Below are 57,671 nucleotides of genomic sequence, written 5' to 3' on the forward strand. Positions count from 1 at the left end.
AAATAATTCGTTTAAGTCACCTTTTGTGGCTATAGTCTGTAAGATATCTGTAGTAAAATTGTTCATAGGGAAGTCCTCTTTTCTGTGAATGTAGTGTGGTAACTCTATTCTACAGAAGGGGCTTCCTTTTTTCTATTTACACAAGATATTTTACACTCTCATTATGGCTGACTCAACGTGTGATTTATCACAAGAGGTATTGGAACACTATAATATTAGCGTGGCTCCTTTAAACATCGAAATTGAAGGCGTTAACTATCGTGATAAAATAGATATCACATCAGATGAATTTTTCGAACGATTACCTGACATGAAAGAACTACCGAAGACTGGAGCGTCTAGTCCAGAAGTCTACCTAAAGCTTATTGAAGAGGCTTTAAAAGAAGGCTATACCGAGTTTTTATGCATTTGTATGTCTAGTGGAACAAGTGCGTCTTACCAGGCTGCAGAAATTGCAAGAGAGTCATTTTATGAAAAATATACAGGAACAGATGTGAAAGTTCATGTGGTAGATTCCTGGTCAATGAGTCATGGAAGTGGCTGGCTGATACTAAAATCTGCACAATTACTTGAAGAAGGCTATACATTTGAGGCGTTAGTAGAGTTCTGTGAAACGCATAAGAAACGCGTGAAACACTTTTTATGTGTGGATGACTTATACAACTTAACAAAAAGTGGCCGTATTTCAAATGCGGGAGCCTTTATTGGCAGTCTGTTGCAAGTCAAACCGATTATGTCCATGAAAGAGACGAAAGGGGCCATCGTGGCGAAAGTAAGAGGCACCAATAAAGCGCTGAAATATTATATGGACGAATTTCAGAAACGGGTTGACCCTGATTGGACCAATTTCATTATTATCGGGTATTCAAATGAAAAGAGCATTGCCAAGGAGCTTGAAGACAGAATCAAGCTGAAAACAGATTTTTCAGGGATTATCCATATCATGCAGATGGGTGTTGCAGTCGGGACACATGTCGGCTTAGGCGGCTTATCACTGTTCTTTATGGAAAAAGAAACAATGTAAATCAAGGCAAGTCCTTCAGGCTGATTTGGTGCTTTTTTCTTATAAGGTGAGACTGCACGTGTATCAAAAGGCACTAAAAAATCAATGACTAGTGTTGCTAGGAGAGTATTTTGATGAGAGTAACAGCAAAAATGATAGACAAGGAACTGAGAGTCAGAGGGTATCTCTATAATCAACTAGTCAGCAGATATCAGTAAAAAGGCGACCGCTTTCTTCACAGCTTCTTTCAAGCATGCGGTAGATACTTATTTTGCAGAGCAGGACTAGTTCTACAGAGCTCTATCATAACGGGATAGTTCAATAAGGATAAGATAGAGCGAGTAGTGTGAAAATTTATACTATAAAATCATAAGGAGCAATTAAATTGGAACAAATTCGATTTGAAGCACCCACAGATTACTATGATGAACGCATATCAGAAACAGATGAACAAATCTGTAGACTTATTAAACAACGCAAAGAATTATCTGATAACAACCCTGGTTTTCCAACCAAAAACTATATTACAGACTGGTCAAAAAAATACGATTTTGAGGAACTGTTTTTGAACTATGTATTTGCAGATTTTTTAAATGAAGAGTTTTATAAACCTGCTATAGAGCCTAAGAATTTTCAGAAAAACATTCCGGTCTTAAAGGCTATTGAAAAAAAGGATACTTTTTACTCGGTCACTTTAGTTCGTCAGTTTGAAAATGTAAGTGTGGTCCATTTTAATATTAACAGTAACGCTACAGATGAATCGTCTGAATGGGACCATACTGAATTTAAACATTATAAACTTTCAATAAAATCAGAGGATACTCAATTTGAATGCCGAAACGAAGGCGGAGGCGGGAACTCAGGTAACCACTCGTATACCTTCATTGTATCGCCCGCTTTGCCTGATGATGTGTCACAGTATAACTTTGTTTTCACGGAATATAGTCTGCCATCTAAAAAAGATACAGATTTTGAATTTGTTATTTAAGGTTTAGCTAAGTGGTGAGTAGTTCACTTCATTCCAAGAAAGAAGCAGCTATAGAGTTGTCAATAAATCATTCGATCTATGGAGGAAAACGGTATGCTATCTAAAAAGAAAGCTACTTTAGTTATAGGTTCATTCTTTATACTTATATTTATTGTTATTGGCTCTGTTCTCTTATTCCAATACAGAGAAATCAGTTATATAGATAATCAAATAGCAGCCAATGCCTGGGACACTAGCATTGTATCGGAACAGACACGCTATGATTCAAAAATCGGTGAATTCTATAAAGAGTATATCTATGACTATAGAGTAAGAGAAACGTTTGATTCTAAGGAGAAATATGTTATTACAGGTATATTTTTAGATAATACCGGGCTTGACGATCTCCATATGCCGTATCAATTTGCTATAAAATGAAAATCAAATCAAGTCCACTTATTTCTCAGAAAGCTCACTAGTAAGCAGAATTTATAAGTTTGAGGTGAATAAAGATGAACCGGACACTAAACGAAGAGTTGATTTACGAAATCCTTTCAGTGGTCGAAGAAATTCCAGTAGGGAAAGTGGCGACGTACGGGCAGATCGCCGGGCTGATCGGACGAGAGAGAAATGCCCGCTTGATTGGTCGCGTGTTGAGTATGGCAGAATTTTACGGGCGTTACCCTTGCCACAGAGTAGTGAATCAGGCAGGAAGGCTGGCTCCTGGCTGGAAAGAACAGAGAGGTTTGCTGGAGGGTGAAGGAGTCCCGATGAAGAATGAAACCCATGTGGCTATTAAACTTTACCAATGGGAATGTTGATTAAACATATAGGTCGGTTAGGACACTTATTAAATGAGTAGCATTAAAATATTGGAAAACTTCTTAAGATAAGCAGATTTAGACAGAAGTCAGGACGGTAAAGCTCTCTACTTCTTTAGATAAAATGTAATCTTTAGTAGTAGCCTGTATTTATTAGGAAACTTCTTGAGATCAAGACGTTTTACCTTGTGGAGATGAATCAATTCTTGCCTATTACCGTGAAAACAGAGAAGTTCCGACCGGTTTCCGGTCGGAACTTCTCTGTTTATAGGTTAATTAATACTCCAGTGCTTTCAATTCTTCTATGGTTACGTCCTGTTCTTCATAGTTATCGACCATGAAGCCACTTAAGTTTGAAAATTCTTTATAAAAGATATCGTAGGCAGTCATATCAGAATTGAAGTTGCCGTCATTCAATTTCATGATCAACTCTTTTGTTTTAGCCTGCGTGTCGCTGTCGAGTTCCCAGCTGTCGGGTCTCAAACGGCCCATTTCATCGTATTCAGGATTACTGCCGTATATCATTTCACGGTAGATGCGGTCCTGATGCATGATGGGTGTTTCGTGGGTCCCTTTTTCATCCATAATTTTGTAAAGTCCGATGCAATAGACAGGGAAAAAGGGAATGACTGAACTGGCTTTAGTCGTAACAGCAGTAGCGACGACAATCAGAGCTTTTCCGTTGATGTCTTTCAGCAGTGCGTTGATGTTGTCTGCTTTTTCGTCGCAATCCGCTTTTGCACGTCCAAGTGTTCCGCCACCATAATAAGGGTGGTTCAATTCTGTTCCCAGATAAGAGTAATTCGTTGTCAGCACACCTTCAGTCAGCACATCTGCTTCTTTGAGCGCTCTCATCCAAAGTTCCCAGTCTTCTCCTCCCATGACTTTAACGGTATCATGGATTTCCTGATCAGTTGCCGGATCAAGTGTTTCTGTAAAAAAGGTCTGTTTCTGCATGTTGATGTTCGGTCCTACTACGGGCTCACCAATCGCTTTAATTGATGACATATAGGTTTCGCCGGTATCCGGATCAGTTCGTCGGCCGCTTGCCAAACTGTAAACGACTAAATCAACTTTGCCGCCAAATTCGTTCTTTATGTAATCAATGACCTCCTGTTTGCTTTCATGGCTAAAGGCATCCATCACGAAATTTTTAGCAATCAAGCCTTCTTTTTCAGCTTCTTCTTTAAAGGCAATGTTGTTGTACCAACCGGCAGTTCCCAGATTCCGTTCGCTTTTTGGTCCTTTTTCATAAGACAGGCCGATCGTATCTGCTCCTGCACCGAAAGCCAGACTAATTCGTGTCGCTAAACCGTAGCTGGATGACGCACCAATGATCAACACCTTTTTAGGAGCTTCATAGGGTCCTTTATTTTTTACATAGTCGATTTCATTTAACACTTCTTGTTTAAGGCCAAGTGGATTGACCCCTAAGGCCACATTACCCCGAATATTCTGCTTGAATTGCACCATAATTAATTTTCCCCCTAGTAACTTGTTATAGGAATATAATAGCAGAAAAAATGGCTATTTAGAAATTATTTTGAATATCAAAGTAAATTGTGATATTGATTGCACGATTAGCAATGCAATAGGGGATAATATACTTTTGATTGTGAAAGGGTACGAAAGGGATCAAAATCTGCTAGACTGAACTAAAGCAGATTTTGTTTCCGAATTAAAAATGCTATAATCTGACTATCATAATAGGCTAACCATTAGACTGGTATACTAATCAGCATTTACCGTAAAAGAGGGAAAAGATGAGAAGGAATAGACAAATAGGTTTAACGCAAACGCTCTACGCCACGTATTTAATAGCAACTGCCGTATCACTATTTATAGCGTATAAGGATATAGGGAGCGATAGTGCATTTAACTTTGTGCTCGGCTACCTCTTTTTTACATTTTTTATGTTAGTTTACATACCTGTCACTTTTATCATGAATCTGGTTAATGTCAAATGGGCAGATATAAGAAAAAGGGCAGTTGTATTCCTTTGTCTGTTTATACTAGTTGGCACCTTAACGTATACATTAACTTATCTCTTTAGACCTGAATCAACTGATTTAGTCAGAACGCTGTCTATAAGCTTGGGCGTATCGTTTGGAATTGGTTTCTCTGATTTTATATTTTTCAACAGGAAACAGAAGAAGTAGACTAAATCGCTACGTATGAACTCTTTGCATCTGTTGTTTCAAACTCAGTATATTTAAGCCAATAGTTACGACTAGGAGTATAGCGGCTCCCCAGTTTAGAGTAAATGTCGTATCTTCTAGTGCTCCCCAGTCTTGAATCTGGACTAAATAAGTAGTATAGGCTAGTTGAAACCACAAGGCAGTTGCACAAGCACTTAAACTAAGCAAAACTTTAACAGAAATAGGACGCTCTATCTTTTTCGTGTTCAAGATACTAGAAGCGGGAATAGACCAGGCTATTATTCCAAAAATCAGGCTGCCTATGTTAAGCCAACCGTAATCAATAAAGTCAGGCATCATTTTATCATCTCCTTAGGTTTAAGTCAGTCCTATTATAATCCCTTAAAGGTAAGAATCATACTCTTTTTATAGACTACTAGACCAAACAGCTGCGAATGAAAGTGGAATTTGGAGTACACTAAAAAATAATACCTCATTAAGGAGTGTGCTGTGATGAATGAGCAAAATCAGAAAGTAAAAGAGGATAAACTGATGGAGGAGATCTCAAAAGGCAAAGCGTCGTCTTGGTTCGGAGTGTTTTTGTTCCTCACAATCATCACTGTCATGATTATTCTGGTGTTTTTGGGTTTCATACTAATGTATTTTATGAATTCGTAAAAAAGAGTATCCCTTGTACTGTGAATCAAGCGCGAGTCATATAAGGACTGCTTAAATCTTGGAGAAAAATGAGAGAGGAGTGACTGCATGAAACATAAAGGAACTGAAACATTAGAGTCCAATCGATTGCTGCTAAGAAAGTTTACTGTGGAAGATGCAGATTTAATGTATGAAAACTGGGCGAAGGATGAAGACGTTACTCAGTATTTGACCTGGCCTGCTCATCGAAATACTGATGAGACACGTTCTTTGCTAAAGCACTGGGTATCACAATACAAAGAACTGGATACATACAGGTGGTGTATTGAGTTGAAAGAAGATGAGGTTCCTGTAGGGAGTATTAGTGTCGTTTCATTAGATTCAAGGGTGGAATCCGCGGAAATTGGCTACTGTATCGGCAAAAGTTACTGGAGGAATGGATTGACAACTGAGGCAGTTCAAACAGTGGTCAGTTTCTTGTTTGACCGAGTCGGTATTAATCGGGTAGAAGCTCATATTGATCCAAGAAACGAAGGATCCGGACAAGTGTTAGTAAAGTCCGGTTTCATTTACACTGGCTTAAGACGACAAGTAGCCGTCAACAACAGAGGCATCTGTGATATCATGACATATGAGCTATTAAAAGAAGACGTTCTTTCTACTTAAAGAAGGTACGATTTTAGAATCTGGTAATAGTTATGACTGTCGAACGCTTTAGTAAAGAAAAATAGCTATAGAGGAGGTCTATGATGATTGAATTTTTTGGTTGGAAGTTTCACTTTTCAGATAATTTAAAACTCTATCTGGATGATGAAATGCAGAGAATGGCACTGTTGACACCGGGGGACGATGATATACATATTACAGCTGAAGTTATAAATGATCAGCTGGTGTTTAACCCGCGCTGGAACATCAAAATTATTTTCATAGGGGATAAAGAGCTGAAATTCGTTACGAATAGCTGACTTTTTTTCTATAGGAATGCTGCACATTACTGAATGAAATTCAGCGTGTATTATCGTAACCAAAGGAGGCAAACATGTTTAAGCGTGATTTTAAATATTTCCTTACGTTTCTCGTTGTGTATGTGACAATGAGTGTGGCCGCTGGTTATTGGTTGCATGGGTCTTTTAATATAGTATCCTGGCTAGAAAATATTCTTTTATTTTGGGTTCCTGCTATTTTGGTCTTCAAATTTTTAAACAGAAAAAATAAAAAAGATGATCAGGAGAATGATGATCTTTAGTTCGAAGGTTATGAGTCCCCCCTATTTTTAGAAGAGGCATTAAAAGTGACTGCCTGGTGAAACGACTTTAGAAGAGGAGAGATAGGAATGAACATTACACCTGTAAAAGCATTTTCGGATAATTATATCTGGGTCATTGAAGAAAAACAGGATGCCATTGTAGTTGATCCTGGAGAAAGTGAAGGTGTTTTACGCTATTTGAAGGACAATCAGCTGAATCTGCACGCTATTCTTTTAACGCATGAACATGATGACCATATCGGTGGAGTAAGGGCTATTTTAACAGCGTTCCCGGAGACGCCGGTCTATGGACCAAAAGAAACAGAGCGTTTAGCGGACCATGTCGTTGAAGATGGTGACTTCTTTACATTACTGTGCCACAGCTTCCATGTGCTTAAAACAGCCGGTCATTCTCATGAGCATATTAGCTTTCTGACGGGAGACAGTCTGTTTTGTGGAGATGCCTTGTTCTCAGGAGGATGCGGGCGTGTATTCACAGGCGATTATCAGGCACAATATGATGCGCTACAGACGTTTAGTCAGTTGGATGATAAAGTACACGTCTATGCCGGACATGAGTACACACAGACGAATTTGCGCTTTGCGCAGTCTGTTGAGCCTTCAAACCAAGCTATCAATGAGGAGCTGGATGAGGTTAATCGTCTGAGAGAGAAGGATATCCCCACTTTGCCGTCAACGATTGGGAAGGAAAGGCGAATCAACTTGCTGATGCAGGCAGAAAACGTAGAGGATTTCGCTTTATTGAGAACGGCTCGAGATCAATTCAGCTAAGTTCACTGTGAAAGAAGCAAAGAAAGGATCGGGGAAATCTTTAAAAATCCCTCGATTCTTTTAATTTTGATACCTTCCAAAAAAATAGTGAAAAAAAGCACAATGTCGAGTGCATTTAGTATGAATCTTGAAGCGCTCTGATATAATGAGGGTAAGATGAACGTTTTCATCAACCGCCTATCTATTCCTTACATACCACATTACAGGAGGGATAAAATGAAGGCGTTATCATTTGTTGATGTTAATCAGAAGCAACTCGTTGACAAGGACAAACCCCAGATCCAAAACAGTACTGATGCAGTGATACGATTGGTGAAAACAACGATTTGCGGAACAGATTTACACATACTAGCAGGTCACGTTCCTGAAGTACCAAAGGGATCGACTATTGGACATGAAGGGATCGGAGTGGTTGAAGATGTTGGTAGTGGGGTATCAAACTTCAAAGTTGGAGATAAAGTATTGATTTCATGTATTACCTCATGTGGCAAGTGTCACTACTGTAAGAAAGGGCTCTATGCTCACTGTGAAGATGGGGGATGGATTTTAGGGCACTTAATAGACGGAACTCAGGCGGAGTATGTCAGGATTCCGCATGCAGATAATAGTCTGCATCATGTACCGAAAGGAATCGATGATGACAGTCTGGTCATGCTCAGCGATATTTTCCCGACAGGCTTAGAAATTGGCGTTCTGTCAGGACAAGTGGAGCCTGGGTCGATAGTAGCCATCATTGGTTCTGGACCGATTGGGATGGCAGCTCTTTTGACGGCACAATTCTACTCCCCCGGTAAACTCATCATGGTGGATCTGGATGACAACCGTCTTGAGATGTCAAAACAGTTTGGCGCAACGCATACGATTAATTCTAAAGATCCAGAAGAAGCAATCAAACAAATCATGGATCTGACTGACGGCATTGGGGTAGATGTGGCAATGGAAGCTGTAGGGTATCCACAGACCTTTGATATTTGTCAGAAAATTGTCGCACCAGGCGGTAGAGTTGCCGTTATTGGTGTACATGGAGAAAGTGTTGAACTCCATCTGGAAACATTATGGATCAAGAATATCAACCTTTCTACTGGATTAGTCAGCACATACACGACACCTATGCTGCTTAAAACGGTAGAGGCGGGCAAACTCGTTCCTAACGAACTAGTCACTCACCATTTCCACTTTACTGATATTTTGGAAGCGTACAAAACCTTTGAAAATGCTGCAGAAAATAAGGCACTGAAGCTGATAATTGATTTTGAGTAACTGTGTTTAAATAAAAGACGGCTGTGATGATTTAGTCAGTATCTGGTTTCTTATTGAATAAGGTGAGGTGAAGAGATCAGGTAGTGTAAAAACTATCTGATCTCTTTTATAGCCAAAAAAATGAAACGGTCTAATCAACCAGTGAAGGGTATCCATTTAACTGTATTTTGAGTCAATCATTTGCAATTATATTGTTATTTAATTAGGATTAAAAGAACGTGAACAGTTTATATGTTTACATTATCGAACTGATTCACAACAATGATGCAGTATTTAAATGGAGGACAGGTGTATGAGTATCGGTGAATTAGGGTTTGTTATTTTGGCAGCTGTATTTTGGGGCCTTTCTGGAGGGTTGAGCGGTTTTTTAATGGATAAAGGCTGGGATCCTCTTATTATTGCTTTTTATAGAGGATTCGTAGGGTTGATCTGTATCAGTATCTGGTACGCTATCAAACCAACCAGGTGGAATAAGAAGTTGATTCTCTGGTCGATTCTTGCGGGCGTTGGTGTAGCCGGTAATTTCATATTTTATAATATCAGTATATCAGAGGCCAGTGTAGCTGTTGCAGCAACATTAATGTATACAGCACCCATTTTCGTCCTTCTTATCTCGTTTATATTTAAGCTTGAGAAGGCAACACTGTTTAAAGGTATGGCTATTTTAAGTGTGTTAGCCGGAGTTATCCTCATGACTGAGGTATACAGCATTGACTCTGACAGTGTAACGCTTCTTGGAATCGCTGCAGGATTAGGCGCAGGGGTGTCGTATGCGTTGTTTCTGTTTGGATTCAAATATGCCTCACGTCACGGGAAACCCCAAAACGTTCTGACAGCAGCATTCCTTACATTTTCTCTGTTGATGCTGTTTGTCATTGACTACAGTGAAACCATTTCGGTACTGTCCTCCCCTGACATTGCCTGGGTGGTATTGCTGGGATTATTCGGTGCGGGTCTGTCATTTTATTTGTACGTAAAGGGTTTAGAACGGACATCCCCATCCACAGCGTCGGTTGCTGCGATGGTAGAACCAGTCACGGCTTCTCTTTTCGGCGTGGTGGTTTTGAGTGAAATACTGACAGGAATTCAGCTTATAGGAATGGGTATCATACTGGCTACTGTCACATTTTTAAGCTTTAAAAAAGAATAAGAACCAGCTCGATTCTTTACCGTAAACGGAGGTCTGATGTCACTCAGTATAGAAGGGGAGAGGAGTCTGCCTGTTTGTACAGATTAGGTTTCAATACTCCAGCAATAGCTGTTATTAATCAGACCTCTCTAACCCTTTTAAGTAACGAGACAGGAATTTAAACGGACAGTAATGCTATAATAATAAATAAGTCACTAACCTTTAGGAGGCAACAGTAAAATGGAAGCGTTTGAGCACGGCTATGTTGAAACGAATGGTATTAATTTACATGTTGTGCAGCACGGTCCAGAGGATGGAGAAATCGTTCTGCTGCTGCACGGTTTTCCGGAGTTCTGGTATGGCTGGCATCATCAAATCACTTATCTGGCTAATAGGGGGTACCGCGTATGGGCTCCGGACCAGAGGGGCTATAATCTAAGTGATAAGCCCAAGAAAACGCATGACTACGAGATGAATCAGCTTGTTAAAGATGTGGTGGGACTGATCAAAGCGACTAAACAGGAAAAAGTCTATCTGGTCGGGCATGACTGGGGAGGAATAGTCGCCTGGAGAGTGGCTAGAGCATATCCAGAACTGCTCAAAAAGCTTGTGATTTTGAATGCGCCTCATTCAGGAGCACTGCGTCATCATATTAAAAAGCACCCCACACAACTGCTCAAAAGTTCATATATTCTATTCTTTCAGCTGCCCAGTATACCTGAGAAGCTGCTGAAGTCCGCTAACGGGAGAAATGCTGCCGAAGCGTTGCAGAAAACGAGCAATGAGGGAGCCTTCAGTGAAGAGGATCTGACCGAATACAAAAAGGCATGGGCAAGACCAAGAGCGATGCAGTCGATGCTCAACTGGTATCGGGCCAATGCGAAAAATATGGCATCCTCTAAAGTGTCAAAACAAGTAACCGTTCCGACTCAGATCATCTGGGGAGAAAATGATCAGTTTCTAGGAAAAGAGATGGCCACAGAAAGCCTGAAGTTCTGTGACAACGGACGGGGAATTCTGCTCAGTGATGCGACGCATTGGCTCCATCATGAACAACCGGACCGCGTCAGTATAATGATCAGTGACTTTCTGACAGATTAGAGGGTTGAAAAGATAAGAAACTAACCTAAACTAAAAAAGAAAAGAGTGTGTCAAATGATTAAAGGCATTCACCATAAAGCATTTCACGTAGTCGATATGGATAAGACGTTAGAATTTTACTGTGATAAACTGGGGTTCGAGCGATCATTCGATCTCGACACAGATGAAGGAGAGCCCTGGATCGTCTACGTCAAGATTGCAGAAAACTCATTTATTGAATTTTTCTATGACGGTTCAAAAGAAGACAAGAATCAGCTGGATCATATCTGTTTTGAAGTGGATGATATAAATGAAGCTGCTGGGCGGGTCAAAGACAAAGGGATCCCGTTTTCACAAGAAGTATCAAAAGGGAAAGACAATAATTATCAGTTCTGGATTAGAGATCCGGACGGGAACTGGCTGGAGTTTATGGAGATGCAGCCAGATTCGCCTCAAATGAGAAGCTAAAAAAACTAGCTTGCGACAGCCTTACTCAGGCAAAGTGTCGTAAGCTAGTTTTCTTATGATATCCTCGTATTCCGGGTAACGATTCAGTAAGTCGTTCTTCGTAAACAATGTAAACTCGGAAAAATCAAAACCAGGAATGACTGTACAGCTGACTAAGGCGTAACCTTCTTCTACAGAAGATCCAAAAATGGTTCCAGCAGGCACTGTGTACTGCAATTGACCGTCCAAGCCTAGAATCGTCTGACTATATGAACCGTCAGGCTGCAGGGAATGAACAGTCAACGGATTTCCTGCATGATAAAACCAGATCTCGTCTGAGGATAGTCTGTGAAAATGGGAGGGACTATCCTCAGTCAGTAGAAAGTAGATACTGGTGTATAGCGGTAGTTTTTTTGAAGAAGTAGAATAGGTTTCTTCTGACCGCTCAATCTGTCTGTAGTACCCGCCTTCAGGGTGAGGTTTCAATCCTAGCTCATCGATCCATTGTTGAACGCGTTTCACGTGAAACACTCCTTTTAAGTTGATATATAGCGTTTTAACGGTTATTTATGACTCCTTTTCAGTCCTCTTGGATAGGCTTAGATGCACACTCAGTGGTCTGCTGCTGTTCTTTTCTCAATTCTAACAGTCAGTACTGATAGCATGAGCGTTAAAAGTATCAGAAAAACTGGAAAAAGTTCCATACTGATATTCTGGAATAATACACCAAATAAAGGAGGTAGTGTAGTGATGCCGATAGATCCTGAAGCTATCTGAACTCCAATGACACTGCTGGATTTCGCTTCACCAAAGCGACGGGGCGTTTCGTGCATCATAGTCGGGAAAATAGCGGCACAGCCAAGGCCAATGAGTCCCAATCCAAGATACAGCAAAGCTGTAGAACCAAACATCATGGCGATTATTCCGAGGAGCAGAATACCAAAGCTGACATAGAGCATCTTCTGATTCGACAACCAGAACGTGACAAATCCGGACAAGATACGACCCAGTGTCAGGCTCGTAAAGAAAATTGACAGGATGAAACTGGCTGTAGAAGGGGTGAGGTTTTTGGTGGTGATCAGATACGTACTTCCCCATAGGAAAACCGTTCCCTCAAGTGATACATAGACCAGAAAAGCCAGAAAGGAATAGAGGATACCCCTGTCTTTGATCAGTGCCGGAATAGAGAACGATTCTTTATGGGTACCGGTCTGCACCTCTTTATCCTTCTTCCATGATGGCAGTGACAGAAACAAGACGAGGGCGATCATCATCTGGATCACGGCTATAATGACATACCCCATTCGCCAGGAAAACTGACTGCGTAGAGTGAAGCCCATAATCAGGGGGCCCATTGTCGCACCGATCCCCCAGAACGCATGCAGCCAGTTCATATGGTAGGCTTCAAGGTTGACTGAGACATAATCATTCAGAGAGGTGTCGATCGCTCCTGCCCCAAAACCGAGGGGAATGGCTGCTATAAGTAGAAAATAAAAATGCTGGGACAACGAAAAGCCAGTCAGTCCAACAGACGTGAGCAGGACACTCGTGAAAATAAGATTGCCTGTCCCTATTTTCTTCAGGAGACGAGGAGTCTGCAGACTCGAAATGACGGTACAGACAGCAACAGCCATTGAGATGAGACCCGCAGCACTTTGTTCGACCGGAAAATCATTGATCATTTCCGGCCAGGTCACGCCTAAAAGTGAATCAGGCAGTCCAAGACTTATGTATGTAAGGTAAATAATCAAGATAAAAAACAGTTTTTTCAAAATTAATCCTCCGTTAGTTAACGTAATATGAATAAGCTCAAATCTAAAAGACAGTAGCGGCTGTGTGCGCTAATTGCTTATCATCTCCTAAATATAATCAAAGGACAGTCTGAAGTCAAAAGGTTTGTCACCGTTTGAAGTATTACTCATAAAAGAAGCAGTTCCCTCCTGAAAAGAGAGAACTGCCTTTTTTATAGTGTGATGGGTGCGCCAGGTCCGATGGGCAGGCCAAGTGCATACCAGACGGTGAGCAAAATGAGCCAACCGACCAGGAATGCTCCAGAATAAGGCAGCATAGTGGACACGACTGAACCAATACCGGCATCTTCATCGTACTTCTCAAAATAAGCAACAATCATGACGAAGAAGGGCATAAGAGGTGTAATGATGTTCGTCGTTGAGTCTCCGATTCTAAAAGCCAGTTGAGTGACTTCCGGAGACAGCCCGACCTGAAGGAACATCGGGATAAAGATAGGGGCCATCATGACCCACTTAGCCGTGTCGACCGGCATGATAATATTTATGACCATTGTCAGCAAAATAAACAGCAATAAGAGAGGCAGACCCGTTAATCCAATCGTGGTCAGTAGTTGTGCACCATTGACAGATAGAATCGTTCCCAAGTTAGAGTGTGCAAAGAACGCAGTGAACTGGGCGGCAAAAAATATCAGCACTAAAAAGTTTGCGATACCTGCAATGCCTTCTGTCATCAGATCCGTTACATCTTTACTCTTTTTGATTTGTCTAGAGACGATCCCGTAAGCTATACCGGGTACAAGGAAGAAGACCATCATAAAGAATATAATACCGGTCATAAATGGAGACGTCAGTATTTCTCCTGTTTCAGGGTTTCTCAAAAGGGCATTCTCAGGGAGAACAAGGATACCCATGACGATCAGGAAAATCGCTTCAGCAATTCCTGCAAATTTCAGCCCTCTTTTTTCGTGTTGAGTAATAGCGTCGACCTGATCATCATCCGAGAAATGATACTTCGGCAGACGAGGCTCGACGATTTTATCGGTAATATAGGTCCCGATGATTGTGACCAGGAAAGTGGAGGCGACCATGAAGAACCAGTTTCCTGTAGGGTGAACGATATAATTCGGGTCTAGAATATTGGCAGCCTGAGTTGAAATACCGGCGTAGAGTGGATCGTTTGTCCCGAGCAGCAAGTTGGCAGTCCATCCTCCTGAGACACCAGCGTAAGCAGCGGCCAGGCCGGCAATCGGGTGACGTTTACTGGCAAAAAAAATGATAGCACCCAACGGTACCAGGACGATATAGCCAGTAGATGATGCAATATTGGACATGATGCCTAAAAATACGACCATGGCAGAAATAAAGGCCTTTGGCGTTTTAGAGACGATGCGTCTAAGTAAGACGGATAACATCCCAGTTCCTTCCATCACACTGACCCCAAGGACAATCGTAAAGACCGGACCCAGAGGGAAGAATGAAGTGAAATTGGAAATAACATTTGTCACCATATAATGAATACCGTCAATAGACAGCAGATTATTCACTGCTGTTGTGATGGATTCGATTTCGCCCGTTTCCGCATTAAACCCTTCGTAGGTGACAGACAGATCAAATTGGGCAGCAAGAGCTGATGCGGCAATGGTAATAAGAGCAAGTAAAACGAATAAAAATGCCGGATCAGGTAACTTATTTCCAATCTTTTCGATTACAGATAAAAACCGCTGATCTTTTTTTTGTTCTTTAGACACTAAAATTTCTCCTTTGCTGATAATTAATTAGTCACGCTAACTAAATATAAGTAATTAATAAGGCTGTGTCAAAGGAATAGAGGCATATTTCAAAAAAAGTTTCATAGAATATTCATAAATGTTATTGGAATACATCAATTGGTGGTACAATGTTCCACAAAGTAAGCGTTTCATTGACACTAAGTTTTATACTGATAAGATTAAGGAGAAGAAGGTGCTTAGACTATGGCTATCGCAACAATCAGACTCAAAGAATATAAGAGTGAAGCAAGTCCGACAGAAATGGCAGTCATTGATTTCATTCTAAAAAATCCGGAAGAAACAAGTCGTTCAACCATTTACAAGTTGGCAGAAAAGACCTTTTCTTCTCCATCTACGATTATCCGCTTATGTAAAAAGAATGGGTATTCAGGGTACAAGGAGTTTTCAAAAGATTTACTTTATGAACAGGCAATCCGCTTGAATTACAAAGAGAAAAATATCTCCGATTTGACTAGAACAGATGAGGTCGAAGAAATCGTCAGAAAGGTCACACACAAAAACATTCTTTCATTAGAAGAAACTGAAGATTTAATGGATATCGATGTCATCAAGGCGTCGGTTGAAGAGATGCTGGCATGTGAGAAGCTTTCTATTTTCGGAATTGGCGCGTCATTAATAGTTGCCAAGGATGCTCAACTTAAATTTACGCGTATCAACAAAATGTCTTATGTCAGTGAAGACTGGCATACACAGCTACTGATGGCTAAAAACATGAGTGAAAAAGATGTGGCGATGATTATTTCCTATTCTGGACAGACAAAGGAAATGATTACGTGTGCACAGGTTGCTAAAGAAAATGGCGCAAAAGTTATTTCTATTACTAAAAATGAAGAGTCTCCAATCAATAAGATAGCAGACTATTCACTGTATGTAGCCTCCAGTGAATTCAGCTTCAGGAGTGGGGCGATGTCTTCCAGAATTGCTCAACTGAACGTTATCGATATCTTATATACAAGTTTTATCAATAAAAAATACGAACAGTCTCTGGAAATACTGGAGAAAACACAAATCAAAAAGGAGCGGGAATAAATGGTAGAATTAGGTAAGATGGAAACAGAGAAACAGAATCAGAACACACTGAATTTGGATGAAATGAGTATCAAAGAGGCTTTGACGGTCATGAATAATGAAGATAAACATGTTGCGGAAGCAATTGAGGAGGTGATTCCTGAAATTGAGGAAGCTGTTCGCGTTATTATCACTCAACTTAATAAAGGGGGACGATTGATCTATACAGGTGCAGGGACGAGCGGGCGCCTTGGGGTACTTGATGCAGCTGAATGTCCACCGACATTTGGCACACCGAAAGAACTGGTCGTCGGGTTGATTGCCGGGGGTAAAACAGCATTGACTGAAGCAATCGAAGGATCAGAAGACAGTAAAGAAATGGGTAAGGAAGATTTACAGGCTATAGAATTAAACGTAAACGATGTGGTTGTCGGCCTGGCAGCAAGCGGACGGACACCGTATGTTATCGGGGCATTGCGCTATGCAAATGAACTGAGAACACCCACTATAGCGATTGCCTGCAATAAAAACAGCGCAATAGGAAATGAAGCAAACATAGCAATTGAAGCCGTACCCGGACCAGAAGTGCTGACGGGATCAACACGACTGAAAGCGGGCTCTACGCAGAAAATGATTTTGAATATGCTGTCAACTATTTCAATGGTTGGCATCGGAAAAGTGTACAAGAATTTGATGGTGGATGTTCAGCCAACAAATGAAAAACTGATTTCTAGAGCTGAGAACATCGTTATGAAAGCGACGGACACAGACAGAGAAACAGCCCGGCGTGCTTTAGCAGAGAGTGACGGGAAAGTAAAAGTTGCCATTATTATGATTTTATTAAATACGGACAAAGACTCTGCTGTTGAAAAGCTGGAAGAAACAAGAGGACATATTAGAAAAGCTTTATAAGAAAAGGAGAATCGTCAATGGTTAAAACTAATGAAACCCTTATTCAGGAAATTGTAGAAGCTGTCGGTGGCACACAGAATATTAACTCAGCTACTAACTGTATGACTAGATTACGTATGAATATCAAGGATCAGGAGAAAGTTGATCATGAGAAACTAAAAAATATAGAAGGTGTTATGGGAGTTGTTGATGCAGACACACTTCAAGTGGTTGTAGGACCAGGAAAAGCGAAAAAACTTGGAGACATGATGATTGAGAAATACAATGTCTCTCCATCATCTGATTCTTCAAACAACTGGCAGGATAATAAACAGTCTGTTAAAGATCGTCAAAAACAAGGAAAACTGAAAACAGCCTTAGAAACAATCGCGAACATCTTTATCCCGATGATTCCGGCTATCATTGCTGCAGGTATTTTCCAGGGATTCAGTAGTTTGATTGGCACAATGATCGGTGAAGGAACGATTTCTGGAGATGTCTGGGAAGGTATTCGTATAACGTTTGCTTTGATCGGTAACAGCTTCCTTGGGTACTTCGCCATCTTTACAGGTGTGAATGCGGCCAAACGTTTCGGTGCCACTGAAGCTTTAGGTGGAATGATCGGGGCCGCTTCAATTGCAGCACCCCTTGTTGAACTATCTACACTCGTAGGATTATATGATGCTGAAGAGCCTCTAAACTCTATTTTAACAACAGGTAAAGGCGGAATCATCGGCGTCATCTTCGGTGTTTACATTCTGGCTAAAATTGAAAGAGCCGTCCGTAAACGTGTACCGGATGTTCTGGATTTGATTGTAACCCCTGTTATAACCTTACTCATCACTGTCTTGTTGATGGCCTTTGTAATCATGCCACTGTCAGGATTCGCCTCAGACTTACTGGTTGACGGATTAAGTGTCATCATCGGATCCGATAATATGGTTGTCAGTGTGATATCAGGCTATATCTTAGCGGCAGTCTTCCTTCCAATGGTTCTTTTAGGATTGCACCACGGATTGATTCCAATCTATGCAATACAGTTGGAAGCATTAGGCGGCGTGTCTTTATTCCCAGTATTAGCTATGGCTGGAGCCGGACAAGTTGGAGCAGCTATCGCTATCTATCTGGTTGCTAAAAAAGCAGGAAATCAGCGACTGAAACAAATTATATCAGGCGCATTACCAGCAGGTATTCTAGGAATCGGTGAGCCCCTGATTTACGGTGTCACACTGCCTTTAGGTAAACCATTCATTACGGCAGGATTAGGTGCCGGATTTGGTGGAGCTTACGTTATGCTTATGGGCGTAACAGCGAACGCATGGGGTCCATCTGGTTGGGTTGCTCTTCCATTAATGCAAGGAAACGGGATTCTTCATTACGGTATTGGTATTCTGATTTCTTATATTGGCGGATTTATTATCACTCGTGCCTTTATTAAAGCGAAAGATATCGCACATGTCTAAATCATTAGGTTTTTCGGTCTATGTTTCTCACTTTGACAAACAGAAACCAGCTCTTGAAAAACTGAAAGGACAGCACTTTCCAATCTTCACGTCTCTGCACATGAACGAGGAACTATCTCAGGATTATGTTGAGCAAGTAGAAAAGATGTGTCTATGGCTATCTGACAATGAGTTTTACGTTATTGCGGATGTATCGCCGGTGACGATTGAAACATTTGGTGAAAAGACATTGAATTCTTTGGCTGAAAGGCTTCATTTAAATAATGTGAGACTTGATTATGGATTTGACTTAAATACGCTTGAACTGGATGATGCATTGGATGTAACGTTTAATGCATCAACCGTTCAGAAAAATGATGTGACGCGTTCCAAAGCACTCTACATGCACAACTTTTATCCTAGACCGGAAACGGGACTTGAGCCGGAACAGTTTTATACTATGAATGAAGCGATTCGGGCTGTGTCAGGAGATTTGACGGCGTTTATTTCAGGAGACAAAGAAACAAGAGGGCCTATCTATGAAGGCCTTCCGACGCTTGAGATGCACCGATACCAGTCGCCATATGCTCAATATGTGGATTTGATGAAACGCTATGAGCTCGACAAAGTGTTTGTAGGGGATCTTGTGCTCTCTGAAAAAGAGCTGGATCTGATCCTCTCTTATATGGAAGACGGCATCATACGGGTTCCAGTTGCTTTTTCGGAAGAAAACAGCTATTTGTACGATCAGCCGTTTACGGTTCGAGTCGATTCCCCTTCCACTCTCATACGGGTGCAGCAGTCACGTGAATACGCTCAACCAGGTAGAAAAGTCGTTGCTGCTCATACTGAGGAAAGAACGCGTGGGTCAGTTACTCTGGATAACGAAGGGTATAAGCGCTATTCTGGAGAAGTTCAAATGACAAAAAAAGATTACCCTGCTGACGAACGTGTGAATGTCATTGGGAGCATAGAGGAACAGTATCATTTGTTGCTGGACAATTTAAGTAACGGAGACACGTTTATATTTGTTTCCGGTAATTGAATCGATTGAGGGCAGTATTCTTTAACTGGAATGCTGCCCTTTTTGTATAAATTCACCTACTAGAGCGTGGACTTCATTAATTTTTTGGCTAATAATCAATAGAAGATGGCCATTCAGTTACTAGAACCATGAAATTCACATGCTTGAGGGCTTATAGTATGATTTTTTCTATCATAAGGGCTATTGTATTACTATAATAGAGTCATTTATCTTGTGAAAAAAAGGAGAGAAAGAGAATGAAAAAGTGGTGGGCACTTGCAGCGACAGTTGCAGTATTGACGGGGTGTGGAGACGGGGAAGATGCTTCCGAGTCAGATAACGAAGTGGATGTAGAAGAGACAGAAGAACCGACAGAAGAACCGACAGATACAACAGTAAATGAGGATACGGAAGATACCGAAGAGGTCGTTGAAGAAGAGCCAGACGAGGATGCTGAGGCAGATAATCAGGAAGAGGATGTCCAGTTCGTTCTGCAGATTTCAGATGAAGCTGCTGGTCTCTCTACAGAAACGGACGAGATACTTGGGTTATTGGATGACTTAATGGCGGAATCCGGAACGGAAGAAATTGGAGAAGAAGGAGAAGTTCGAGCTCAATATTCCGGTTTATTTCTGACGGATGAACAAACTGTATTATATGGCGTCTTTATTCTATCCAACCGTTCAGAAGAAGCCATGACAAACATCAGCATGGATTTGTCAGTAGCCGCAGATGATCTGGTACTATTTGAAGAGACTCAAGTCTATCTGGACCAGGAACATTTTGGGGTGCTCGAACCCAACACCGCTATGCCAGTGTATGTCGAAATAGATATCGCTCAGCTGGATACAATTGAAGAAATCAGTAATAACAGGGAAGAAATAACCTATGTTGATAATATTGTATTTGATTCCCCTGACGAGAACCCAGCGCCAAGAGACCCTGAAGGTCATATTCCAGGCTATCGTCCCGAGTACATGACGATGATGGCTGAAGGGCAAGATGGAACCAGTCAACCGGAAGGGAATGTCCCGGAATTGGAATTCGTTCTACCTGCTTACTTAGAAGATGAGGAATTGAGTATGGGAATGATACACGTTCAGGACATTCTTGATTTAGCAGCAGCCGGATCGATTGAAAATGATATTTCGATATACTGGACAGGGGTAGCTGAGCAGCAAGGAAGTGAAGAAAACTTTGAAGGTGTTTTCTTGTTGATGAACCGCACTGGATCAGACTTTAAAAATATTGAATTTGGCTTTACTCTGGAAGATGAGAATGGCAATGTGGTCTTCGAGGACCAGACCATCACCTTACCTGAAGACGAATTTGGTGTCTTGCGTGATGGAACGATGATGCCGGTATATGTATCAGTACCAGATGAAGGTGAAGCCGCATTTATGGGCATCATCGAACAGTATGGGGCTATTTATCGCTTTGAATCCTGGAATGCTGAAGAAGACTAACTTTTATGATGATGTATAAAGCCTGACTAAAGTATTCCGTATAAAAACGGAACACTTTTTGTCTGCGGATAGAGCTTCTTATTCAAGTGTCTGTTTTTAAATAGGCCTGTGAAAGAGTAAATATAAAAAGGGTATAATCGTGATAAATTTAACGTTAAGAGTATCAGGAACTGCTGATAAGTCTTCTTATACAAACGGGTTTAAGGTAAAATGACAAAGTACATAAAATTCGTTGAGAGAGTATAGAGGTGTGTCTGATGCAAACTGTTTTGAATACGCTGTCGCAGGTTATGGATGCGTTTGGGGCTGCGATAGTGGTTCCTTTTGTTCTACTGATTTTAAATTTAATTATGAAAGTCCCGCTTAAAAAGGCGATGCAGTCCGCATTAAGTGCTGGTATTGGGCTGACGGGATTTAATCTTCTGATTGGAGCCTACACGCCGATTGTGACACCAGTCGTTCAGAGAATGGTCGCGACAACCGGGGTGAACTTGAACATTTTAGATACTGGGTGGCAGGCAACCAGCATTGTTGCTTATTCTACTCAGGCAGGAATGATTTTCTTGGGTCTGGGTCTGCTGCTGCAGGTCGTCTTATTTTTACTGAAAATAACAGACGTGTTCTTCCCTTCTGACTTATGGAACAACTATTCTTATATGCTGTGGGGATCGATGATATACGCTGTGACTCGCAATATGCTGTTAGCTATCGGTCTGATGGTCCTGATCAATCTGTATACGATGGTTTTTTCAGAAGCATTGTCCAAAAGATGGTCTACTTATTATGGCTACCCAAGAGCAACTATTGTAGCTTCGCATGCTTTAGGAACATTTCCCGTTGCCGTTGGTATGAATGCCTTGTTAAATAAATTAGGCGCAGATAAAGTAAAATGGGATACGGTTTCACTGCAGAATAAGTTAGGTCTGTTAGGCGAACCGACTTCAATAGGGTTTCTTTTAGGGCTGTTGCTCGGACTAGCAGGGAATCTGACACGCCTGAATTCGATGGAAGGCTGGGGAGAAGCCTTTACAGTAGGAATCGCCACAGCCACCGTTATGGCTATATTCCCTAAAATAGCTGATATCTTTGCGTCTGCGTTTGCGACGATAACCGATGCATCTAAACAATCTACGGATTCGAGTGATGATGACCGAGAATGGTATCTGGCAATTAATGATGCGGCAGGTTACGGCGAACCGGCGACGATTATGACCGGTCTGCTGCTGATTCCGATTATTGTCATCTTGTCAATCGTCCTTCCAGGGAACCAGGCTTTGCCACTGGTAGACTTAGTGGCCTTGCCATATCTAGTACAGGCAATCGTATCCGTATCAAATGGGAACATTTTCAAATCGCTGATTACCGGAACGGTCTATCTTGTGCTGGGCTTGTATCTGGTGACCCTTGTGGCGCCTATCTTTACGGAAGTGGCTTTAGAAGTGGGTGTGGCTATACCAGATGGCGCACTGATGATCTTCAGCTTAACGGTACTGACTAACTTGCTCGGAGGGATTCTGTTCCTGGTCTTTATGACACAGAATATCTGGCTGATCGGGTTGACTGTAATCGTTTATATCGTCTTGTTTGCTTTATTCAAACGACACAAGCAGGCATTTCATAGGTACCTGGAAAAGCAGGCATTAGGCGATGAGGCTGAGGACACTCTAAAGACCCAAGGATTGAACGAATAGAGACAGCACGTAAAAGGCTAGACTGTGTTAAACTAATAAAAAGTCTGTTACAAACAAGGAGTATAAATGAATCCACTATTTAAATTTATTTTAAGGCTAGTGTCTTCACCTAAAATCGATATACAGGAAGACTATCAGTCTATGAGACGAATGCAGAGGTTTTTTGCAAGAAATCCGCAACCAAGGTATCGGTTTCTGGACGAGAAAATTTACACTACGGAAGGGAATCATGAAATCCCTGTCCGTATTTTTTACCCTAAGGAAAAACGTCATAACGGAGCGGTCCTTTATGTACATGGTGGAGGCTGGGTCATTGGAGACATAGAATCTTATTCGCGGACGTGTATCAATCTGGCAGACAGTTTGGGCCGCATTGTGTATTCCGTGGATTACCGTCTGGCACCGGAAGCCCCCTATCCAGCTGGGTTAAATGACTGCCTTCGTGTCGCAGAAGTCCTGATGACGGAAATCGAAGGGGAGGAAGAGCGTGACTGGATCTTTATGGGCGATTCAGCCGGAGCGAATCTGATTGCGGCGGTGTCACTCGTTTTGAGAGACAATGGACGAACACTTCCCGGAAAACAGGTCTTGATTTATCCGGTAACGTATTGGGATCACACGGAAGCTTCACCGTTCGAGTCAATTAAAACAAATGGCTACGAATACGGATTGACTATTAAGAAAATACAAGAATATATGGAGCTGTACGCACCTGATATGTCTATCAGAAAGAGTCCGACGATTTCACCACTGATGGCTGACAATCTGAGCGAACAGCCTGATACATTAGTTATTACAGCTGAATTCGATCCTTTAAGAGACGAGGGAGAAATGTACGGCAAAGCATTGGAAAAAGCTGGAAATAGTGTACGAATACATCGTGTGCTGAATGCAGTGCACGGATTCATCACGTATCCAAAATTTACAGAACCTGTTGAAGAAACCATTAAAGTCATTAAAGAGTTTTTAGGCCAGGAGTAGGGAGGAAATCAGATGGAAAAGAAAAATTGGGTCCGACTGGATAATGCATCAAATATTTTTCTGGCTGCACGTACTGAAGTAGATACAAAGGTTTTTCGGTTTTCAGCGCATATGACTGAAAGTGTTGACCCTGCTTCTTTGCAGAAAGCGCTAGTCAAGACCTATGAAGCTTACCCTCTTTTCCAGAACGTGATGAGGAGAGGGATCTTCTGGTATTATCTGGAGCACACGGAAAAAATCCCTTATGTTCAGCCTGAAACCCTTCCTCCGTGCACAGCCATTTACCATTATGACCGCAAGGAATTATTGTTCAGAGTCATTTATAATCAGAACCGTGTGCATCTAGAGGTCTTTCATGCCTTGACGGATGGGACTGGAGCGATGTGGTTTTTTGAAGATCTGATTACTGAATACACGCGTTTGCGTCACCCTGAAGCGTTTGGGGAGGAAGCACAGAAAACCCCCAGACAAAAACAGGATCTGGAGGACAGCTTCAAGCGGTATTTCAGGAAAAAGAAGAAAGAGCGTGAAGTGGAGCCGTCTCGAAAACCCTTTGAAGAGGCCTACAAAGAAGCCCGCGATATTGAAAAAAGCCTTCAACCCTATGAAGAACAACCGAAACAAAAGAATATTTACCGTGTAAAAGGAACGATGACCCCTGACCATAGACCACGGATCATTGAAATGCAGACCCCTGTGAAGCCGGTCTTAAATTTGGCTCGTAGCCACAAAGTTTCATTGACGCTTTATTTGACGGCGATCTATATGATGTCCGTGTACGAATCGATTGATGAAAAGAAAGAAGAAGAAACGATTACGGTCTCGATTCCGGTAAATCTGAGGCAGTTTTACCCGTCGTTTTCCGTCAGAAATTTCTTCAGTACAACGCTGATGGCGTACACATTTAAGAAAGATCAGGCTTTCGATATTGAACATATTTGTGATGTCATCGATAAGCAGCTGAAAAAAGAAGTTCAGCCTGAAGCTATCGAAAAAAGGCTCAAACGGTTTATTGGATTTGAATTTCACCCAGCCGTACGCGTTGTTTTCAGGCCGATTAAAGATATCGTGTTGAAGTGGGTCAGTCTATACACGAATCGTAAGATAACAGTCGCGATGTCCAACTTGGGAAGACTGGCGCTTCCAGAAGTGGTCGAACCATATGTCGATAATATCAACTTTTATACGGCAGTCGTCAGGCCACAGTTTTGTATGAACAGTTATAAGGATACATTGAACATTCTGTTTACCAGTCCTTTTGTGGACAAGACCATTCAGAGAAACTTTATCAGGCATCTCAGTCAGGAAGGGCTCAGCATTCGAATCGATGCCAATAAAGTCACAAGAGAGGAGTTTGAGGCATGAAAAAATGTCCGAATTGCCAGGTAGACGTGCTGGACAACTGGTCAGTCTGTCCCCTGTGTGAAAGTCCTCTGGAAACGACTGGTCAAGAAAGCCCGCCGACTTCTTTTCCTGAAATCAGCTTACGGTTTAATCGCCGGAAAGTGAAGCAATCATTGACACTGGTCTCGCTTCTTGTGGTACTGCTCTTTTTTGTCAGCCAGTCAATCTGGCGTTTTCAGTTCTTTGGTCTTGAATTTGTCTTGTTCGGCTTGATGACAACTTGGATCATGGTTCTGGTCCTGATTCGAAAAAGGCGGAATATTGTTAAAGGCATTGTCTATGTACTCATTATTTTCTCACTGCTGAGTGTGTATTTTGATTATATATTCGGCTGGCTGGGATGGTCATTAACCTTTGTGATTCCTACCCTCTGTATAGCGGCACTGCTGGCGATGTTTGTAGTGATACAAGTGGTTAAAATTGACCCGGGTGACTATATTCTATACCTTCAACTCGCTGCATTGATGGGATTCGTACCGTTTCTGTTTATCTTTATGGATTGGGTCGTTATAGAATTACCCAGCTGGGTTTCGATCATATTCAGTTTCCTCATGTTCTGGTCTGTTTTGGTCCGTCACGGAAAAGCCATATGGAACGAACTGGGAAAACGAATGCATGTGTAATAAAGCGTCAAAGTAATTAAGGTAAGGATGGTTAGAATGAAAAATATTTATGTCGTTGGTGCTATCATCGTTGAGAACGAGAAAATACTCTGTGCCCAAAGAGGGAACGAAAAGACATTGCCGAATTTGTGGGAGTTTCCGGGTGGGAAAATTGAAACCGGGGAAACTCCACAGCAAGCACTGATCCGTGAAATTTCGGAAGAATTACTCATTGAAGTGGATGTTCAGCCGGAGGTGTTCGAAGAAACAAGTTATGATTATGATTTCGGACGGGTTCATCTGACAACCTTCATTTGTTATTTAAAAAAAGGACGCCCTAGGTTGACGGAACATCTTCAAGTCAAGTGGATACCTTCTGAAGATCTGAAGTCGATCAAGTGGGCGCCAGCTGATATTCCGGCAGTAGAGAAACTAGTGAAGGAAGGCGTGAGTGTATGAGTGAAAAACTGGTTCAATCGCTGAAAAAGGCATTTATAGACCACAGAGTAACAGGTTCTCACTATGATCCGAAACTGATTATTAATGATGTGAAGAAAAAGGAATACATGCTGACTGTTCTGCACGATGAACTGAACACGTGTGATCATTTCTTTTTCTCGGTAGCTTTTCTTACTCAGGATGGATTGGCTTCTTTAAAGGCGCAGTTTGCAGACTTGCATAGGCGTGGGGTTAAAGGACGTATCCTCACATCTGTTTACTTAGCCTTCAATCAGCCGGATGTGTTTAAAGACTTGCTGACCATTCCAAACATTGAAGTCCGACTGTCTAAGAAAGAAGGATTCCATTCAAAAGGGTATCTCTTTAAACAAAAAGAGTACCAGTCGTTCATAGTTGGTAGCTCAAACCTGACGATGTCTGCATTAAAAGTCAATTATGAGTGGAATGTCAGACTCACCACTCGCGATCATGGGCAGATGATACAAGACATAAATGAGCATATGGAAAAGGAATGGCACGAAGCTGACCTTCTGACACCTAAATGGATAGAAGATTATCGGGCCTCGTATAAACCCCTAGTTCAGTGGGTAGAGGATCCTGTTAAAGTTGATCCTGCTGACGTCTATATCACTCCCAATGTTATGCAGAAAGATGCATTAAGAAATTTAGCTGGTTTGAGATCCCGCGGCGAGACAAAAGGCATTGTCGTTTCAGCAACTGGAACTGGAAAAACCTATTTATCAGCTTTTGATGTTGGACAGGCTGAACCTGATAGAGTTCTATTCGTTGTACATAGAGAACAGATTTTAAATAAAGCAAAAGAAGATTATAGACGAATACTTGGTGGTAAGAAGGACGACTACGGAATTTTATCAGGAAGTAAAAAAGAAAGTAACGCCAAATACGTCTTTGCGACTGTACAGACAATGTCAAAAGCGCATATTTTAGACCAGTTTAAACAAGATCACTTTGATTATATTCTAATAGATGAAGTTCATAAGGCAGGAGCAAAGTCATATCGCCAGATTATTGATTATTTTGAGCCCAAATTTTTACTTGGAATGACGGCCACGCCTGAACGGACGGATGGGTTTAACATATTCGAACTGTTTGATTACAATATTGCTTACGAAATCCGTCTCCAGGAGGCTCTTGAAGAGGATATGCTTTGTCCGTTCCACTACTTTGGGGTCACTGAATTTGAGAAGAACGGCGAACTGCTCACTGATTCAGCTAATATTAATCAATTGGTTGAAAGAGAACGAGTCGACTACCTGATTGAAAAAATAAAGTACTATGGGTGTTCAAAAAACGATCCAAAAGGGCTAATCTTCTGTAGCCGCAAGGATGAAGCTGAGCAGTTATCTCACTTATTCAATCAAAAGGGATACCCCAGCAGCTACTTATCTGGAGAGGATTCCCTAGACAAACGGGAAGAAGAGGTCAATCGTCTGGAAAACGGTAAGATCAATTATATTTTCACTGTTGATATATTCAACGAAGGAATCGACATTCCAAAAATCAATCAAATCGTGATGCTGAGAAATACCCAGTCCAATATAATTTTCATCCAGCAGCTGGGAAGGGGTCTACGTAAAGACACGTCAAAAGATTACGTAACAGTCATTGATTTCATTGGGAATTACAAGAATAACTATATGATTCCTATGGCTTTGTCTGGAGATACATCAAGAAATAAGAATGGATTGAGAAAAGATACCTATGATACTCATTTCATTTCCGGCATTTCAAGTATCAACTTTGAATCTATCGCCAAAAAGCAGATTTTTCAGTCAATTAATCAAATAAAGCTGGATTCGATGAAAGAATTAAGGAAAGAATTTGATCTGCTGTATAATCGTATTGGGCGTGTGCCTTACTTAAAAGACTTTCAGATCAATCAGACCATCGACCCTTATATTCTGGCGACTAAGAAAAAAAGTTACTATGACTTCTTAGTTTATATGAAACAGAACAAAAAATTGCTTACAGAATCAGAGCAGCGGTACCTCCAAATTGCTTCCAGAGAATTTCTTGCAGGGATGAGAAAGCATGAATTGATTTTTCTCAAAACACTGATTGAAGATAACACTTCAATCAGTAATATCGAATCATTAACTAAATTGTTTAAGGATAATGGACTTATCAGCAATGAAAAAACAATTCGTTCAGTCATTAAGACACTGACGCTCACATTCTATACAGCATCAACAGCAAAGACATATGATAATCATTCATTTATTGACTATACCGACAATGGAATACAATTGAGCAATCTGTTTAATGAAGCCTTAAGAAATGATTACTTTAAACAACTGCTGATGGATATTTTGGAGACGGGCCTGCTGAAATCTGAAGCATTCAGAACTGATTCACCCCTATCGCGTTATCAGAAATATAAACGAAAAGATGTTCTGAGATTACTTAACTGGAAAGAGCAAATGGTCGACCAGAATATTGGAGGATACACAGCCAAAGATGGTGAGTTTGTTATATTCATTACTTTGGAAAAAGGAGAAGAATTCTCTGGTGCACTAATGGCTTATGAAGACGAATTAATGGATTCATCTACATTGAAGTGGTTCACTAAGTCTCCTCGAACGCTAAATTCTCCAGAAGTCAAAAAATTGCAGGATCCTGGGAACTGGACTTATCGAGTTTTTGCAAAGAAATCTGATGATGAGGGGACCGATTTCTACTATCTTGGAGAATGCACCCCGGTTCAGGACAGTATTGAGGGATTAAATAAGCCCATTCAAGATGGCACTAAAAAATCGGTTGTAGAAATGCTCTTGAAATTCGATGAACCGATTGAAAATAGTCTATTTCAGTATTTAACAGTATTAGAATAAATAAACAGATCCCTTCTCCGTTTGAGAGAGGGGATCTGTTTGTCTGTTAAATAGCTTTAGAGTGACGTTTGTTTTCGTACATAGCCGAATCGGCTTTATTTAGAAGGCCTAGAACACTCTGACTGTCTTTAGGGTAGTAGGCAAAGCCGACACTTGGGGTGCTGACGACTTCGTACCCGTTTATGTTATAGGACTGGTTCAGCTTGTTCAACAACTGGCTGGCCCGTCTCATTGCATCATCATAATGATCAAGATTATCTATCAGGATGGTAAACTCGTCCCCGCCTAAACGAGCAGCATAGTCTTGTTCTGTGACCATCGATTTGATACGGGAAGAAACAGCGGCAAGGAGTGAGTCACCAAAAGCATGACCGTATTCATCATTGATGTTTTTAAAGTTATTCAGGTCCATAAAGATTACAGCAAACTTCTTATCATTGATTTTAGCGTCTTTGATTGCCGTCTGGAGCACATCTTCAAAGCAGATGCGGTTAGCCAGATGAGTCAGGTGGTCATGGAATGCCATGTATTGGATCTGTTCCTGATTAATCTTATTCTCTGTCACATCTCGAGCAATGGCATAAACGCCGACCACTTTATTATCTACTTTGATGGGAATATGTGTAATGCTTAAATAGTAAAATTCTTGTAGTTTGTTAGTCAGTGGCAAGTCATAATGCTTGAACACGCCATTTTTTGCATTAGTGAAATGCTGCTGTACCGTCTCCTGATGGTCCGGGTGAATAAAATTAAGAAGGGGACGTCCAACTAGCTCGGCTTGCGTGCACGCTAGGATTTCAGCCCCCTTTTCATTTACACTTTCCACTATGCCATCTAAATTGAACGAAAAGGCAGCGTCTGGGTGATGATCAAACAAAGAGCGGTAGCGTTCCTGATTCGTTTCCAGTTTCTCCAGATTTGTTAAGTACTTGTTTAATAGTTTCTGATTATCTGAGAAGAATAAAAACTGCCTAACCATAATTAAGGTAATCGACACACCTAATCCGACAAGGATAGCATCCACACTAGTAGTGGTCAGAATTCTAAAGGTGAAAAGGATGATTAGACTAGCATAAGGAAAGAGTAGGTGAAACACATGTAGGCGTTTTTCCAGTAATAAACGAGAAGGGATTAATGAGTTCTGTTCTTCTTTCTCAAGCAGACCGGTATAGCCAATCAGCATAACTCCCAGAATAAACAAGGGATCTGTCCAGCTGCCTGAAAAGTATTCATTGAAACTGATCATATAAACAAAAGCAGTATCGGCTATTATATAGGTCAGGAGCCCTGCCGATAAGAAAAGCAGCATTTTGTGGGAGAAGATTTTTTGTCCAGTAAAATATAAAATAAGAACGAATAAAGCAAGGGCCAGATCACCGATAGGATAGGCTAACGAAACGGCTACAGCCAGCAGTGAAATATCCCCGGCAGCTATAATCGGACTGAGGATAAAATACCAGCTGAATGTCACAAGCATAACCATTACAAGAAGAATATCGGATAGATGGCGCATCAATACGAGGTTGCGTTTTTCCTGATGCAATTTGTATACGAAAGCACCAATGTAGAATGCTATATTCAGCACATAGAAGATGTCAGGTACCCCTGGGTAGGGAACCTCTAAACCAAGTATACTTTCATATGTAATCCACAACACTTCAGCAACAAGGTAACTGGCAGTTCCAAGGGTTAGAAGAAACCAGAACAGTTTATTTTCAGGTGGACTGCGCCGAACTGTGTGATAAAGCCAGATGGTCGGTACAGCACTCCCTATAAGTGACAGAACGTTTCCGCCCCAGGTTAAAGGTGATGAGTAATCTTGAAAGAGAAAAATCCATACGTAATAAGAAGCGGTGAATAAAAATATAAAACCCAGCCAATACGCATTCTTTCGGTTAGTAGTCATAAGAGTATCTCCTTATTATTATAAGAAGCTAAGTATTATCTCTAACAATAGGATAATATTAACAACGTGGACGGGGTCTTTCTTTAAACGAAAACCATTAACATAGTTATTAATATTCATTGATGTTATAAGCATTATACTACGTTTTCATCAGTATATACTAACAATATGCTGTAAAATGTGAACTTTTTGTAACAACTATTATATAACGCTTGTTCCAAAGGGTCATCACCACGAGTCTAAGGTAAATGGGTAATGTAAATTAATTAGAAAATAAACAGTATTTTTGAATATAAAAAGATGAAACCGTGTTTTTATACATATTTATACTATAAGCTGAAAGTGAGATGCAATCTGGAATCATTTTTTATGTCCGATTGTGGGTTGACGAAAATCGTTAATGCCTCACGATTAAATAGGGTATTTTTATTCTTAAGAGGATACAAGCACTGTAATCTTACCATTAGAGCCATCTGATCTTAATTGAAACTGTTATAAGTGGAAAAACAGAAAAGCTTGTTTTACTATTAAGTAAAGTAACAGGGAAGTAGAGGTGTGATTATGGGGATCGTCTTATTTATTCTGGGGACAAGTGTGACCGTCTTCACTGTAGTGGATTTGATCTGGACAACGCTGTGGATCGACGGAGGGGCTGGACCCATTTCTAAACGGATTGCCAGAGTGACCTGGATGATGACAAAGAAAATCAGTAAAAATAGAAAAGGCTTATTCAATATCGTTGGGCCCTTAATACTGGTGTTTACCTTGCTAAGCTGGGTTCTGTTGCTGTGGCTGGGATTAACGGTACTGTTTTCTTCAGACCCAAACTCTATTGTAAAAACCACATTCGATGGGCCTGTAATGTGGTACGAACGGGTCTATTTCACGGGTTTTTCACTTTTCACGCTGGGAATAGGGGATTATTCTCCTCAACCGGGTCTATGGCAGATTATCACAGCCATCAATTCAGGAATGGGGATACTGCTGTTAACATTAGGGGCATCCTACACAATTTCAGTCATTAGTGCTGTTGTTAAAAAGCGCGCAGTTGCCCGCACAATCACTGGATTAGGCGAAAATAGTACGGAGATTATACAAAAAGCCTGGAATGGCGAAGATTTTTACCAGCTTGATTTATTTCTAATGAATGTCTCCTCGCAAATAACCGAGCTGACGCAGCAGCATCAAGCTTATCCGTTACTGCACTACTACCACAGTCAGAAACCAGATGAGTCGAGTGCCGTAGGGATAGCGATTCTGGATGATCTGCTGACGATACTCTATTATGGAGTGGACGATAAAAGCACAGTGAATATGCCCCTGCTCATTGAAGCGAGGTCAAGTATTGGAACCTATTTGGAAACGATGACGTCTGCTTTCATTAAGCAGGCGGAGACTGTTCCACCAGCTCCAACATTAAGTAATCTGAAAGGAGAATCAGTGCCGCTCGTTTCAGAAGACACGTTCTCTAAACAAATTGATAGTATCAGTCAGCGAAGAAAACAATTGCTGGGAGCTGTTCAAGCGGATAACCATGAGTGGCCCTGATTTTATAGAAAAAGCAAATACCCCCTTCGGTAGCCAAGATGAGCTGCCTTAGGGGGTATTTTGTGTAGAAATCAATGTTAAGCAGAATTTACTGAAAATACTCTAAACTGCTATAGGGTAGTTTGCATTGGTCAGATACGTATTCAGGAAATATTTTACGCGCGTTCGGTACAATTCTTTATCTGCAACATAAGCATAACCATGCTTGGCTCCCAAAGCGATATACAAATCTTTTGGACCCTTGGCAGCATGATAGAGCTCGTAGGCCATATGAGTAGGGACAAAATCGTCATCGTCGCCGTGAATGAATAAAATAGGAGTCGATGATTTCTTGACTTGTTCTTCCGGACTGGCTTCTCCAAACCAGTAACCGGCTTTTACTTTTGTGATTAAACTGGTCATGGGAATAAAGGGATATTGCGGCAATTTATACATAGATTTCAGCTGATGAGCCATTTCTTTTGTAACAGAGCTGTATCCGCAGTCTTCTATGATCGCCTTGACGTTGTGTGGCAGTGTTTCGCCACTGACATTCATGACGGTGGCTGCTCCCATACTCAATCCATATAAAATGATCTCACTGTCTTCACCATAATCGGCTATCAGTTTTTCGATCCAGCTGACATAATCTTTTCGTTCGTGCCAGCCAAATCCGATATAGTTGCCTTCACTGCTTCCGTGCCCTCTGGCATCAGGAATGAGCAAATTGAATCCCAGGTCAAAATACAGTTTAGCCCAAGGGGCCATGTCCCGGTTGCTCCCGCCGTAGCCATGCGCAATAATCGCAAATTTCTTTGTCTGTTCGTCATGTGGAATCAGCATTCCGGATAAAGTGAGCTCATCAGTGGAGCGAATCGTCAACGTTTCCTTGTTTACAGATCGATACCATTCTTTTTCATCGGTCCATGGATCATCCGGCATAATCTCTTCCATGGTGTATTCATCAATAAACTCTTTTTTGTTAATGCCGACTGCTGTTTTATAGAAGTGGGCACTGGCGTAGGCTAATGCAGAAGCTGCTAAACCGGCAGTACCAAGGATTCCCCATTTGACTGACTTTTTCATAAGTATCTATCCTTTCGTATTCTAAAGGTCTTTTTTCTATTGTACAGTAAAGGCGTGAAAAAACTGAGACTAAATACAATTTGTCAGGTACCTTGACATCAGTTTCGATATAATGTTTAATATACCCTATAGGGTATATAACCCTTTTTTATGTTAGGAGGATAAAGAGTTGTTTGGATTATTTAAAAGTATACCATCAGTCAATACAGCACAATTAGAAGCAGAATTACGTAATAAACCAATGATTCTGGATGTGAGAACACCTGGAGAATACCGTGTAGGGCATATTCCGGGAGCTAAAAATGTTCCATTGAATACAATTGAGCAGTATCAAGGAAAAAAACAGGCAAAACTGTATGTAGTGTGTCAATCCGGCATGAGAAGTAAACGAGTGGCATCCTCGCTGAAGAAAAAAGGATACGAGGTTGTGAACGTTCGTGGTGGAATGAGTCAATGGAGTGGACACGTTAGAGGAGGAACTAATTAAGTGGCTAAAATTGTTATTATAGGGGGAGTAGCTGGCGGCATGTCTGCAGCAACTCGTTTACGCCGATTAAAAGAAGATGCAGACATCATTATTTTTGAAAAAGGCCCGTATGTTTCGTTTGCGAACTGTGGACTGCCTTATTATGTATCAGGTGAAATATCAGAGCGTGATAAACTGATCGTTCAGACACCTGAAGCTTTATACGACCGGTTCAGACTGGATGTCAGAGCTGAACATGAAGTTACCTCAATCAATCCGGACAGTAAAACTGTAACAGTTAAGCACCATGGAGAATTCCTAACTGAAGCATATGATCAGATCATCTTATCACCCGGCGCGCGGGCTTTTATTCCACCTATTGCAGGACTAAAAGAAGCAGACAATGTCTACACGCTGAGAAATGTACCAGATCTAGATAAGATCATGATGCGCATTGACGGCATGAATCCAAAGGAAGCGGTCGTAATCGGAGCCGGATTCATCGGGATAGAAATGGCAGAAAACTTGAAACACAGAGGGATTGATGTCACACTTATTGAAAAGGCTCCTCACGTTCTTCCGCCTTTAGATGAAGAAATGGCTGCTTTTGTACAGAATGAATTGAAAGAACAAGGCGTGACCGTTATCACATCTCAGTCTGCTGTGGCATTTAAAGATGCCGGGAAACGGGTGGTATTGGAGGACGGTACTGAGTTTACTACTGATTTGACGATCATGTCTGTCGGGGTACAGCCTGAAAGTACATTGGCTGAACAGGCTGGGATAGAATTAGGCTTGCATGGCGGCATACTTGTTGACGAAACCTATCAGACAAGCGTGAAAGACATCTATGCAGTAGGGGATGCTATTGTCGTTAAAAACCAGATCACTGGAGAAGATGCTTTGATTGCATTAGCTTCTCCTGCCAATCGTCAGGGGCGTCAGGTAGCCGATAATATTGCCGGGATCAAGCGCTCAAATAAAGGAAGTATTGGAACAGCCATCGTTCGGGCATTCGGACTGACTGCTGCATCAACAGGTTTGAGTGAACGTCAGGTGAAAATGGCGGGTCTTGACGTCGCTTCCGTCCACACACTGAGCAAAGACCATGCAGGGTATTATCCTGGTGCGACAGACATTACGCTTAAACTGGTGTTTGACCCGTCGTCTGGTAAGATTTACGGTGCTCAGGCAGTAGGCGTTAAAGGAGTCGATAAACGAATCGATATTATTGCAACAGCTATTAAAGGCGAGCTTACAGTGCACGACTTGCCGGAATTGGAGTTCACCTATGCACCGCCGTTTGGATCAGCTAAAGATCCCGTCAACATGGCCGGCTATGCAGCGCTGAATATTATCGAAGGTATGAGTGACCAGGTCCAATGGCATCAACTAAACGAAGAACTGGCTAAGGGGGCGGTCCTTTTAGACGTTCGCAGTGAAGCTGAACTTAAAGACGGCTATTTCCCTGATTCAATCAATATTCCATTAAATGACTTGCGAGACCGCCTGTCTGAACTGGATATAAACCAGCCGTATATTATCAGTTGCCGAAGTGGTCAACGAAGCTATATTGGTGAACGTATTATGAAGCAAGCAGGCTTCAAAGTTAAAAATCTGGATGGTGCTTATGCACTTTACCAGACAGTGAAACCGGAGGAATTAGTTAATGTATAGATCGGTCAGTATGGATGAATTTGGGCAAAAGCAGAAAAGAGAAGAAATCTGTATAATCGATGTGAGAGAAGCAGATGAGTTTTCTTCTGGACATATCCCTGGTGCTGTCAGTATGCCGTTGAGTGGATTAGCTCAAGGATATGAGGGGCTTGATAAAGGAACAGAATACCATGTGGTTTGCTTGTCAGGTGGCCGTTCATCAATGGCGTGTGAATTTTTGAGTAATGAAGGGTATGATGTTGTTAATGTCATGGGTGGCATGTCAGCCTGGAGAGGGGAAATCGAGTAAGATGAAATGTGATAAAAGCATTCTTAATCGCTTGAAACGAACAGAAGGACAGCTGAGAGGCGTTCAGAAAATGCTCGAAGAGGATAAAGACTGCAGCGATGTGGTGACGCAGTTGTCCGCTGTCCGCTCAAGTGTGGACCGCATCATGGGTGTAATCGTTGCTGAGAACTTGAAACAATGTCTGGAAAATCCTTCCGCAAATGCAGAAGAGCAGGAAGCTACGATTCAGAAAGCCATTCAGTTAGTTATCAAAAAATAATAGTAAAAAGAGCCGTGTTCTTTATTGAACAGGGCTTTTTATGTCGAGGAGAGTGTTGATTTTTGGTAGAACCTTCACAAGCGTTAAATGGGCATTTTTCATTGATAGCTGATATTATACTGATGCGATATAAAAGGATAAAAGGAGACGATATAGATGTCAACGACTAAATCAATTAAGTATGGTGTGCTGTCATTATCAGCTGTTCTGCTTTTGGCAGCCTGCGATGATAATGACACCTTGGATACTACGCCAGCCGATGATGATTCAGAGATGACTGACGATGCAGTAGAGGACCCGACTGTAGAAGAAGGCATGGAGGATGCTGAAGACGATACCTCTGATGAAGTCGCAGATGATGCAGTAGACGATCCCAATGTAGAAGAAGGCATGGACGATGCGGCAGATGACACTTCCGGCGACACAGGTGATTCACGTGGCCTTGAAGGCATGACCTTCGCAGTAAGCCTGGATGATGCAATCGACATGTTCTACGAGACATTCGGCAGTGATGCAAATATAGAAGAAATCCAATTTGATCGTGATAACGGCCGTTTTGTCTATGAAATGGATGGCTGGGACGGCGAGTATGAGTACGAACTGGACATTGATGCAGAAACGGGCGACGTTGTGAAACAGGAGCAGGATGATGATGACGACTCAGATGATGTGCTTGACCTGGATGGCATTATTACACCTCAGGAAGCAATGGATGCAGCTTTAGAAGCTTCTGGTTCAGGCTATGTTGAAGAATGGACTCTTGAAGTGGAAGATGGACGTACACTATACGAGGTCGACGTGCAGGAAGGCGACGATCAGGAAATCGATGCTTTAACAGGTGACGTCCTTTAAAGATTGATTAGTAGTCAATAGGAATACTCTTGGGCATTTGTTCAGGAGTATTTTTTTGAATCCGGGAAGTAGTCTCTTCAAAAGTGTGGTAAAGTTAGAAAAAAGCGGAGGAGTCCTTTCATGAATAAAGAATCAATCGTCTCAGATACTAAAGAAATGGTGAAAGATAAGCTTAAAAATGAAGGAACGGGTCATGACTGGTACCATATTGAAAGAGTATGGAAAATGGCTTCCAGACTGGCTAAAAGAGAACAGGCGAATAGCTATATAGTCGAACTGGCTGCTCTCTTACATGATCTGATCGATGACAAACTGGTTTCTGATAAAGGGAAAGCAATAACTGAAGTCGAATACTGGCTTGAAGGTGCAGGGGTGTCATCATCTGACACAGAGCGCATCATGGACATTATTCAAACAATTTCATATAAAGGGGGCAATGGACGGAAACTTTCTTCTCTGGAAGCTCAGATCGTTCAGGATGCAGATCGTCTGGATGCTATTGGCGCAATCGGAATAGCACGCTGTTTCGCTTATGCCGGAAGCAAAGGCGATGTGCTTTTCGACCCTGAACTATCTGTTCGTGAAGATATGACCGAAAAAGAATACAGAGAAGGTCCTTCCAGTGCGGTCCACCACTTTTATGAGAAACTGCTGAAACTGAAAGAATTGATGAATACAGAGGCAGCCAAAGAGATAGCACAGGAGCGTCATGCGTTTATGGAAGAGTACCTGATGCAGTTTTTTGAAGAATGGGAAGCAGAATAGAGCATAAATAAGCCGGGCCCCCTCAAGTCAGCAGACTTAAAAGGTTCCGGCTTTTTTTATACGGTTTGAATAATGGAGAATTGCTGAACTGCATTATAGTGGACTTGAGTACGGTGCGCCTCACATATGAACCGTAGATGTCACTAAACAACTTGCAGGTCTTTTAGTTTAATCTGTCAGGCCTAAATTTAGGATTGCACTGCTTGAAGCCTGTATGCCCCAATAGAACTCTTTCAACCCCATATTCTCATTAGGGGCGTGGTTATCCTCATCAACGTTTGCGTAAGGGACAGTCACAGATGGAATATTAAGAATATCAGTAAAAACGAACATCGGCCCAGTTCCTCCTAAAGCAGGCAATACAACCGGCGCAATCTCATAGGCTGTTTCAACTGATTCAATAACTTTTTGAACCAGGGGATGAGACAGCGGTGTTTTTGAAGGTTTGACCGCACTGAGGTTCTTCACTGTTATCTGGCAGCGTGAGTCAAAAGCGGAAACGTGTTTCTCAATCGCGCTGTAAATAGCCGCAGGGTCCTGATTGGGAGCCAGGCGCATATCCAGCTTCACCTTTGCTTTACCAGGAATGATCGTTTTGGTACCTTCCCCGGTATAGCCACTCAAAAAGCCAGCAATTGTAAAGGTAGGCTTAAAACATAAATTAGTATAGTATTCCTCGTTTGTCATTGATAAAGAGTCCAGTCCGACCACTTTCGCTGTCTTTTCAGGGAAGAATGGAATGCTCCTCAACTGTTCTTTTTCTTCGGGTGTCGGCTGAATGATCCCGTCGTAGAAGCCATCGATCAGCACTTCACCGTCGTCAGTCACCATGGTACGGATAAGGTTCAGTAAAGTCATGGCAGGGTCAGGGGCGATGTTTCCTTTATTCCCGGAATGGTTATCACGGTTTGCTCCTAAAGCGTTCAGTTCAACATAGAGAAGGCCGCGGTTCCCTAGGGTCACAGTCGGTTGGCCATCTCCCTCCATAGGCCCGTCTGCCGTATAGGCGATATCAGCTTTGAGGAGATCCTTGTGTTCTGCCACAAAGGAAGCCAGATTCACACTTCCTTTTTCTTCCTCCCCTTCGTATAAAAACTTAACATTAACGGGCAGGGAACCGTTTTGTTCAAGCAATGTTTTGACAGCCAGCACGTGCGCGATCAGCTGCCCCTTATTGTCTCCCGTACCGCGTCCAAAAATCTTTCCATCTCTAATCGTCGGAACAAATGGGTCAGATTCCCATAATTCCAGGGGTTCCGGTGGCTGAACATCGTAATGCCCATAAAACAGGATCGTTTTAGTGTTTTTTGGATCGATTATTTCCCCGTAAACGACCGGGTGTCCTTTCGTTTCCATAATGTCAGCGTTGATCCCACTGTCTTTCATGATACCTAAAAGCAGCTCGGCACACTCTCTGACGCCTATATTGAGCGTACTGATGCTGGGTTGTCTTAACAGAGTAAACAAGGTATTTAAATGGTCATCTTTCTTGTGGTCCAGTGTTTGTCTTATCTCTTGATAGGTCGTCTTCCAGTCAGTCATGAATAAAAGCACTCCTTAGATTAGAATAATATTAGAAAAATAGTTTATATTCTAATATTATACACATCTTATTCACCATTGAAAGAGAATTATCAAAAAAACCTCCCGAATGGAAGGCTAGGATTTGTTAATTATTCATTTAGAAGTATATTTTCATAATAAGGACTATTCGTTTTTCTCAAAGATTTAAAGAAACGCTTTGAAACATAAACTAGTAGTGGAAGACTGACAAGAAACAGAATCGAAGTGAGGACAAATTCTACCGGCAGGGTGTCTTGAATAGCCAGTAATGTTTCCTGAGCCTCCTCAGGATTTCCATAATGTATAAAAGCAGATGGCATGATGACGATAAAATTATAGACAGCATGAAAGAAGATAGGGTAGAGCAGGTTGTTAAATTTCACATAGAGCAGGCCGCACAGTAATCCAACAATGAGTTGAGGGATAAACAAGGACTGCAGATGAATGATCATAAACACAACAGAGCTGAATATAATACCCTTTTTCACCCCATATTTATCCACCCATTTATTTAATATATACCCCCTAAAGATGATTTCTTCCACTACAGGCGCAAAAAAGACGGCTACAACAAAGAGATAGAAGAAAGGAAGTTCTTCAGTAAATGATATATCAATCAGATGCGGCATGATTAAATCAAAAAGAACAGGGATGAAAGTCAGTAGAGTCATAAAGAAATAAATAAAGGAATAGGCGACAATCGCTGTTAAAGCTGTCAAACCTAATACTGGAAATAGTGACCGCTCAGTCTCTGGAAGGGGTCTTGACAAGGCGTTGATCGAGAGTGAGTGTTTTTTCATTTGGCTCAGTGTCACTTTGTACATCAGAAAATAAATAAGTCCATCTGTCACCAGACTGATTAGTGTCGCGTGTTGTCCCATAAACGTTAATATAAGGACGACACCGATGAAAATTGAGCCTATACTAATTAGTAAAAATCGCCAGAAAATAGCCCAAATAGAGGCATTCTCAAATGTTTGTTCATATGTAGACAAGGTGTCAGCCCACTTTCTTTTTATGATTATATAAAGACTAGCATAGTTAAGGAAAAAATGGTAGAAAAAGCATTGATCTCACTTATTTGTGATAAACTATGACTAAATGAATTCTGGAGGAAATTATGGAACCGATACTCGAAATCAGTCACTTAACCAAACAATTTGATGGAAAACCTGTGCTTAAAGAAGTCAGTTTTTCTGTTAATCCCGGAGAAATCATCGGCTACATAGGTCCGAATGGTGCAGGTAAAAGCACGACAGTAAAAATCATTTTAGGAATGATCGATAAGGATGGCGGCGATATCCGTTTATTCGGTCAGCCGATTGAAAATTATGATGTCTCTTATAAAGCAAGAATCGGATATGTACCTGAGAACGCTGATTTATACGAAACATTGACAGCAAAAGAATATCTGCTGTTTATTGGTGAGTTGTATGGATTGGAAGAAGAAGAGGTCCTGAAAAAATCGGAACAGATGATGGATGCTCTTGGCATCAAAGACTCCTTTAATGGACGATTAGCCTCGTTCTCTAAAGGAATGCGCCAGAAAGTACTGATTATATCGAGTCTGCTTCACGATCCGGATATTCTGTTCTGGGATGAACCGTTGAATGGACTGGATGCCAACAGTGTACAGGTTATCAAAGAACTGCTCTGGAAGCTGAAAATGGATGGAAAGACTATATTCTATTCTTCCCATGTGATGGACACAGTTGAAAAACTAAGTGACCGGATTCTTATTTTAAATGACGGGGAAGTTGTGGCGAATGGACCGTTTGAAGAACTGAAAGAAGAAGCGGACGGGACGCTTGAACAGTTATTTAATACATTGACGGGCTTCGACCAGCATGCCGCTTTGGCTGAACAGTTCCTTCTTGCTATGAAAGGAGAAGAGGCCCATGATGCGTGATGTTTTAGGCTTAAAGAAAAGTGAAAAGACGCCTATCTACTTGCGCCTGCTCGATCTGATTTCATTTATCTACACGCGTTCAGGGGTGAATTACCCTCAGATGCGCTCAATTCTTGCGCTTAAAATGACGATGGACGGGAGAAAAGACTCCGCTCTGCCCGGATTTGAATCTGGACGACGTTCTGACGAGGAAAAGAATCAGTTTTTCTCGAGTCTGTGGGTGTATACGCTGATCAGTCTGTTCTTACTGTTCTTATTCGCATATGATAACTGGGTCTTTCAGTATACGACCTATTTCAGTTTTTTGTTTATTATGACTTTTTCTACCTTACTGGCCAATTTTTCCAATATCCTGCTGGATACGAAAGATGCCATCCTGATCGGAACGAAGCCGGTTGATCGGAAAACATTAGGTGCTGCAAAGGCTACTCACGTTGGGATTTATCTATTGTCGTTTACACTGGCAATTGGATTGCCTGTTATTTTGTTTACCTTTTACTTTAACGGCATCGTTGCCGGCATCCTGGTCTTTTTGTTGTCCCTACTTGCATCGCTCTGGTGTCTGGGTCTGACGTTGTTCGTTTACGCCACAATTCTGAAACAGTTTGATGGGGAACGGCTGAAAAACATTATAGCCTATAGCCAGATTTCACTTTCCGTCTTTATGGTCCTCGGCTATTATCTCGTCGGTCAAATTTTCCAGGTGATCGATCCGGAAACGCTGCTGGTTGAAATGAACCTTTCTGTAGCGCATGTGCTATTGTTTCCAATGTGGTTCGTCGCACCGTTTGGTATGCTGCAGGAAGGCGTGACGGCAACTTACTTGGCCTATACGGCATTGCTGCTTGCCGGAACTGTGTTTCTGGCTTTATTATTCAACTGGAATACTGACAAGATCGAAAGCAATCTTCAGAAGATGGATTCATCAAGTACTAAACGGACAAAACGCTCGGCTATTGAGCGGACAGCTGCCAAGCTCTTCTGTCTTGATCCGCTTGAAAAAGCATATTTCCACTTTGGCTGGCAGATCACTAAGACTGAGAGAGAATTTAAAACCAGACTGTATCCATCTATCGCTAGTGCACTGGTTTTTCCAATTGTCATGACGTATACCACATTGACCTCAGGAGAACCGGGTGTAGCGCAGAGCCCAGTGACCTTTTTATACTTGCCCTACTTTACGATGCTTTTGATACCTGTTCTGGCAGTCTCCATCCAGTTTTCTAAAAACTACAAAGGGAACTGGGTATTTAATCTGACACCGAATGATTCAAAAGCACCGTTTATGCGAGCCGTTGCAAAAGCCATGCTGATCAAGATTTTAGTACCGCTATATACAGTAGTCGCTATTCTGGTCTTGTACTTCACAGGCTTTTCGTACAGTCTTCAACTGATCAACGGCTTACTGCTGACGAGCGTCATATTGTATGTTGAAATGAAACGCTCTGTTACTGCTCTTCCGTTTTCGAGAAAGTATTCAGCATCAGAAGCGAATATGGGCTGTATGGGAACGCTGATTTTCTTCATCCCAGTTTTCGTCATATCGGTCATCATGATTGTCAGTCAGTTGTTCGTTCCGTTTGCTGAATGGGCTATCCTACTGATTCTTCTTGGACTAAACGGCTGGTGGATGACAAAAGGCTTCACCCGCAAAACTAAATAAGGTAAAGAAAAAGAGGCGCTGTATTTTCTCCTTTTTTTTAATGAACAAGTAAGATACAATTAAACCAATTAGACTAAGCAACTCAAGGAGATAACTACTATGGAACGCATTATTTTAACAGGCGATCGCCCGACAGGTAAATTGCATTTAGGTCACTATGTCGGCTCATTACAAAATCGCGTACAATTACAGGAAGATGAACACACAAAAATCTTTATTATGATCGCAGATCAGCAGGCGCTGACTGATAACGCTAAAAACCCGGAAAAAGTTCAGCAAAGTCTGATAGAAGTGGCATTAGATTATCTGGCTGTTGGCCTGGATCCTAAGAAATCGACTATATTTGTTCAATCTCAAATTCCACAGCTACCGGAATTGACAATGTATTACCTGAATCTCGTAACGGTTGCCCGTCTGCAGAGGAACCCGACTGTGAAATCAGAAATCCAGGAAAAAGGCTTCAATGAAAGTATTCCAGCTGGATTCTTTATGTATCCGGTAAGTCAGGCAGCTGATATTACAGCGTTCAAAGCGACTCATGTACCCGTTGGAGAAGACCAGAAACCGATGCTTGAGCAAACTAGAGAAGTTGCCCGTGATTTCAACCGTACGTATGGTAAAGATGTCCTTGTAGAACCAGACATCATGCTTCCGCCAAAAGGTCAGGGACGTCTGGTCGGGATCGATGGAAAAGGCAAAATGAGCAAGTCGCTCAATAATGGGATCTATCTATCTGACAGTGCAGAAGATATCCAGAAAAAAATTATGAGCATGTACACTGATCCCAATCACATTCGTGTGGAAGATCCCGGTCAAGTAGAAGGGAACGTCGTCTTTACTTATCTGGATGTGTTTGATGATGACAAAGAAAAAGTTCAGGAGTTAAAAGACCAGTACCGTGCCGGTGGACTTGGAGACGTTAAAATCAAACGTTACTTGAACGATGTCCTGCAGGCGAAACTGCAGCCGATCCGTGAACGTCGTGAAGCCTTTGCCCAAGACAGAGGCGCTGTCTTAGAGATGCTGAAAGAAGGCAGTCTAAAAGCAGAAGCAGTCGCAGCTCAAACGCTTGACGAAGTTAAAGAGGCTATGGGTATCAATTATTTCAAATAATAGAGTGTCTTATAAGTATTGTTTTTCTGTTCAACCAAAACTGTTTAAAGAAGTGATGAGAATGATCGAACTGAAACCTGTAACCAAACATAATTATATGACAGTAGTGGATTTAAAAGTCCATCCGCATCAGGAAGATTTTATCGCATCAAACTGGTTGTCTCTTTTAGAAGCGTCATACGAAGAGGACAAATACCCGTTTGCCATTTATCAGGAAGGAACGGTGGTCGGATTTCTGATGTGCAGTTATTACCCTGCTGATGATGCCTATCCGATCGACTCATGGTGGCTCGAACGCTTGATGATCGATAAGGCCCACCAGAAAAAAGGGATCGGAAAAGAAGCACTAAAACGCTTCTTGAATGAATTTAAACCGGATGAGAATGTATCTGAGATTAGAATCGGAGCCGACCCAAAAAATGAGTGGGCGATTAAGCTCTACGAATCATTTGGATTCAAACAAGAAGGAATGGTCGAAGACGAGAATGTCTACGTTGGCGACTGGAAAGCTGAATAGTGATCAATGATGAGAGAATGAGTCTGCGGACTCATTCTTTTTTTATGGGCTTAGGTTCTTTAAGAGGGAGCATACTCGCTGGTCAGCGAGTATGAACTGCATTGAAAAGGGTGGGGGAGCTAATTTCTTGCCAGCAGCCAGCTGTGTTTGGCATAGTGACGAACCGATCATACTGGAGTGGACTGAAGATGTAGCGTGTTTGGTTAACTCTCGCAGCTAGTCTTGTCGAGTCTGCTGAAGAAGTAGGCAGTTAGGTAAGCTCAAGGAAGAAAAAACTGGAGTAAACTGAAGTAGAGCATACTTCGGTAAAGTGAATTAGCATTAAAAATGAGTATGTCGAAGTCGGTTCGACTTCGGCATACTCAAATGGGAAACTCTCTCAGGAGACTGAAGCTGCGACCGCTTCGGCACACTCAATAGCATTCGTCTTTCAGTGTGCCGAAGAGGAGTAAATGTTGGCTAACTGCGTTTTAAGATTCCTTTGAGTTGACTGAAATGAGCGGCCGTTACTCACAAAAGGCGAAATCAGTACCAGTCACGTCGCTGATTTCGGGCATTAATCAGGAAGGTTTTTAGTGATACGTCATCTTCATCTTGTAAGGCTTGTTTAAACGTGTTGAGTTCTGCTTCAAATGCTTCAATTGAAGAGAGTAAGGCATCTTTATTGTAGAGAAAGAGCTCTCCCCATAAGGATTCGTTGATATCTGCAATACGAGTCAGTTCCTTGAAGCTGTTCCCTGCAAAAAGAAGCGTATCGTCAGAAGCCTGGGTGCTGTTCACAACAGATACTGACAGGACATGCATCAGCTGGCTGACATAAGCGATCTGCTCATCGTGCTGTTCAGGAGTGACACGGGTGACTGTATCAAAACCGGCATCGGTGTAGAGCTGCTCAACTTTTTTAATGTTTTCTTCCTTGTTGATTGAAATAGGTGTGATCAGAGCGTTAGCTTGAATGAATTTCGATTCATCTGCTCCTGCAATTCCTTTTTTCTCGCTTCCGCGCATGGGGTGAGCAAAAATAAAATCGACATGATCTGGTAGAATCTGCTCCACGTTACTGATGATGGCGGTCTTCACACCGGTCACATCAGTCAATACAGCCCCCGGTTTAAAGTGATTTCTGTGCTCTTGAACAAAGGAAGCTATCTGACCAGGGTAAAGAGTCAGCAGAATCATATCCGCTTCTGCCAGAACTTCATCCGGCAAAGTGGTGCCTTCATGAATGAAGCCTTTATTAAGAGCCAGTTCAATCGTCTGTTTGTCGATGTCGACGCCGATTATACGGTCGTAGCCTTTTTTCATTAGGCTCATCGCGAAGGAACCCCCAATGGCGCCAAGTCCGATGATGACTAAAGTCATGTTAAGTGCTCCTCGGATAGAAGTGTCTCAAGTGCCTGTATTCCCAGCACATAACCGGTCGATCCAAACCCGGAAATCTGACCTGCACAAGCAGGCGCAATGACGGACTCTTTTCTGAATGCTTCTCTGGAATGGATTGCACTTAAGTGAACCTCCACAGTTGGAATCGAGACCGCTTTAATGGCATCGTGAATAGCATAACTGTAATGTGTATAAGCAGCCGGATTGATGACGATCCCACTAACATTTTCTTCATAAGCATCCTGTATCTTATCGATCAGCATGCCCTCAGAATTACTCTGAAAAAACTCATAAATATGACCGTTTTTAATAAGGTAGTCCTGTATCCGTCTGTTGATATCATCAAGTGTTTCGGTACCGTAAACGTCCGGTTCTCTGGTGCCCAGCAGATTTAAATTGGGGCCATTAATGATCCATATTTTCATGACACATCTCCTTTTCTGTACTGTTTGGGTAACTGTTCAATAAGTGAATCGATTGTTTCTTCGAGCGAGCGGTCGTTGATGACGATGATATCGGCCAGCTGTCTGTAAATCTTTTCCCGCTCCTTATATAAATCACACAGCACATCGGTTCCATCCTTTAACAGAGGTCTGTGCTCAATTTGAATATCATCGGCAATCAGTCTGACAGGGCGATCAATCCAGATGATCAGACCCGTTTTCTTCAACCACTGGTGATTCGCCTCTTTAACGACTGCACCGCCACCAGTTGAAATGATGCTGTTTTTTTTAGCAGCTAATGCTTTGCAGGCATCCGTTTCAAGTGAACGAAAGGGTTCTTCACCTTTTTTAAATAGTTCTGGAATAGAAAAGCCGGAAACCGCTTCGATATACTCATCCATATCTATAAAAGATAAGGGCAGGCGTCTGCTCAGCTCTTTTCCGATTGTCGTTTTTCCGCTTCCGGTCATGCCGATCAGGACAAGATTAGACATAGCCATCAGCCTTCCTTCCAGTGGGTGTAATCATGGACCAGTTCTTCTACTAGTGTTTCAGAAAATGTACGGTTCTCCCAGATTTCAACAGATTTAACAGCCTGTCCAACCAGCATCTCTAGACCATTCACAGCCGGTTTGCCTTGGTCTTTCGCCTGCTTGAGAAAAGTGGTCTCGAGGGGGTTATATATCAGATCAATACAGGCATTAAAACGGGTAATCGTTTCTGCCGTAACAGGTGAGGCTGACATATTAGGGAACATGCCGACGGGTGTTGTATTGATAAGGTAATCGCCTTTACTATCAGACAACTCGTCATACGTCTTATAGGTTATAAGGCTGTTTTCCAGAACAGCTTTAGATGAACGGGAAACGAGTGTAATCGATTTTGCTCCATGATCCTTAACATATTGTACGACCATTTTAGAGGAGCCGCCGGTGCCCAATATGGTGACGTGGCGACCGTTCAAATCCCAGTTTCGACGTTTGAATAAGAGGCCGAAACCTTCATAATCCGTATTGAAGCCTTTCAGATAACCGTTAGTATTCAGTATTGTATTCACTACCCCCAAATTTTCTGCAGTAGGGTCGATTTCATCCAGGAAGGGGATGACGGTTTCCTTATACGGGATCGTTACATTCGATCCGCTGATCGACAAAACCCGAAGACTGTTAACAGCTTGTTCTACTTGATCGGCTGGAACAGGGAAATTTTTATAAGCAGCATGTGTGCTGGTTCTTTTATAAATCGTTTTGTGTAATTGTGGTGATAAACTGTGTGTCAGTTTTTCTCCAATCAGTCCATAAAACTTCATTTGGTCACCTCGTTTTTCTAAAAGTATAAACAACTGGTTCGGTAAAAAGCAAATCATAGTTAGGCTATTGTCCTACTCTATTAGAGTGTAACATGAGAGGTAAATGATAAAAACAAGTATTATTTTTAATGTATTCCTTGACATTCATTTTTTTACTTGCTAATATTGTGAGCACAGTTAGTTAATGGCTGAAACAGTTGAGGAGTGTTATTGATGAATACACAAAAAAATAACTTAATGACCCCACAATTGAATCGTTATTACTTTAGCTTCTTTAGGAAAATCTATGGAGGCTAGAGCACTTTAAGCTGTTTTCAAAACAGTGCCCCCATAGATTTCAAACGAAATCGAATGGGCGCACACTTATAAAACTAAGCAACACTTTATATATGTGATTTTAACCAACGCTGCATTCGATTATCTTAAACAAGATAACCGTGTGCAGCGTTTTGTTGTGTCTGTAGGAATTTTCAATTCCTTTACAGACACAATATCAGAGGAGCGTAGCGACTGTGAGTCCTTAAGAAGTCCGTTAGAATTTTCAATTCTTACGGACAAAGTATGAGAGGAGCGCAGCGACTGTGCTTTAAAGCACCAAGTTAGACGCACATCAATCAGTCAAACTAAAGTAAGGAGCATTCAAACATGGAAGGTAGCAGTGACAGCCACTTTACCAAGCGACACCAGTGGAGGGGATTAGATGATTATTCACACGTTAGGGCCCGAAAGTACCGATAGTTACGCGGCAGCCAAAACATTAATCAATTCAGAAGAGGATGATATCGTTGGGTATCCGTCCTTTGATACCATTTTACATGAACTTGAAAATCTTAAAGGAGATTGCGTGTTATTTCCTGTCGCTTTCCAGAGTGCGAGACGATCATATGGGTGGAAAGAATTTAATTATGATCACTGGGAACAAATAGAACTTATGCAGGTTTTCGCTAAGAAGACGAAGCCAATGGTTCTGATCAGAAATAATGCACGCAGAGAGAACAGCGCCATGATCCATCCGGCAACGACTATATTTTTACAGAAATATCTGCAACAGGAGAAAGAAACGATTCCGATCACCTATACAGATAGTAAAGTGAAGGCATGGACAGCCTTTCAGAAAAAAGGCTTGAAATATACCATCATTAGCGAAGATATTTACGACAAAGAAAAATGTGATGATTATCAATTGATCGAGCGTTATGAACCGGAAATGGTCTGGTGCTTGTATAAAATAAAAGATGAAGAGGAGAAAATAAAATGATTATTGTATTAAAACAGGGAACAGGGTCAAAAGCAATTAAGGACATTACAGAAAAAATTGAAGCACAGGGGGTATCGATCAGTCACTTCTCAGATGTGAAACGTGATTTTCTTGGCGTGATCGGAGATACGACTGGTTTGGACACGCATAGAATTCAGGCCCGTCCGGAAGTCGAGAAAATTGTCCGAGTAGAAGAACCATACAAGCGTGCTAACCGTAAGTTCCACCCGGAGAATTCAGAAATTCAAGTGGGACAGGAAACAATTGGTGGACACAAGCTGGGAATCATCGCAGGACCGTGTTCAGTAGAAAGTGAAGAGCAGATCATCAGAGTCGCTAAGCAAATCAAAAAAGCCGGTGCAAACTTCCTTCGTGGAGGAGCATTCAAACCGAGAACCTCTCCTTACAGCTTCCAGGGTCTTGAGCTTGAAGGGTTACGCATGCTTCAGGCTGCTAAAGCAGAGACAGGTTTACCAATCGTTACTGAACTGATGTCAGTGAAATGGATAGATGAATTTGTAGATTCTGTTGATATGATTCAAATCGGTGCACGTAACATGCAGAACTTTGATTTACTGAAAGAAGTAGGCAAAACGAATAAACCAGTGTTGCTGAAACGTGGGTTGTCTGCAACATACAAAGAATGGTTGATGTCAGCAGAATACATCATGTCTGAAGGAAACGAGAACGTTATTCTATGTGAACGTGGAATCAGAACCTTCGAAACAGGGACACGTAACACACTTGATATTCAGGCAGTCCCAGTCATCAAAAAACTGTCTCACTTGCCGATCATAGTGGATCCAAGTCACGCAGGTGGCATGTCTTACCTGGTTGAATCAGGCGCTAAGTCCGGTATCGTTGCTGGAGCAGATGGTCTGATGATCGAAGTGCATAATGATCCTGAAAATGCATGGAGTGATGGCGAACAGTGCCTGACACCTGATGAATTCGGTCTGCTGATGGAAAAAGCACAGAAACTCGCTGAAGTGGAAGGGCGCTCTGTACCGTTGTCAACTGAAGTATCCACTCACTAAGGAGTTAATCAGATGAATGAAATTCACATTGAAGTGCCTCAGGAAAGAACAGATTACACTATAAAAATTGAAAAAGGCCTGCTCCATAGTGTGGGCGAAGAACTGGTTGATATGACAAGAAGTAAACGAGTCGCTATCGTAACCGATAAGACTGTTCATCATCATTATGGTGAAACAGTAGAAACTCAGTTAAAACAGTCTGGTTTTGCAGTTCACTCCATCATTTTAAAACCGGGTGAGCAGACGAAGACTTTTGCTTCTATGCCGGGTATATACAGTGAACTGATCCTTGCCGGAATCACGAGAAGTGATGTCATTATCGCTCTTGGTGGAGGAGTAGTCGGAGATATTGCAGGATTTGTGGCAGCTACTTTTCTGAGAGGGATTGATTTTGTTCAAATACCGACCTCGCTGCTGGCTCAAGTCGACAGCAGTGTCGGAGGAAAAGTTGGCGTCGATCTGCCGGAAGGGAAAAATCTGGCAGGCGCCTTTTATCATCCTAAACGGGTCCTCATTGATCCGGATGTGCTCGGTACTTTATCTGATCACTATTTCTCAGATGGAATGGCGGAAGTCATCAAATACGGCTGCATTAAAGATACAGCATTTTTCGACAAACTGACTCAAATGGATTCAAGACAAAAAGTCATGGCTGATATAGAGAATGTGATTGATACCTGCTGCAGAATCAAGCAGGAAATGGTTCAGCAGGATGAGAAAGATAAAGGTATCCGTATGCTGCTGAATTTTGGACACACGCTGGGTCATGCTATCGAAGCCTACTATAATTACCAGTCGATCACGCATGGTCATGCGGTAGCGATCGGGATGGTGACTTTAACAGAAATCGCTGAGTCAAAAGAGCTGACGGTAAAAGGAACGGCTGATAAGATAAGGAAGTGTCTGTCAGGCCATTCATTGCCACACAGCTTGAATGATCCTGACGCCTATGATGACATTTTACCTTATATACAAAAAGACAAGAAACAGCTGAACAATCAGTTGCATATTGTTACTTTAAATAAGATGGGGGAAGCCGTTACGCATCAGACAGATGTCGGGTTTTTCGATCAGTTAAAAATAGGAGGACAGATAACGTGACTCACTTACAGCTTGAACCAACAAAAATAGCGGGGACAGTCACTGTTCCTCCTTCAAAAAGTCTGGCGCATCGAGCAGTCATCTGTGCCGGTCTGGCGAATGGACGCAGTACCGTTAAAAATATCCAGTACTCTGATGACATCAAAGCGACTGTTCAAGGCCTACGTGAAATGGGTGCTGGTATTACAGAAGAAGAGAATTCCCTAGTGATTGATGGAATCGGACTGAACGCAAAAGACAAGCGTCATAATAATCACTCTGCACGCACGATTGATGCAAATGAATCGGGATCAACACTTAGATTTCTAGTGCCGGTCGCTACATTGTTTGAAGGGAAGACCCGTTTTATCGGAAGAGGGAAGCTAGGGCAGCGGCCACTCACGCCTTATGAAGACTTGTTTAATTCACAAGGACTACTCTTTGCTGCAACCAATACGGAAACGCTGGATTTGACAGTCGAAGGGCCTCTGTTGCCTAAAACAGTTGAACTTAGAGGAGACATCAGCTCACAATTCATCACTGGTTTGTTAATGACGATGCCTTTTTTGGATGGCGATTCTGAAATAAAAGTGACGACACCACTTGAATCCAAGGGCTATATCGATTTGACACTCGACGTTTTCAACACATTTGGATTAAAAATTCAAGTCGAAGAAGAGGGTCAACTATATAAAATACCCGGGAACCAGTCGATTAAAGCGGCAGACTATACTGTTGAGGGGGATTACTCTCAAGCAGCCTTTTTCCTGAGTGCGAATGCTTTAGGGAATGCGGTTGATATTAAAGGGCTTAATGAGGAGTCTCTTCAAGGAGATAAGGCGATTCTATCAATTATTGATACACTCAAGCAGGACACGGACCGCGTCATAGACGGGTCTCAGTGCCCGGATATCATTCCAGTTGCGGCATTAGTTGCAGCCTTGAGTGAAGGACAGACACGTATCAAAAATCTGGAACGTCTGCGAATCAAAGAGAGCGACCGTCTGGAAGCGACTCAAAAAGAACTCGAAGCTATCGGAGCAGACATTAAAATAGAACACAACGATTTGGTAATCAAAGGGGTGGCGTCATTAAAAGGCGGAACAACCGTCTGGAGCCATAAAGACCACCGGATGGCCATGATGCTTGGCATTGCTTCAACACGCTGCGAGCAGCCGATTATCATTAAAGACACTGATTGTGTCGCAAAATCATACCCGGATTTCTGGGCTGTATTTAAAACATTAGGAGGAAAGATAAATGAGCGGCATTTGGGGTAAACAGCTGGAACTATCGCTATTCGGTGAATCACACGGAGATGCGATAGGTATTACGATCAATGGATTAACACCTGGACTGAAAATTGATATGGATAAAGTACTCGTCGAAATGGCGAGACGGGCACCAGGTTCGAGTGAATTGACCACACCACGTAAAGAAAAAGACTTACCTGAAATCTTGAGTGGCTTTTTAGATGGAAAAACAACCGGCGCACCGCTGACGGCTATCATTAGAAATACCAACACACGATCTAAAGATTACAGCCTACTCAAAGACGTCATGCGTCCGGGGCAAGCAGATTATCCTGGTCGAATGAGGTATAAAGGGCACAATGATCACCGTGGGAGCGGACACTTTTCTGGTCGAATTACAGCGCCGATAGTCTTTGCCGGAGCTATTTGTAAGCAGTGGCTGGAACAGAAGGGTGTAACCATCGGATCTCATATCCAGTCCATTGGGTCAATAGAAGATGACCGCTTTTCAGACCAGAAAGAAGTCACACTAGAACAAGTCGAAGCCTTTAAAAAAGAACAGCTACCTCTTTTCAATAAGGAGAAAAAGCAGGCCATTCACGACTTGATTATAGAAGCAAAAGATGAAGGCGATTCAGTAGGCGGAGTTGTTGAGACGTTTGTACTGGGGATTCCAGCCGGTTTTGGAAATCCGTTCTTTGATTCAGTAGAGTCCACACTGGCACACCTTGTTTTTTCCGTTCCTGCCATCAAGGGTATAGAATTCGGAACAGGATTTGACATCACGAAACTTAAAGGCTCTGAAGCCAACGATGAATACTACTACGATGAAAACAATGAAATCAAAACGCGTTCCAATAACAACGGGGGAATTATTGGCGGTATCACATACGGTATGCCGATCGTCTTCAGATCAGCGGTCAAGCCTCCAGCTTCCATCAAGAAAAAACAGCAGACAATCAATGTCAAAGAAGGAAAGAATGCTGAGCTGGAAGTCGAAGGTCGCCATGATCCCTGTATTGTCCCCCGAGTACTGCCTGTTTTAGAAGCAGTGACCGCAATTGGACTGACAGATCTGATGCTAGGTGGGAATTAAATGACGGAACTAGATAAGTATAGAAAAGAAATTGATGAAATAGACCAGGAGTTGACGACCCTTTTTGAAAAAAGACTGGAGACAGTTTTAAAAGTGGGAGAATATAAAAAGACACACGACTTACCCATTCTGGATTCTAGTCGTGAAGAGGCCGTTATACAAAAAAATACTGAGCGGTTAAACAATAAAGCATATGAACAGGAACTGTCAGACTTTTATAAAGCCTTAATGACTATTACAAAAGAAACCCAACAGAAACTGATGACTGAAGAATAAACTAACTGGACTAAAAAAGACACGTTTGATCACCAATAAGTGATCAAACGTGTCTTTAGTCTTATAGCACAGTTTAAACGTACGGGTATTCTATAATTTCCATATCATTTTCGTCAATTGTAACGGCAGTAAATGCATCTGCATTATGGAACATGCGCCTGCACTCTTCGCTTAAACGAATTAGTTTCAGAGATTTGCCACGCTCTTCATAGCGTTTAGTCAATGAACTGATTGCTTCTACAGCGGAGTAATCCGACACTTTTGCATATTTCAAATCTAACACAACTTCGTCTGGATCCTGGTCTATGTCAAAGATATCTCTGAAATTCAGTACAGATCCGAAGAAGATTGTTCCGTTGATTTTATACGTTTTTTCGTGATCGCCAGTTTTTTCAACATTGGCATAGATAACTTTTCCTTTTTCCCAGGCGAAGATCAATGCGGATACGATAACACCGACAATGACAGCGGTAGCTAAGTCAGCGAAAATAGTAATAACAGATACCACTAAAATAACTAAAATGTCTTGTGCTGGCACTTTTCCTCTGTAGCGCAGGCTTTCCCACTTGAATGTCCCGACTACGACCATGAACATAACGCCAACCAGTCCTGCTAGAGGAATGGCATTGATGAAGGCTGAACCGAACATAATGAAAAACATTAAAGAAGAAGCAGCGACTAGTCCTGATATACGACTGCGTCCACCGGATTTGATGTTGATGATTGATTGACCAATCATCGCGTCCCCGCCCATACCCCCAAAGAAGCCGTTAACTAAATTGGCCATGCCTTGGGCAACTATTTCTTTATTGGTGCGACCTCGCGTGTTGGTCATCTCATCGATCACCTGTAAAGTCAATACGGCTTCTGCCAAACCAACTAGTCCACCTATAATGGCATAAGGGAATATGATACTAAGGGTCTCAAAATTGATAGGCACCATTGGAAGGTGGAAACTTGGAAGCCCACCGCTGATTTCCATACCTGCGAAGTCCTGTACATTCTGTAGATGGAAACCAAAGCGACCAAGAACAACAGCGATGATCGTCATGACAATGATAGCAATCAAACTGGATGGAACAGCTTTAGTCAGTTTAGGGACAAAGTGAATCATTAACATAGTAAACAATACAAATCCCAACATGATGGCGATTTGTGGCCCTGGAAGCCAACTCGACTGAACGACTTCTGACCCGTTTACAGTAGTGATCTGATTCGTTTTGAATAAATCCCACTGAGAGAAAAAGATGAGAATGGATAAACCATTCAAAAAGCCAAGCATAACCGGATAGGGAATAATCCGAGCATACTTGCCTAGCCGAAGGACTCCAATCAATATCTGGATGATTCCCATAAGTACAACGGTAGCGAATAAGTACTCAAGTCCGTGAGTTGCGATCAGTGAAGCGAATACGACGGAGATAGCTGCGGTTGATGAACTGATCATTCCAGGTCTACCTGTAAAGATAGCAGCTACGAATCCGATCATGACTGCAGTTTGCAGACTCAATATCGGACTGACGCCTGCGACGAATGCAAAAGCGATTGATTCTGGAATCAATGCCAGGGCAACGGTTAGTCCAGAAAGGAAGTCGTCTTTCAGTAATGTCTTGTTATCTTTCAGCAATTGTTTCAATCGAAACGGGCTGAGATTTTTTTTATCTATAAATTGCATGGGTTTCCTCCTTTTTTCTATGCCTTGTTTTTACAAAGCTCACAGTTAAATAGTCTACCATAATATTAGCGAATTGCCCATATCAAATAGGTAAGCAACAGGCTTTTTTTGAAAACAACGCTTACATTATGTACGTTTTTTGTCTATGGTTAGTTCAATGTTCGGATGTGAGCATAGTGATCTTTTCCATTAAACACTAAGAAGCCAGACAAGAGTGATCTTGTCTGGCTTCTTTTAACTTAGTATGCTCAGATCCTAGCGAAACTGACCTTCACCAAAAATAATATACTTTGATGACGTTAATTCGGGCAATCCCATCGGTCCACGTGCGTGAAGCTTCTGTGTGCTGATGCCTATTTCTGCACCGAAGCCGAATTCGAAGCCATCAGTGAAACGAGTTGAAGCATTAACATAGACAGCTGCAGAATCCACTTCACGGTGGAATCGTTGACCAGCGAAATAATCAGTTGTGACAATCGCTTCCGAATGACCAGTGCTATAGCGATTGATATGGTCAAGCGCCTCATCCATAGACGAAACGACTTTGACAGCAAGGATGTAATCGAGAAATTCTGTTTCCCAGTCTGTTTCAGTCGCAGGTACAGTATTTTTGAGTATCTTTTCGGCTTTTTCATCCGCGCGCAGTTCGACTGACCATTCGGATAAAGCCTGTTCAATGACTGGCAGGAATTCGGCTGCGACATCTTCGTGAATTAGCAGCGTTTCGGCTGCATTACAGACAGAAGGACGGTCCGTTTTGGCATTGACGATGATGCTTTTTGCCATTTCCAGCTGAGCGGTCTGATCGATGTACACGTGACAATTTCCTGTTCCTGTCTCAATGACTGGGACAGTTGCGTTTTCGACCACTGCTTTGATTAGATTAGCTCCCCCTCTTGGAATCAGGACATCCAGGTAGCGATTCAGCTGCATCATTTCTTTAGCAGTTTCCCTTGAGGTGTCTTCAAGTAATTGTATTGCGTCACTTGGAAGGGAACTTTTCTCCAATGAGTCGCGCAAGCTTTTAATGATGGCTTTATTGGAATTGAAAGCTTCTTTGCCTCCGCGTAAGATGACAACGTTCCCTGACTTGAAGCACAAACCGGCCGCATCAGAGGTCACATTAGGACGCGCTTCATAAATGATTCCAATCACGCCTAAAGGAACGGACTGTTTGCCAATTTTAAGACCAGCTTCGTTCGTCCACATGCTGTCGACTAGACCAATTGGATCAGGCAAAGCGGCAATATCTCTAAGGCCCTGTGCCATTGCTGTGATGCGCTCTCGAGTTAAAGTCAGACGGTCAAGTAGAGAGTCGCTGATGCCGGCGTCTTTAGCCTGTTTAGTATCCAGTTTATTTGCTTTAACGATAGCATCTACTGACTCAAGCAGTCCATCAGCCATCAGTTCGAGTGCTGTATTTTTTTCTTTTGCAGACGCCTGAGCGAGCTGTCTTTCAGCTTGTTTGGCGTTCTGGCCTAGTTCAATAAGTGTCTTCATATAGAGTTTCCTTTCTATTAATCAGCGGCTCTTTACTGAGAAGAGAAGAGCGTGCCGATATGTTCGCCGGACAAAATACGGAAGAGGATAGACAAGTCTTCTCCACTAGCCAAAATCATGTGTTTTTTGGCTTTCAGTACGATTTGTGCAGCGTTCAATTTAGTGATCATGCCACCTGTGCCGAACTTTGTGCTTGAATCCTGAGCGAGGGCCAGAATATCTTCGGTAATATCAGTAATCGTATCAAAACGAGTCGCATCGGTATGCTTCATCGGATTTTTATCGTAAAAGCCGTCAATATCAGACAGCATGACAAGCAGATCAGCGTCCGTCAGTTCCAGAACGATAGCAGATAGTGTATCGTTGTCGCCGAAACGAGTCAAATGATCCAGCTCTTCAACCGATACCGTATCATTTTCGTTAACGATCGGAATCACATGTTTAATCAGGAGCTGTTCAAAGGTATTAACCGTATTTTTTCTGGAAACAGGGAAATCTGTGACGTCTTTTGTCAGCAGGACCTGACCGATCTGATGACCATAGTGGTAGAAGAACTGACTGTACAAGCTCATCAATTCCGTCTGGCCAATGGAAGCAATGGCCTGCTGTTCAGGAATCGTTACAGGTCGCTTTGTCAGGCTCATGCGGGCAAGCCCGACACCGATAGCACCAGAAGAGACTAGAATCACTTCTTTCCCCTGATTTTTCAAATCGCTTAAGACGAAAGCTAGTTTTTCCATCTGTTGCAGGTTTATAGCGCCATTAGGGTACATGATCGTACTGGTCCCGACCTTAATGACGATGCGTTTGCTATTTACTATTGAGTGTCTAATGTGTTCAGTCATGAGTTCATCCAATCCATTACATA

Annotated in this window: 58 protein-coding genes; 42 read left to right on the top strand and 16 right to left on the bottom strand. The window is 42.0% G+C overall.

Annotation, left to right across the window (positions count from 1 at the left end; genetic code table 11):
* Positions 1–163 precede the first annotated feature (163 nt).
* The 4 genes from CLV38_RS07645 to CLV38_RS07660 all read left to right on the top strand — a co-directional run bounded on the left by CLV38_RS07645 (position 164) and on the right by CLV38_RS07660 (position 2,791).
* Positions 164–1,024, top strand: a complete 861-nt coding sequence (locus tag CLV38_RS07645; RefSeq protein ID WP_106193622.1) for a DegV family protein — start codon at positions 164–166, stop codon at positions 1,022–1,024.
* A 364-nt stretch (positions 1,025–1,388) separates the two neighbouring features.
* Positions 1,389–1,991, top strand: coding sequence for a hypothetical protein (locus tag CLV38_RS07650; protein WP_106193625.1), 603 nt, complete (start codon positions 1,389–1,391; stop codon positions 1,989–1,991).
* Positions 1,992–2,084: 93 nt separating this feature from the next.
* Positions 2,085–2,408, top strand: coding sequence for a hypothetical protein (locus CLV38_RS07655; RefSeq protein ID WP_106193628.1), 324 nt, complete (start codon positions 2,085–2,087; stop codon positions 2,406–2,408).
* 74 nt (positions 2,409–2,482) lie between these two features.
* Positions 2,483–2,791 carry an MGMT family protein gene (locus tag CLV38_RS07660; protein WP_106193631.1) on the top strand — a complete coding sequence of 103 codons (309 nt, stop codon included), beginning with the start codon at positions 2,483–2,485 and terminating at the stop codon, positions 2,789–2,791.
* Positions 2,792–3,067: 276 nt separating this feature from the next.
* Here CLV38_RS07660 and fabV read toward each other — a convergent pair whose 3' ends face one another.
* Positions 3,068–4,264, bottom strand: coding sequence for an enoyl-ACP reductase FabV (gene fabV, locus CLV38_RS07665; protein ID WP_211295437.1), 1,197 nt, complete (start codon positions 4,262–4,264; stop codon positions 3,068–3,070).
* Between the two features lie 290 nt (positions 4,265–4,554).
* Here fabV and CLV38_RS07670 point away from each other — a divergent pair, with 290 nt between their 5' ends.
* On the top strand, positions 4,555–4,950 hold the full coding sequence (locus tag CLV38_RS07670; protein WP_106193634.1) for a hypothetical protein: 396 nt from the start codon (positions 4,555–4,557) through the stop codon (positions 4,948–4,950).
* Positions 4,951–4,959: 9 nt separating this feature from the next.
* Here CLV38_RS07670 and CLV38_RS07675 read toward each other — a convergent pair whose 3' ends face one another.
* Entirely contained in the window at positions 4,960–5,289 is a 330-nt protein-coding gene (locus CLV38_RS07675) for a hypothetical protein (protein ID WP_106193636.1), read from the bottom strand.
* A gap of 153 nt (positions 5,290–5,442) precedes the next feature.
* On the opposite strand from CLV38_RS07675, the gene CLV38_RS13735 reads away from it, so the two are divergent.
* The 9 genes from CLV38_RS13735 to CLV38_RS07715 all read left to right on the top strand — a co-directional run bounded on the left by CLV38_RS13735 (position 5,443) and on the right by CLV38_RS07715 (position 11,561).
* Positions 5,443–5,607, top strand: a complete 165-nt coding sequence (locus tag CLV38_RS13735; RefSeq protein ID WP_170068846.1) for a hypothetical protein — start codon at positions 5,443–5,445, stop codon at positions 5,605–5,607.
* A gap of 87 nt (positions 5,608–5,694) precedes the next feature.
* Positions 5,695–6,252 carry a GNAT family N-acetyltransferase gene (locus CLV38_RS07680; protein WP_106193639.1) on the top strand — a complete coding sequence of 186 codons (558 nt, stop codon included), beginning with the start codon at positions 5,695–5,697 and terminating at the stop codon, positions 6,250–6,252.
* An 83-nt stretch (positions 6,253–6,335) separates the two neighbouring features.
* Positions 6,336–6,551 carry a hypothetical protein gene (locus CLV38_RS07685; RefSeq protein ID WP_106193641.1) on the top strand — a complete coding sequence of 72 codons (216 nt, stop codon included), beginning with the start codon at positions 6,336–6,338 and terminating at the stop codon, positions 6,549–6,551.
* Between the two features lie 74 nt (positions 6,552–6,625).
* Complete coding sequence (locus tag CLV38_RS07690; protein ID WP_106193644.1) at positions 6,626–6,832, top strand: hypothetical protein; 207 nt, start codon at positions 6,626–6,628, stop codon at positions 6,830–6,832.
* 87 nt (positions 6,833–6,919) lie between these two features.
* Positions 6,920–7,624, top strand: a complete 705-nt coding sequence (gloB, locus tag CLV38_RS07695) for a hydroxyacylglutathione hydrolase (RefSeq protein WP_106193647.1) — start codon at positions 6,920–6,922, stop codon at positions 7,622–7,624.
* A 216-nt stretch (positions 7,625–7,840) separates the two neighbouring features.
* Positions 7,841–8,884 (top strand): zinc-dependent alcohol dehydrogenase family protein, encoded by a 1,044-nt coding sequence (locus CLV38_RS07700; RefSeq protein ID WP_106193650.1) that lies wholly within the window; start codon positions 7,841–7,843, stop codon positions 8,882–8,884.
* A 292-nt stretch (positions 8,885–9,176) separates the two neighbouring features.
* Positions 9,177–10,034 (top strand): DMT family transporter, encoded by an 858-nt coding sequence (locus tag CLV38_RS07705; RefSeq protein ID WP_106193652.1) that lies wholly within the window; start codon positions 9,177–9,179, stop codon positions 10,032–10,034.
* A gap of 219 nt (positions 10,035–10,253) precedes the next feature.
* Positions 10,254–11,114: an alpha/beta fold hydrolase gene (locus CLV38_RS07710; RefSeq protein ID WP_106193655.1), complete on the top strand. Its 861-nt coding sequence runs from the start codon at positions 10,254–10,256 to the stop codon at positions 11,112–11,114.
* A 54-nt stretch (positions 11,115–11,168) separates the two neighbouring features.
* The gene (locus CLV38_RS07715) at positions 11,169–11,561 is read left to right on the top strand and encodes a VOC family protein (protein ID WP_106193657.1); all 393 of its coding nucleotides are present in this window, start codon (positions 11,169–11,171) and stop codon (positions 11,559–11,561) included.
* Between the two features lie 21 nt (positions 11,562–11,582).
* On the opposite strand, the gene CLV38_RS07720 is transcribed toward CLV38_RS07715, so the two are convergent.
* The 3 genes from CLV38_RS07720 to CLV38_RS07730 all read right to left on the bottom strand — a co-directional run bounded on the left by CLV38_RS07720 (position 11,583) and on the right by CLV38_RS07730 (position 15,039).
* A complete protein-coding gene (locus CLV38_RS07720) occupies positions 11,583–12,062 on the bottom strand; it encodes a cupin domain-containing protein (RefSeq protein ID WP_106193660.1) in 480 nt (159 codons plus the stop codon).
* 89 nt (positions 12,063–12,151) lie between these two features.
* Complete coding sequence (locus CLV38_RS07725; protein ID WP_211295438.1) at positions 12,152–13,312, bottom strand: MFS transporter; 1,161 nt, start codon at positions 13,310–13,312, stop codon at positions 12,152–12,154.
* Positions 13,313–13,503: 191 nt separating this feature from the next.
* The gene (locus CLV38_RS07730; protein ID WP_211295439.1) at positions 13,504–15,039 is read right to left on the bottom strand and encodes an AbgT family transporter; all 1,536 of its coding nucleotides are present in this window, start codon (positions 15,037–15,039) and stop codon (positions 13,504–13,506) included.
* Positions 15,040–15,264: 225 nt separating this feature from the next.
* Between CLV38_RS07730 and CLV38_RS07735 the strand changes: the two genes are divergently transcribed.
* From CLV38_RS07735 to CLV38_RS07785, 11 genes are all read left to right on the top strand, one after another.
* Complete coding sequence (locus CLV38_RS07735) at positions 15,265–16,110, top strand: MurR/RpiR family transcriptional regulator (RefSeq protein WP_106193665.1); 846 nt, start codon at positions 15,265–15,267, stop codon at positions 16,108–16,110.
* Complete coding sequence (gene murQ, locus CLV38_RS07740; protein ID WP_106193667.1) at positions 16,111–17,001, top strand: N-acetylmuramic acid 6-phosphate etherase; 891 nt, start codon at positions 16,111–16,113, stop codon at positions 16,999–17,001.
* A gap of 17 nt (positions 17,002–17,018) precedes the next feature.
* The gene (locus CLV38_RS07745) at positions 17,019–18,443 is read left to right on the top strand and encodes a PTS transporter subunit EIIC (protein ID WP_106193670.1); all 1,425 of its coding nucleotides are present in this window, start codon (positions 17,019–17,021) and stop codon (positions 18,441–18,443) included.
* A complete protein-coding gene (locus CLV38_RS07750) occupies positions 18,436–19,467 on the top strand; it encodes a MupG family TIM beta-alpha barrel fold protein (RefSeq protein ID WP_106193672.1) in 1,032 nt (343 codons plus the stop codon). The genes CLV38_RS07745 and CLV38_RS07750 overlap by 8 nt, the downstream gene beginning before the upstream one ends.
* A 236-nt stretch (positions 19,468–19,703) precedes the next feature.
* Positions 19,704–20,912 carry a hypothetical protein gene (locus CLV38_RS07755; protein ID WP_106193675.1) on the top strand — a complete coding sequence of 403 codons (1,209 nt, stop codon included), beginning with the start codon at positions 19,704–19,706 and terminating at the stop codon, positions 20,910–20,912.
* 257 nt (positions 20,913–21,169) lie between these two features.
* Positions 21,170–22,603 carry a PTS transporter subunit IIC gene (locus tag CLV38_RS07760; protein ID WP_106193677.1) on the top strand — a complete coding sequence of 478 codons (1,434 nt, stop codon included), beginning with the start codon at positions 21,170–21,172 and terminating at the stop codon, positions 22,601–22,603.
* Positions 22,604–22,669: 66 nt separating this feature from the next.
* Positions 22,670–23,584 carry an alpha/beta hydrolase gene (locus CLV38_RS07765; RefSeq protein WP_106193680.1) on the top strand — a complete coding sequence of 305 codons (915 nt, stop codon included), beginning with the start codon at positions 22,670–22,672 and terminating at the stop codon, positions 23,582–23,584.
* 12 nt (positions 23,585–23,596) lie between these two features.
* Positions 23,597–24,949: a condensation domain-containing protein gene (locus tag CLV38_RS07770; RefSeq protein ID WP_106193684.1), complete on the top strand. Its 1,353-nt coding sequence runs from the start codon at positions 23,597–23,599 to the stop codon at positions 24,947–24,949.
* Positions 24,946–25,611, top strand: coding sequence for a DUF6320 domain-containing protein (locus tag CLV38_RS07775; protein WP_106193686.1), 666 nt, complete (start codon positions 24,946–24,948; stop codon positions 25,609–25,611). The genes CLV38_RS07770 and CLV38_RS07775 overlap by 4 nt, the downstream gene beginning before the upstream one ends.
* A 36-nt stretch (positions 25,612–25,647) precedes the next feature.
* Complete coding sequence (locus CLV38_RS07780) at positions 25,648–26,049, top strand: (deoxy)nucleoside triphosphate pyrophosphohydrolase (RefSeq protein ID WP_425427778.1); 402 nt, start codon at positions 25,648–25,650, stop codon at positions 26,047–26,049.
* The gene (locus CLV38_RS07785; protein WP_106193691.1) at positions 26,046–28,901 is read left to right on the top strand and encodes a DEAD/DEAH box helicase; all 2,856 of its coding nucleotides are present in this window, start codon (positions 26,046–26,048) and stop codon (positions 28,899–28,901) included. Before CLV38_RS07780 ends, CLV38_RS07785 begins: the two co-directional genes overlap by 4 nt.
* 46 nt (positions 28,902–28,947) lie before the next feature.
* Here CLV38_RS07785 and CLV38_RS07790 read toward each other — a convergent pair whose 3' ends face one another.
* The gene (locus CLV38_RS07790; protein WP_106193693.1) at positions 28,948–30,807 is read right to left on the bottom strand and encodes a diguanylate cyclase domain-containing protein; all 1,860 of its coding nucleotides are present in this window, start codon (positions 30,805–30,807) and stop codon (positions 28,948–28,950) included.
* Between the two features lie 561 nt (positions 30,808–31,368).
* Between CLV38_RS07790 and CLV38_RS07795 the strand changes: the two genes are divergently transcribed.
* Positions 31,369–32,355 (top strand): hypothetical protein, encoded by a 987-nt coding sequence (locus CLV38_RS07795; protein ID WP_106193696.1) that lies wholly within the window; start codon positions 31,369–31,371, stop codon positions 32,353–32,355.
* A gap of 102 nt (positions 32,356–32,457) precedes the next feature.
* Here CLV38_RS07795 and CLV38_RS07800 read toward each other — a convergent pair whose 3' ends face one another.
* Positions 32,458–33,420 carry an alpha/beta hydrolase gene (locus CLV38_RS07800; protein ID WP_106193698.1) on the bottom strand — a complete coding sequence of 321 codons (963 nt, stop codon included), beginning with the start codon at positions 33,418–33,420 and terminating at the stop codon, positions 32,458–32,460.
* Positions 33,421–33,589: 169 nt separating this feature from the next.
* On the opposite strand from CLV38_RS07800, the gene CLV38_RS07805 reads away from it, so the two are divergent.
* The 6 genes from CLV38_RS07805 (at position 33,590) to CLV38_RS07830 (ending at position 37,728) form a co-directional block, all read left to right on the top strand.
* The gene (locus CLV38_RS07805; RefSeq protein ID WP_106193700.1) at positions 33,590–33,907 is read left to right on the top strand and encodes a rhodanese-like domain-containing protein; all 318 of its coding nucleotides are present in this window, start codon (positions 33,590–33,592) and stop codon (positions 33,905–33,907) included.
* On the top strand, positions 33,908–35,563 hold the full coding sequence (locus CLV38_RS07810; RefSeq protein ID WP_106193703.1) for an FAD-dependent oxidoreductase: 1,656 nt from the start codon (positions 33,908–33,910) through the stop codon (positions 35,561–35,563).
* Positions 35,556–35,852 (top strand): rhodanese-like domain-containing protein, encoded by a 297-nt coding sequence (locus CLV38_RS07815; RefSeq protein WP_106193706.1) that lies wholly within the window; start codon positions 35,556–35,558, stop codon positions 35,850–35,852. The genes CLV38_RS07810 and CLV38_RS07815 overlap by 8 nt, the downstream gene beginning before the upstream one ends.
* A 1-nt stretch (position 35,853) precedes the next feature.
* The gene (locus tag CLV38_RS07820; RefSeq protein ID WP_106193708.1) at positions 35,854–36,111 is read left to right on the top strand and encodes a metal-sensitive transcriptional regulator; all 258 of its coding nucleotides are present in this window, start codon (positions 35,854–35,856) and stop codon (positions 36,109–36,111) included.
* A 156-nt stretch (positions 36,112–36,267) separates the two neighbouring features.
* Positions 36,268–36,963: a PepSY domain-containing protein gene (locus CLV38_RS07825; protein ID WP_106193711.1), complete on the top strand. Its 696-nt coding sequence runs from the start codon at positions 36,268–36,270 to the stop codon at positions 36,961–36,963.
* A 120-nt stretch (positions 36,964–37,083) separates the two neighbouring features.
* Positions 37,084–37,728 (top strand): HD domain-containing protein, encoded by a 645-nt coding sequence (locus CLV38_RS07830; protein WP_106193714.1) that lies wholly within the window; start codon positions 37,084–37,086, stop codon positions 37,726–37,728.
* 168 nt (positions 37,729–37,896) lie between these two features.
* Here CLV38_RS07830 and CLV38_RS07835 read toward each other — a convergent pair whose 3' ends face one another.
* Complete coding sequence (locus tag CLV38_RS07835) at positions 37,897–39,270, bottom strand: M20/M25/M40 family metallo-hydrolase (RefSeq protein WP_106193717.1); 1,374 nt, start codon at positions 39,268–39,270, stop codon at positions 37,897–37,899.
* A 131-nt stretch (positions 39,271–39,401) separates the two neighbouring features.
* Positions 39,402–40,286, bottom strand: a complete 885-nt coding sequence (locus CLV38_RS07840; protein WP_106193719.1) for a CPBP family intramembrane glutamic endopeptidase — start codon at positions 40,284–40,286, stop codon at positions 39,402–39,404.
* A 122-nt stretch (positions 40,287–40,408) separates the two neighbouring features.
* Here CLV38_RS07840 and CLV38_RS07845 point away from each other — a divergent pair, with 122 nt between their 5' ends.
* From CLV38_RS07845 to CLV38_RS07860, 4 genes are all read left to right on the top strand, one after another.
* A complete protein-coding gene (locus tag CLV38_RS07845; RefSeq protein WP_106193721.1) occupies positions 40,409–41,200 on the top strand; it encodes an ABC transporter ATP-binding protein in 792 nt (263 codons plus the stop codon).
* Positions 41,190–42,863, top strand: coding sequence for a hypothetical protein (locus CLV38_RS07850; protein ID WP_106193724.1), 1,674 nt, complete (start codon positions 41,190–41,192; stop codon positions 42,861–42,863). The genes CLV38_RS07845 and CLV38_RS07850 overlap by 11 nt, the downstream gene beginning before the upstream one ends.
* A gap of 99 nt (positions 42,864–42,962) precedes the next feature.
* The gene (gene trpS / locus CLV38_RS07855; RefSeq protein WP_106193726.1) at positions 42,963–43,976 is read left to right on the top strand and encodes a tryptophan--tRNA ligase; all 1,014 of its coding nucleotides are present in this window, start codon (positions 42,963–42,965) and stop codon (positions 43,974–43,976) included.
* Between the two features lie 61 nt (positions 43,977–44,037).
* A complete protein-coding gene (locus CLV38_RS07860) occupies positions 44,038–44,493 on the top strand; it encodes a GNAT family N-acetyltransferase (protein WP_106193730.1) in 456 nt (151 codons plus the stop codon).
* A 525-nt stretch (positions 44,494–45,018) separates the two neighbouring features.
* Here the strand turns inward: CLV38_RS07860 and CLV38_RS07865 are convergent.
* Genes CLV38_RS07865 through CLV38_RS07880 form a run of 4 tightly spaced genes read right to left on the bottom strand, consistent with a single transcriptional unit; the run spans position 45,019 to position 47,628 of the window.
* On the bottom strand, positions 45,019–45,855 hold the full coding sequence (locus CLV38_RS07865) for a prephenate dehydrogenase (protein ID WP_106193733.1): 837 nt from the start codon (positions 45,853–45,855) through the stop codon (positions 45,019–45,021).
* Positions 45,852–46,301, bottom strand: coding sequence for a type II 3-dehydroquinate dehydratase (gene aroQ / locus CLV38_RS07870; RefSeq protein WP_106193736.1), 450 nt, complete (start codon positions 46,299–46,301; stop codon positions 45,852–45,854). Before aroQ ends, CLV38_RS07865 begins: the two co-directional genes overlap by 4 nt.
* Positions 46,298–46,813, bottom strand: a complete 516-nt coding sequence (locus CLV38_RS07875) for a shikimate kinase (RefSeq protein WP_106193797.1) — start codon at positions 46,811–46,813, stop codon at positions 46,298–46,300. The genes aroQ and CLV38_RS07875 overlap by 4 nt, the downstream gene beginning before the upstream one ends.
* Positions 46,814–46,818: 5 nt before the next feature.
* Positions 46,819–47,628, bottom strand: a complete 810-nt coding sequence (locus tag CLV38_RS07880; protein WP_106193738.1) for a shikimate dehydrogenase family protein — start codon at positions 47,626–47,628, stop codon at positions 46,819–46,821.
* A gap of 700 nt (positions 47,629–48,328) precedes the next feature.
* Between CLV38_RS07880 and CLV38_RS07885 the strand changes: the two genes are divergently transcribed.
* The 6 genes from CLV38_RS07885 to CLV38_RS07910 are packed head-to-tail and all read left to right on the top strand — an operon-like array spanning position 48,329 to position 53,628.
* Positions 48,329–48,886, top strand: a complete 558-nt coding sequence (locus tag CLV38_RS07885) for a hypothetical protein (protein ID WP_106193741.1) — start codon at positions 48,329–48,331, stop codon at positions 48,884–48,886.
* Positions 48,883–49,923 (top strand): 3-deoxy-7-phosphoheptulonate synthase, encoded by a 1,041-nt coding sequence (aroF, locus tag CLV38_RS07890; RefSeq protein ID WP_106193743.1) that lies wholly within the window; start codon positions 48,883–48,885, stop codon positions 49,921–49,923. The genes CLV38_RS07885 and aroF overlap by 4 nt, the downstream gene beginning before the upstream one ends.
* Before the next feature lie 12 nt (positions 49,924–49,935).
* Positions 49,936–51,024: a 3-dehydroquinate synthase gene (gene aroB, locus CLV38_RS07895; protein WP_106193746.1), complete on the top strand. Its 1,089-nt coding sequence runs from the start codon at positions 49,936–49,938 to the stop codon at positions 51,022–51,024.
* Complete coding sequence (aroA, locus tag CLV38_RS07900) at positions 51,021–52,283, top strand: 3-phosphoshikimate 1-carboxyvinyltransferase (protein ID WP_106193748.1); 1,263 nt, start codon at positions 51,021–51,023, stop codon at positions 52,281–52,283. Before aroB ends, aroA begins: the two co-directional genes overlap by 4 nt.
* Positions 52,264–53,352 carry a chorismate synthase gene (gene aroC, locus CLV38_RS07905; RefSeq protein ID WP_106193750.1) on the top strand — a complete coding sequence of 363 codons (1,089 nt, stop codon included), beginning with the start codon at positions 52,264–52,266 and terminating at the stop codon, positions 53,350–53,352. Before aroA ends, aroC begins: the two co-directional genes overlap by 20 nt.
* Positions 53,353–53,628 carry a chorismate mutase gene (locus tag CLV38_RS07910; protein ID WP_106193752.1) on the top strand — a complete coding sequence of 92 codons (276 nt, stop codon included), beginning with the start codon at positions 53,353–53,355 and terminating at the stop codon, positions 53,626–53,628.
* Positions 53,629–53,701: 73 nt separating this feature from the next.
* Here the strand turns inward: CLV38_RS07910 and CLV38_RS07915 are convergent, their stop codons facing one another.
* The 3 genes from CLV38_RS07915 to proB form a co-directional block, all read right to left on the bottom strand.
* The gene (locus tag CLV38_RS07915) at positions 53,702–55,303 is read right to left on the bottom strand and encodes a SulP family inorganic anion transporter (protein ID WP_106193754.1); all 1,602 of its coding nucleotides are present in this window, start codon (positions 55,301–55,303) and stop codon (positions 53,702–53,704) included.
* Between the two features lie 255 nt (positions 55,304–55,558).
* Positions 55,559–56,803: a glutamate-5-semialdehyde dehydrogenase gene (locus tag CLV38_RS07920; protein WP_106193756.1), complete on the bottom strand. Its 1,245-nt coding sequence runs from the start codon at positions 56,801–56,803 to the stop codon at positions 55,559–55,561.
* A gap of 32 nt (positions 56,804–56,835) precedes the next feature.
* Entirely contained in the window at positions 56,836–57,636 is an 801-nt protein-coding gene (gene proB / locus CLV38_RS07925) for a glutamate 5-kinase (protein WP_106193800.1), read from the bottom strand.
* Between the last annotated feature and the right edge of the window lie 35 nt (positions 57,637–57,671).

The sequence above is a fragment of the Alkalibacterium olivapovliticus genome (genome assembly GCF_003003275.1).
Lineage (GTDB): Bacteria > Bacillota > Bacilli > Lactobacillales > Carnobacteriaceae_A > Alkalibacterium > Alkalibacterium olivapovliticum.

Excerpts from the sequence above, each read along its gene's own strand:
- CLV38_RS07645 (WP_106193622.1), top strand. The coding sequence starts at position 164 with ATGGCTGACTCAACGTGTGATTTATCACAAGAGGTATTGGAACACTAT.
- CLV38_RS07655 (WP_106193628.1), top strand. The coding sequence starts at position 2,085 with ATGCTATCTAAAAAGAAAGCTACTTTAGTTATAGGTTCATTCTTTATA.
- CLV38_RS07660 (WP_106193631.1), top strand. The coding sequence starts at position 2,483 with ATGAACCGGACACTAAACGAAGAGTTGATTTACGAAATCCTTTCAGTG.
- fabV (WP_211295437.1), bottom strand. The coding sequence starts at position 4,264 with ATGGTGCAATTCAAGCAGAATATTCGGGGTAATGTGGCCTTAGGGGTC.
- CLV38_RS07670 (WP_106193634.1), top strand. The coding sequence starts at position 4,555 with ATGAGAAGGAATAGACAAATAGGTTTAACGCAAACGCTCTACGCCACG.
- CLV38_RS07675 (WP_106193636.1), bottom strand. The coding sequence starts at position 5,289 with ATGATGCCTGACTTTATTGATTACGGTTGGCTTAACATAGGCAGCCTG.
- CLV38_RS13735 (WP_170068846.1), top strand. The coding sequence starts at position 5,443 with ATGAATGAGCAAAATCAGAAAGTAAAAGAGGATAAACTGATGGAGGAG.
- CLV38_RS07680 (WP_106193639.1), top strand. The coding sequence starts at position 5,695 with ATGAAACATAAAGGAACTGAAACATTAGAGTCCAATCGATTGCTGCTA.
- CLV38_RS07685 (WP_106193641.1), top strand. The coding sequence starts at position 6,336 with ATGATTGAATTTTTTGGTTGGAAGTTTCACTTTTCAGATAATTTAAAA.
- CLV38_RS07690 (WP_106193644.1), top strand. The coding sequence starts at position 6,626 with ATGTTTAAGCGTGATTTTAAATATTTCCTTACGTTTCTCGTTGTGTAT.
- gloB (WP_106193647.1), top strand. The coding sequence starts at position 6,920 with ATGAACATTACACCTGTAAAAGCATTTTCGGATAATTATATCTGGGTC.
- CLV38_RS07700 (WP_106193650.1), top strand. The coding sequence starts at position 7,841 with ATGAAGGCGTTATCATTTGTTGATGTTAATCAGAAGCAACTCGTTGAC.
- CLV38_RS07705 (WP_106193652.1), top strand. The coding sequence starts at position 9,177 with ATGAGTATCGGTGAATTAGGGTTTGTTATTTTGGCAGCTGTATTTTGG.
- CLV38_RS07710 (WP_106193655.1), top strand. The coding sequence starts at position 10,254 with ATGGAAGCGTTTGAGCACGGCTATGTTGAAACGAATGGTATTAATTTA.
- CLV38_RS07715 (WP_106193657.1), top strand. The coding sequence starts at position 11,169 with ATGATTAAAGGCATTCACCATAAAGCATTTCACGTAGTCGATATGGAT.
- CLV38_RS07735 (WP_106193665.1), top strand. The coding sequence starts at position 15,265 with ATGGCTATCGCAACAATCAGACTCAAAGAATATAAGAGTGAAGCAAGT.
- murQ (WP_106193667.1), top strand. The coding sequence starts at position 16,111 with ATGGTAGAATTAGGTAAGATGGAAACAGAGAAACAGAATCAGAACACA.
- CLV38_RS07745 (WP_106193670.1), top strand. The coding sequence starts at position 17,019 with ATGGTTAAAACTAATGAAACCCTTATTCAGGAAATTGTAGAAGCTGTC.
- CLV38_RS07750 (WP_106193672.1), top strand. The coding sequence starts at position 18,436 with ATGTCTAAATCATTAGGTTTTTCGGTCTATGTTTCTCACTTTGACAAA.
- CLV38_RS07755 (WP_106193675.1), top strand. The coding sequence starts at position 19,704 with ATGAAAAAGTGGTGGGCACTTGCAGCGACAGTTGCAGTATTGACGGGG.
- CLV38_RS07760 (WP_106193677.1), top strand. The coding sequence starts at position 21,170 with ATGCAAACTGTTTTGAATACGCTGTCGCAGGTTATGGATGCGTTTGGG.
- CLV38_RS07765 (WP_106193680.1), top strand. The coding sequence starts at position 22,670 with ATGAATCCACTATTTAAATTTATTTTAAGGCTAGTGTCTTCACCTAAA.
- CLV38_RS07770 (WP_106193684.1), top strand. The coding sequence starts at position 23,597 with ATGGAAAAGAAAAATTGGGTCCGACTGGATAATGCATCAAATATTTTT.
- CLV38_RS07775 (WP_106193686.1), top strand. The coding sequence starts at position 24,946 with ATGAAAAAATGTCCGAATTGCCAGGTAGACGTGCTGGACAACTGGTCA.
- CLV38_RS07780 (WP_425427778.1), top strand. The coding sequence starts at position 25,648 with ATGAAAAATATTTATGTCGTTGGTGCTATCATCGTTGAGAACGAGAAA.
- CLV38_RS07785 (WP_106193691.1), top strand. The coding sequence starts at position 26,046 with ATGAGTGAAAAACTGGTTCAATCGCTGAAAAAGGCATTTATAGACCAC.
- CLV38_RS07790 (WP_106193693.1), bottom strand. The coding sequence starts at position 30,807 with ATGACTACTAACCGAAAGAATGCGTATTGGCTGGGTTTTATATTTTTA.
- CLV38_RS07795 (WP_106193696.1), top strand. The coding sequence starts at position 31,369 with ATGGGGATCGTCTTATTTATTCTGGGGACAAGTGTGACCGTCTTCACT.
- CLV38_RS07800 (WP_106193698.1), bottom strand. The coding sequence starts at position 33,420 with ATGAAAAAGTCAGTCAAATGGGGAATCCTTGGTACTGCCGGTTTAGCA.
- CLV38_RS07815 (WP_106193706.1), top strand. The coding sequence starts at position 35,556 with ATGTATAGATCGGTCAGTATGGATGAATTTGGGCAAAAGCAGAAAAGA.
- CLV38_RS07820 (WP_106193708.1), top strand. The coding sequence starts at position 35,854 with ATGAAATGTGATAAAAGCATTCTTAATCGCTTGAAACGAACAGAAGGA.
- CLV38_RS07825 (WP_106193711.1), top strand. The coding sequence starts at position 36,268 with ATGTCAACGACTAAATCAATTAAGTATGGTGTGCTGTCATTATCAGCT.
- CLV38_RS07830 (WP_106193714.1), top strand. The coding sequence starts at position 37,084 with ATGAATAAAGAATCAATCGTCTCAGATACTAAAGAAATGGTGAAAGAT.
- CLV38_RS07835 (WP_106193717.1), bottom strand. The coding sequence starts at position 39,270 with ATGACTGACTGGAAGACGACCTATCAAGAGATAAGACAAACACTGGAC.
- CLV38_RS07850 (WP_106193724.1), top strand. The coding sequence starts at position 41,190 with ATGATGCGTGATGTTTTAGGCTTAAAGAAAAGTGAAAAGACGCCTATC.
- trpS (WP_106193726.1), top strand. The coding sequence starts at position 42,963 with ATGGAACGCATTATTTTAACAGGCGATCGCCCGACAGGTAAATTGCAT.
- CLV38_RS07860 (WP_106193730.1), top strand. The coding sequence starts at position 44,038 with ATGATCGAACTGAAACCTGTAACCAAACATAATTATATGACAGTAGTG.
- CLV38_RS07865 (WP_106193733.1), bottom strand. The coding sequence starts at position 45,855 with ATGACTTTAGTCATCATCGGACTTGGCGCCATTGGGGGTTCCTTCGCG.
- aroQ (WP_106193736.1), bottom strand. The coding sequence starts at position 46,301 with ATGAAAATATGGATCATTAATGGCCCCAATTTAAATCTGCTGGGCACC.
- CLV38_RS07875 (WP_106193797.1), bottom strand. The coding sequence starts at position 46,813 with ATGTCTAATCTTGTCCTGATCGGCATGACCGGAAGCGGAAAAACGACA.
- CLV38_RS07880 (WP_106193738.1), bottom strand. The coding sequence starts at position 47,628 with ATGAAGTTTTATGGACTGATTGGAGAAAAACTGACACACAGTTTATCA.
- CLV38_RS07885 (WP_106193741.1), top strand. The coding sequence starts at position 48,329 with ATGATTATTCACACGTTAGGGCCCGAAAGTACCGATAGTTACGCGGCA.
- aroF (WP_106193743.1), top strand. The coding sequence starts at position 48,883 with ATGATTATTGTATTAAAACAGGGAACAGGGTCAAAAGCAATTAAGGAC.
- aroB (WP_106193746.1), top strand. The coding sequence starts at position 49,936 with ATGAATGAAATTCACATTGAAGTGCCTCAGGAAAGAACAGATTACACT.
- aroC (WP_106193750.1), top strand. The coding sequence starts at position 52,264 with ATGAGCGGCATTTGGGGTAAACAGCTGGAACTATCGCTATTCGGTGAA.
- CLV38_RS07910 (WP_106193752.1), top strand. The coding sequence starts at position 53,353 with ATGACGGAACTAGATAAGTATAGAAAAGAAATTGATGAAATAGACCAG.
- CLV38_RS07915 (WP_106193754.1), bottom strand. The coding sequence starts at position 55,303 with ATGCAATTTATAGATAAAAAAAATCTCAGCCCGTTTCGATTGAAACAA.
- CLV38_RS07920 (WP_106193756.1), bottom strand. The coding sequence starts at position 56,803 with ATGAAGACACTTATTGAACTAGGCCAGAACGCCAAACAAGCTGAAAGA.